This is a genomic window from Streptomyces sp. SS1-1 (genome assembly GCF_008973465.1).
Classification (GTDB): domain Bacteria; phylum Actinomycetota; class Actinomycetes; order Streptomycetales; family Streptomycetaceae; genus Streptomyces.
In genome coordinates this window covers 457,004-512,997 of sequence record NZ_WBXN01000004.1, presented here as the reverse complement: position 1 = coordinate 512,997, position 55,994 = coordinate 457,004, and the positions used below count along the sequence as shown (strand labels likewise).

At 73.2% G+C, this 55,994-nt stretch carries 52 protein-coding genes and 2 pseudogenes (2 of these 54 running past the window's edge); 35 read left to right on the top strand and 19 right to left on the bottom strand.

Annotation, left to right across the window (positions count from 1 at the left end; translation table 11 throughout):
• Positions 1-781, bottom strand: the 5' portion of a protein-coding gene (locus F8R89_RS03335) for a SpoIIE family protein phosphatase (RefSeq protein WP_151782526.1). 1,748 nt of this gene lie to the left of the window's left edge; the window shows 781 of its 2,529 coding nt (coding positions 1-781); it begins with the start codon at positions 779-781; the stop codon falls past the left edge of the window.
• A gap of 413 nt (positions 782-1,194) precedes the next feature.
• Between F8R89_RS03335 and F8R89_RS03330 the strand changes: the two genes are divergently transcribed.
• Both F8R89_RS03330 and F8R89_RS03325 read left to right on the top strand, forming a co-directional pair.
• A complete protein-coding gene (locus tag F8R89_RS03330; protein ID WP_151782525.1) occupies positions 1,195-2,874 on the top strand; it encodes a tetratricopeptide repeat protein in 1,680 nt (559 codons plus the stop codon).
• Positions 2,875-2,981: 107 nt separating this feature from the next.
• A complete protein-coding gene (locus F8R89_RS03325; RefSeq protein WP_151782524.1) occupies positions 2,982-4,268 on the top strand; it encodes a hypothetical protein in 1,287 nt (428 codons plus the stop codon).
• A gap of 23 nt (positions 4,269-4,291) precedes the next feature.
• Here the strand turns inward: F8R89_RS03325 and F8R89_RS03320 are convergent, their stop codons facing one another.
• Positions 4,292-6,112 (bottom strand): ABC transporter ATP-binding protein, encoded by a 1,821-nt coding sequence (locus F8R89_RS03320; RefSeq protein ID WP_151782523.1) that lies wholly within the window; start codon positions 6,110-6,112, stop codon positions 4,292-4,294.
• Between the two features lie 272 nt (positions 6,113-6,384).
• Here F8R89_RS03320 and F8R89_RS36100 point away from each other — a divergent pair, with 272 nt between their 5' ends.
• Complete coding sequence (locus tag F8R89_RS36100; protein ID WP_192806035.1) at positions 6,385-6,543, top strand: hypothetical protein; 159 nt, start codon at positions 6,385-6,387, stop codon at positions 6,541-6,543.
• A 114-nt stretch (positions 6,544-6,657) separates the two neighbouring features.
• Here the strand turns inward: F8R89_RS36100 and F8R89_RS03315 are convergent, their stop codons facing one another.
• Positions 6,658-7,584, bottom strand: a complete 927-nt coding sequence (locus F8R89_RS03315; RefSeq protein ID WP_151782522.1) for a GNAT family N-acetyltransferase — start codon at positions 7,582-7,584, stop codon at positions 6,658-6,660.
• A gap of 112 nt (positions 7,585-7,696) precedes the next feature.
• On the opposite strand from F8R89_RS03315, the gene F8R89_RS03310 reads away from it, so the two are divergent.
• The gene (locus F8R89_RS03310; RefSeq protein ID WP_151782521.1) at positions 7,697-8,479 is read left to right on the top strand and encodes a DUF817 domain-containing protein; all 783 of its coding nucleotides are present in this window, start codon (positions 7,697-7,699) and stop codon (positions 8,477-8,479) included.
• Between the two features lie 37 nt (positions 8,480-8,516).
• Here the strand turns inward: F8R89_RS03310 and F8R89_RS03305 are convergent, their stop codons facing one another.
• Positions 8,517-8,846: an antibiotic biosynthesis monooxygenase family protein gene (locus F8R89_RS03305; RefSeq protein WP_151782520.1), complete on the bottom strand. Its 330-nt coding sequence runs from the start codon at positions 8,844-8,846 to the stop codon at positions 8,517-8,519.
• Positions 8,847-8,904: 58 nt separating this feature from the next.
• Positions 8,905-9,270, bottom strand: a complete 366-nt coding sequence (locus F8R89_RS03300) for a YybH family protein (protein WP_151782519.1) — start codon at positions 9,268-9,270, stop codon at positions 8,905-8,907.
• A 105-nt stretch (positions 9,271-9,375) separates the two neighbouring features.
• Between F8R89_RS03300 and F8R89_RS03295 the strand changes: the two genes are divergently transcribed.
• On the top strand, positions 9,376-10,257 hold the full coding sequence (locus tag F8R89_RS03295) for a LysR family transcriptional regulator (protein WP_151782518.1): 882 nt from the start codon (positions 9,376-9,378) through the stop codon (positions 10,255-10,257).
• 6 nt (positions 10,258-10,263) lie between these two features.
• Here the strand turns inward: F8R89_RS03295 and F8R89_RS03290 are convergent, their stop codons facing one another.
• From F8R89_RS03290 to F8R89_RS03270, 5 genes are all read right to left on the bottom strand, one after another.
• The gene (locus F8R89_RS03290) at positions 10,264-10,677 is read right to left on the bottom strand and encodes a DUF6069 family protein (RefSeq protein WP_151782517.1); all 414 of its coding nucleotides are present in this window, start codon (positions 10,675-10,677) and stop codon (positions 10,264-10,266) included.
• Positions 10,674-11,213 (bottom strand): TetR/AcrR family transcriptional regulator, encoded by a 540-nt coding sequence (locus F8R89_RS03285; RefSeq protein ID WP_192806337.1) that lies wholly within the window; start codon positions 11,211-11,213, stop codon positions 10,674-10,676. The genes F8R89_RS03290 and F8R89_RS03285 overlap by 4 nt, the downstream gene beginning before the upstream one ends.
• 217 nt (positions 11,214-11,430) lie before the next feature.
• Positions 11,431-12,603, bottom strand: a complete 1,173-nt coding sequence (locus tag F8R89_RS03280; RefSeq protein ID WP_151782515.1) for a S1 family peptidase — start codon at positions 12,601-12,603, stop codon at positions 11,431-11,433.
• Between the two features lie 213 nt (positions 12,604-12,816).
• Positions 12,817-13,860: an L-glyceraldehyde 3-phosphate reductase gene (mgrA, locus tag F8R89_RS03275; protein ID WP_151782514.1), complete on the bottom strand. Its 1,044-nt coding sequence runs from the start codon at positions 13,858-13,860 to the stop codon at positions 12,817-12,819.
• A gap of 145 nt (positions 13,861-14,005) precedes the next feature.
• Positions 14,006-18,085, bottom strand: coding sequence for a discoidin domain-containing protein (locus F8R89_RS03270; protein WP_151782513.1), 4,080 nt, complete (start codon positions 18,083-18,085; stop codon positions 14,006-14,008).
• Between the two features lie 292 nt (positions 18,086-18,377).
• Between F8R89_RS03270 and F8R89_RS03265 the strand changes: the two genes are divergently transcribed.
• The 14 genes and pseudogenes from F8R89_RS03265 to F8R89_RS03205 all read left to right on the top strand — a co-directional run bounded on the left by F8R89_RS03265 (position 18,378) and on the right by F8R89_RS03205 (position 32,580).
• A complete protein-coding gene (locus F8R89_RS03265) occupies positions 18,378-20,486 on the top strand; it encodes a glycoside hydrolase family 27 protein (protein WP_225994320.1) in 2,109 nt (702 codons plus the stop codon).
• Between the two features lie 203 nt (positions 20,487-20,689).
• Positions 20,690-21,976, top strand: coding sequence for an ABC transporter substrate-binding protein (locus tag F8R89_RS03260; RefSeq protein WP_151782512.1), 1,287 nt, complete (start codon positions 20,690-20,692; stop codon positions 21,974-21,976).
• A gap of 3 nt (positions 21,977-21,979) precedes the next feature.
• On the top strand, positions 21,980-22,915 hold the full coding sequence (locus F8R89_RS03255) for a carbohydrate ABC transporter permease (RefSeq protein WP_151782511.1): 936 nt from the start codon (positions 21,980-21,982) through the stop codon (positions 22,913-22,915).
• Positions 22,915-23,763, top strand: a complete 849-nt coding sequence (locus F8R89_RS03250; RefSeq protein WP_151782510.1) for a carbohydrate ABC transporter permease — start codon at positions 22,915-22,917, stop codon at positions 23,761-23,763. The genes F8R89_RS03255 and F8R89_RS03250 overlap by 1 nt, the downstream gene beginning before the upstream one ends.
• Positions 23,760-25,825, top strand: a pseudogene (locus F8R89_RS03245) (alpha-galactosidase). Before F8R89_RS03250 ends, F8R89_RS03245 begins: the two are co-directional and overlap by 4 nt.
• 73 nt (positions 25,826-25,898) lie before the next feature.
• On the top strand, positions 25,899-26,648 hold the full coding sequence (locus tag F8R89_RS03240) for an SDR family NAD(P)-dependent oxidoreductase (RefSeq protein ID WP_151782509.1): 750 nt from the start codon (positions 25,899-25,901) through the stop codon (positions 26,646-26,648).
• A 37-nt stretch (positions 26,649-26,685) separates the two neighbouring features.
• Positions 26,686-27,444 carry a FadR/GntR family transcriptional regulator gene (locus tag F8R89_RS03235; RefSeq protein WP_151782508.1) on the top strand — a complete coding sequence of 253 codons (759 nt, stop codon included), beginning with the start codon at positions 26,686-26,688 and terminating at the stop codon, positions 27,442-27,444.
• Positions 27,441-28,586: a galactonate dehydratase gene (gene dgoD, locus F8R89_RS03230; protein ID WP_151782507.1), complete on the top strand. Its 1,146-nt coding sequence runs from the start codon at positions 27,441-27,443 to the stop codon at positions 28,584-28,586. The genes F8R89_RS03235 and dgoD overlap by 4 nt, the downstream gene beginning before the upstream one ends.
• A 339-nt stretch (positions 28,587-28,925) precedes the next feature.
• Positions 28,926-29,417 carry a hypothetical protein gene (locus F8R89_RS37205; RefSeq protein WP_318841269.1) on the top strand — a complete coding sequence of 164 codons (492 nt, stop codon included), beginning with the start codon at positions 28,926-28,928 and terminating at the stop codon, positions 29,415-29,417.
• Between the two features lie 12 nt (positions 29,418-29,429).
• Positions 29,430-30,061 (top strand): annotated as a pseudogene (locus F8R89_RS03220) (bifunctional 4-hydroxy-2-oxoglutarate aldolase/2-dehydro-3-deoxy-phosphogluconate aldolase).
• Complete coding sequence (locus F8R89_RS36095; RefSeq protein ID WP_192806033.1) at positions 30,058-30,219, top strand: hypothetical protein; 162 nt, start codon at positions 30,058-30,060, stop codon at positions 30,217-30,219. The pseudogene F8R89_RS03220 and the gene F8R89_RS36095 overlap by 4 nt, the downstream one beginning before the upstream one ends.
• Before the next feature lie 154 nt (positions 30,220-30,373).
• Entirely contained in the window at positions 30,374-31,258 is an 885-nt protein-coding gene (locus tag F8R89_RS03215) for an SMP-30/gluconolactonase/LRE family protein (protein ID WP_151782506.1), read from the top strand.
• Positions 31,255-32,232, top strand: coding sequence for a sugar kinase (locus tag F8R89_RS03210; RefSeq protein WP_151782505.1), 978 nt, complete (start codon positions 31,255-31,257; stop codon positions 32,230-32,232). The genes F8R89_RS03215 and F8R89_RS03210 overlap by 4 nt, the downstream gene beginning before the upstream one ends.
• A gap of 57 nt (positions 32,233-32,289) precedes the next feature.
• On the top strand, positions 32,290-32,580 hold the full coding sequence (locus F8R89_RS03205) for a hypothetical protein (protein WP_151782504.1): 291 nt from the start codon (positions 32,290-32,292) through the stop codon (positions 32,578-32,580).
• Positions 32,581-32,604: 24 nt separating this feature from the next.
• Here F8R89_RS03205 and F8R89_RS03200 read toward each other — a convergent pair whose 3' ends face one another.
• Positions 32,605-33,204 (bottom strand): TetR/AcrR family transcriptional regulator, encoded by a 600-nt coding sequence (locus F8R89_RS03200; RefSeq protein ID WP_225994319.1) that lies wholly within the window; start codon positions 33,202-33,204, stop codon positions 32,605-32,607.
• A 133-nt stretch (positions 33,205-33,337) separates the two neighbouring features.
• Between F8R89_RS03200 and F8R89_RS03195 the strand changes: the two genes are divergently transcribed.
• From F8R89_RS03195 to F8R89_RS03180, 4 genes are all read left to right on the top strand, one after another.
• Entirely contained in the window at positions 33,338-34,240 is a 903-nt protein-coding gene (locus F8R89_RS03195; RefSeq protein WP_151782503.1) for an NAD(P)-dependent oxidoreductase, read from the top strand.
• A 35-nt stretch (positions 34,241-34,275) separates the two neighbouring features.
• Positions 34,276-35,943, top strand: a complete 1,668-nt coding sequence (locus F8R89_RS03190) for a serine/threonine-protein kinase (RefSeq protein WP_151782502.1) — start codon at positions 34,276-34,278, stop codon at positions 35,941-35,943.
• Between the two features lie 75 nt (positions 35,944-36,018).
• Positions 36,019-36,321 carry an ArsR/SmtB family transcription factor gene (locus tag F8R89_RS03185; RefSeq protein WP_151782501.1) on the top strand — a complete coding sequence of 101 codons (303 nt, stop codon included), beginning with the start codon at positions 36,019-36,021 and terminating at the stop codon, positions 36,319-36,321.
• Complete coding sequence (locus tag F8R89_RS03180; RefSeq protein WP_151782500.1) at positions 36,318-36,710, top strand: VOC family protein; 393 nt, start codon at positions 36,318-36,320, stop codon at positions 36,708-36,710. Before F8R89_RS03185 ends, F8R89_RS03180 begins: the two co-directional genes overlap by 4 nt.
• Here F8R89_RS03180 and F8R89_RS03175 read toward each other — a convergent pair.
• Positions 36,682-37,686 (bottom strand): alpha/beta fold hydrolase, encoded by a 1,005-nt coding sequence (locus F8R89_RS03175; protein ID WP_151782499.1) that lies wholly within the window; start codon positions 37,684-37,686, stop codon positions 36,682-36,684. The two genes, F8R89_RS03180 and F8R89_RS03175, sit on opposite strands and share 29 nt — an antisense overlap.
• Before the next feature lie 200 nt (positions 37,687-37,886).
• Between F8R89_RS03175 and F8R89_RS03170 the strand changes: the two genes are divergently transcribed.
• On the top strand, positions 37,887-38,795 hold the full coding sequence (locus F8R89_RS03170) for a hypothetical protein (protein ID WP_225994318.1): 909 nt from the start codon (positions 37,887-37,889) through the stop codon (positions 38,793-38,795).
• 26 nt (positions 38,796-38,821) lie between these two features.
• Here the strand turns inward: F8R89_RS03170 and F8R89_RS03165 are convergent, their stop codons facing one another.
• The gene (locus F8R89_RS03165; RefSeq protein ID WP_151787978.1) at positions 38,822-40,384 is read right to left on the bottom strand and encodes an MFS transporter; all 1,563 of its coding nucleotides are present in this window, start codon (positions 40,382-40,384) and stop codon (positions 38,822-38,824) included.
• A 156-nt stretch (positions 40,385-40,540) separates the two neighbouring features.
• The gene (locus F8R89_RS03160; RefSeq protein WP_151782498.1) at positions 40,541-41,158 is read right to left on the bottom strand and encodes a TOPRIM nucleotidyl transferase/hydrolase domain-containing protein; all 618 of its coding nucleotides are present in this window, start codon (positions 41,156-41,158) and stop codon (positions 40,541-40,543) included.
• 184 nt (positions 41,159-41,342) lie between these two features.
• Here F8R89_RS03160 and F8R89_RS03155 point away from each other — a divergent pair, with 184 nt between their 5' ends.
• Positions 41,343-42,143 (top strand): endonuclease/exonuclease/phosphatase family protein, encoded by an 801-nt coding sequence (locus tag F8R89_RS03155; RefSeq protein ID WP_225994612.1) that lies wholly within the window; start codon positions 41,343-41,345, stop codon positions 42,141-42,143.
• Positions 42,144-42,258: 115 nt separating this feature from the next.
• Positions 42,259-42,984, top strand: coding sequence for a DinB family protein (locus tag F8R89_RS03150; RefSeq protein WP_151782496.1), 726 nt, complete (start codon positions 42,259-42,261; stop codon positions 42,982-42,984).
• Positions 42,985-43,010: 26 nt separating this feature from the next.
• On the opposite strand, the gene F8R89_RS03145 is transcribed toward F8R89_RS03150, so the two are convergent.
• Together F8R89_RS03145 and F8R89_RS03135 are read right to left on the bottom strand one after the other, a co-directional pair.
• Positions 43,011-43,940 carry a DMT family transporter gene (locus F8R89_RS03145; RefSeq protein WP_151782495.1) on the bottom strand — a complete coding sequence of 310 codons (930 nt, stop codon included), beginning with the start codon at positions 43,938-43,940 and terminating at the stop codon, positions 43,011-43,013.
• Between the two features lie 227 nt (positions 43,941-44,167).
• Positions 44,168-45,658, bottom strand: a complete 1,491-nt coding sequence (locus F8R89_RS03135) for a SulP family inorganic anion transporter (RefSeq protein ID WP_151787977.1) — start codon at positions 45,656-45,658, stop codon at positions 44,168-44,170.
• Between the two features lie 276 nt (positions 45,659-45,934).
• Between F8R89_RS03135 and F8R89_RS03130 the strand changes: the two genes are divergently transcribed.
• From F8R89_RS03130 to F8R89_RS03120, 3 genes are all read left to right on the top strand, one after another.
• Positions 45,935-46,339 carry a MerR family transcriptional regulator gene (locus tag F8R89_RS03130; protein ID WP_151782494.1) on the top strand — a complete coding sequence of 135 codons (405 nt, stop codon included), beginning with the start codon at positions 45,935-45,937 and terminating at the stop codon, positions 46,337-46,339.
• Positions 46,340-46,602: 263 nt separating this feature from the next.
• Positions 46,603-46,827 (top strand): hypothetical protein, encoded by a 225-nt coding sequence (locus F8R89_RS03125; RefSeq protein WP_151782493.1) that lies wholly within the window; start codon positions 46,603-46,605, stop codon positions 46,825-46,827.
• 90 nt (positions 46,828-46,917) lie between these two features.
• Entirely contained in the window at positions 46,918-47,493 is a 576-nt protein-coding gene (locus tag F8R89_RS03120; RefSeq protein ID WP_151782492.1) for a transcriptional regulator, read from the top strand.
• A gap of 4 nt (positions 47,494-47,497) precedes the next feature.
• On the opposite strand, the gene F8R89_RS03115 is transcribed toward F8R89_RS03120, so the two are convergent.
• A complete protein-coding gene (locus F8R89_RS03115) occupies positions 47,498-48,928 on the bottom strand; it encodes a cellulose binding domain-containing protein (protein ID WP_151782491.1) in 1,431 nt (476 codons plus the stop codon).
• A gap of 72 nt (positions 48,929-49,000) precedes the next feature.
• Positions 49,001-50,533: a beta-N-acetylhexosaminidase gene (locus F8R89_RS03110; RefSeq protein WP_151782490.1), complete on the bottom strand. Its 1,533-nt coding sequence runs from the start codon at positions 50,531-50,533 to the stop codon at positions 49,001-49,003.
• Positions 50,534-50,782: 249 nt separating this feature from the next.
• On the opposite strand from F8R89_RS03110, the gene F8R89_RS03105 reads away from it, so the two are divergent.
• The gene (locus F8R89_RS03105) at positions 50,783-51,625 is read left to right on the top strand and encodes a GntR family transcriptional regulator (protein ID WP_151782489.1); all 843 of its coding nucleotides are present in this window, start codon (positions 50,783-50,785) and stop codon (positions 51,623-51,625) included.
• A gap of 191 nt (positions 51,626-51,816) precedes the next feature.
• Positions 51,817-52,524: an FAD binding domain-containing protein gene (locus F8R89_RS03100; protein ID WP_151782488.1), complete on the top strand. Its 708-nt coding sequence runs from the start codon at positions 51,817-51,819 to the stop codon at positions 52,522-52,524.
• Positions 52,525-52,536: 12 nt separating this feature from the next.
• Here F8R89_RS03100 and F8R89_RS37200 read toward each other — a convergent pair whose 3' ends face one another.
• The gene (locus F8R89_RS37200; protein ID WP_151782487.1) at positions 52,537-53,559 is read right to left on the bottom strand and encodes a bifunctional class I SAM-dependent methyltransferase/NUDIX hydrolase; all 1,023 of its coding nucleotides are present in this window, start codon (positions 53,557-53,559) and stop codon (positions 52,537-52,539) included.
• A 90-nt stretch (positions 53,560-53,649) separates the two neighbouring features.
• Between F8R89_RS37200 and F8R89_RS36090 the strand changes: the two genes are divergently transcribed.
• The 4 genes in view from F8R89_RS36090 to kdpB are tightly spaced (at most 8 nt apart) and all read left to right on the top strand, a layout consistent with a single transcriptional unit that may run on beyond the window.
• The gene (locus F8R89_RS36090; RefSeq protein WP_192806417.1) at positions 53,650-53,808 is read left to right on the top strand and encodes a hypothetical protein; all 159 of its coding nucleotides are present in this window, start codon (positions 53,650-53,652) and stop codon (positions 53,806-53,808) included.
• Positions 53,805-53,894 carry a K(+)-transporting ATPase subunit F gene (gene kdpF / locus F8R89_RS03090; protein ID WP_151782486.1) on the top strand — a complete coding sequence of 30 codons (90 nt, stop codon included), beginning with the start codon at positions 53,805-53,807 and terminating at the stop codon, positions 53,892-53,894. The genes F8R89_RS36090 and kdpF overlap by 4 nt, the downstream gene beginning before the upstream one ends.
• Positions 53,895-53,902: 8 nt before the next feature.
• Positions 53,903-55,567 carry a potassium-transporting ATPase subunit KdpA gene (gene kdpA / locus F8R89_RS03085; RefSeq protein WP_151782485.1) on the top strand — a complete coding sequence of 555 codons (1,665 nt, stop codon included), beginning with the start codon at positions 53,903-53,905 and terminating at the stop codon, positions 55,565-55,567.
• A protein-coding gene (gene kdpB / locus F8R89_RS03080; protein ID WP_151782484.1) for a potassium-transporting ATPase subunit KdpB crosses the window boundary here: on the top strand, positions 55,564-55,994 show its beginning. Its footprint extends 1,708 nt past the window's final position; only the first 431 of its 2,139 coding nucleotides appear in the window; the start codon lies at positions 55,564-55,566; its stop codon lies beyond the right edge, outside the window. Before kdpA ends, kdpB begins: the two co-directional genes overlap by 4 nt.

Below are 55,994 nucleotides of genomic sequence, written 5' to 3'. Positions count from 1 at the left end.
GCGCCCCGTGCGGAGCGCGGACGTACAGCGGAAGTGCCGGCGAGCGCCCCCGGGCGGCCTCACGCAGCACCGCCAGGACCCGTTCGGCGTCGGCGGGGGCGACGGCCGCCGCGAACGAGTCGACCGTGACGGACTCGCCCTCGGCCGGCACGCCCAGCACGCCGTTCAGCCATGCGTCCGCCGTGACCTCACCGGTCTCCGGCCGCCAGCTGAAGCGCCCGACGTGCCCGGAGGGCGGGCGGGTGGCCGGCGGGCGCACGCACAGCGGGCCCCCGTCCCAGGCGACCGTGTCCGGGACCTGGCCGTCCAGCTTCTCCAGCGCCGCGCCCAGCTCCTCGGCGAGCTGGCCCAGGCGCTCGCGCACCGGCATCAGTTCCGTGGCGTCCGTCGTCGAGGGCCGCAGCACCGTCAGGACGCCGAAGATCTGCGACGACCCGGCCACCGGCACGGACAGGGAACCGAACTGGAACGGCAGGGCCGCCGCGAACTGGGGGTAGCGCCGCATCGTCTCCGTCGCGTTCGGCAGGGCCACCTCGACGCCGAGCCGGAAGGAATCGGCCACCGGGAAGGGCCGGTCGGCGTGCACCCGCCACCACGGCCGGAACAGCGGACCCGGCAGCCCCTCCAGCACCGCGAGACGCAGCAGCCCGGGCGTGCGGGACCGCAGATAGACCCCGGCAGCGTGGCCGCCGGACGCGCTGATCGCCTGTGCCGAGACATCGATCAGGAGTGCCGCCAGCCTGCCGGACCTCCGCTCCGCGCTCTCCGCGCTCCCAGTCATCGGTCCTACCTCGTCCGTACGCATCGCGCGTGCGACACAGCAAGAATGCGCCAGGACGCACCTCGTCCGCACCTGGGCGGCAGGGCCCGGCCACGGCGGCCGTATGGATCGCGAGACGTCGTCCGCGACGTCACATGCGCGAGGCGAGTACCCGGACCGCGCCCGGCCACGCCCCCGGGACGCCGTCCGGCAGGTGGTCCGCGGGTCCCGTGCCCGGCGCGTGACGCCCCGGCCGGCCGGGCATGTCAGCAGACAGGGGGACCGACGGCGGGGGAGCGGCCCTGTCCGTACGCCCCGCGCCCGGCCCGTCACCGGGACGGCCCCCATCCCGTTGTCGGTGCGACATCCCGTCCCACCGCCGGGCCCCTGCGGCACCACGGAGGCGGCGGCCCCGCACAGCCAGGAGAGCGACGATGGAGTACTACGACCTCGGCACCCACACCCGTCCCGTGACCACGTCCTCCACTTCGGCCCAGCTCTGGTTCGACCGCGGCCTGAACTGGACGTACGCCTTCCACCACGAGGAGGCCGTCGCCTGTTTCGAGGCCGCCGCCGAGGCCGACCCCGACTGCGCCATGGCGTACTGGGGGATCGCGTACGCCCTCGGCCCGAACTACAACAAGCCCTGGGATGCCTTCGACGACAAGGACCTCGCCGGCACCGTCGAGCGCACCCACGCCGCCGTCGAACGCGCCCACGAGAAGGCCGCGACGGCCACACCGGTCGAGCAGGCCCTGATCTCCGCGCTGCGCGCCCGCTACCCGCAGGGCCGGGCCCTGCCGGACTGCTCCGTCTGGAACGCCCCGTACGCCGACCGGATGCGCGCCGTCCACGACCTCGCCCCCGACGACCTGGACGTCGCCGCGCTCTACGCCGACGCCCTGATGAACCTCACCCCCTGGCAGCTGTGGGACCTCAGGACCGGGCGGCCGGCCGAGGGCGCCCGCACCCCGGAGGCCAAGGAGGTCCTGGAGCGGGCGCTCGCCGACCCGCGCGGCCGCGACCACCCCGGCCTGGTCCACCTGTACATCCACCTCATGGAGATGTCCCCGACGCCCGAGCTGGCCCTGACCGTCGCCGACCGGCTCCGCCACCTGGTGCCCGACGCCGGGCACCTGCTGCACATGCCCTCCCACCTGGAGGTGCTGTGCGGCGACTACCGGCGCGTGGTCTCGGACAACACGGCGGCCGTCGCGGCCGACGAGAAGTACCGCGCGCGGGCCGGATCGATGAACTTCTACACGCTGTACCGCTCGCACAACTACCACTTCAAGATCTACGGGGCGATGTTCCTCGGGCAGAGCGAGGTGGCGCTCGACACCGTCGCCCAGCTCGAGGCGTCCGTCCCCGAGGACCTGCTGAGGGTGCAGAGCCCGCCGATGGCCGACTGGCTGGAGGGCTTCCTGGCCATGCGCGTGCACGCCCTGATCCGCTTCGGCCGCTGGGACGACATCCTCGCCCTGCCGCTGCCCGCCGACCCCGAGCTGTACTGCGTCACCACCGCGATGACCCACTACGCGCGCGGCGTCGCCCTCTCCGCCACACACCGGGTGCCGGAGGCCGAGGAGGAACGCAGGCTCTTCCACGAGGCGGTCGCCCGGGTCCCCGCCACCCGCATGCTCTTCAACAACACCTGCGCCGACATCCTCGAGATCGCCGGCGCGATGCTCGACGGCGAGCTGGAGTACCGCAAGGGCGACCACGACGCCGCGTTCGCCGCACTGGAACGCTCCATCGAACTGGACGACAACCTCCCCTACGACGAGCCCTGGGGCTGGATGCAGCCCACCCGGCACGCCTACGGCGCCCTCCTCCTCGAACAGGGCCGGGTCGCCGAGGCCGAGGCGGTCTACCGGGCCGACCTCGGCCTCGACGACACCCTGCCGCGCCCCTGCCGGCACCCGAACAACGTCTGGTCCCTGCACGGCCTGCACGAGTGCCTGACACGCCTCGGCCGGACCGCGGAGGCACACATGGTGGCCCAGCAGCTCCGGCTCGCCACCGCCCTGGCCGACGTACCGGTGGAGGCGTCCTGCTACTGCCGGCTCGAGAAGGGAGGCGCGGACACCGGGGACGCCTGCTGCTCCGGATGAGAGGCACCCGGGTACAACCCTTCGGTCCCGTCGGACGTCTTGGCTGTGAACCGGCGTTCCGCGCCTCGGTTCCTTCCCCTCACCGACGTTCGATTCAGAGGACCTCCATGCTCCCCACCACCCCCGGGCTTCGTGTACACCGCAGGACCGCAGGCGCGGTGGGCGCCCTCGCGCTGCTGGCCGTGTGCGCGGCACCCGCCGCCGCGGACGACCCCGCCCCCGCCCCCGGACTGGTGCTGGAGAAGATCGCCCCGGTCGACGGCGTCCGGCCCGGCAGCACGTTCACGGTGCCCGGCCGCTTCTGGTACACCGGCACCGAGGCGCTCGACAAGGTGTGGATCGAGTACACCGTCAGCCACGGCCTGTCCCTGAGCGAGGTGCCCTCCAACTGCCGTGCCTTCAAGACCTGGGGCTACGACGAGATCCCGACCGGCGCCATGGCGCTGTGCGAGTTCGACCAGCAGGTGAAGCCCGGCGTCACCTACGCGCCCGAGGGCGGCCTGAAGATCGGCGCCATGGACCGGGCGCTGTACGAGCGCCTCGACGTCTCGGTCACCGACTACGAGGCCTATCCCGGTGACGAGGCCACCTCGGGCCCGATGCCCGGGACGGGCCCCGCCCTCAAGCTGGTCGAGCAGCCGGACGTCCCGGCACAGGAGCCCGGCACACCCGTCGCGGAGGACGCGCACTTCAAGCGGACGTCCGTGACGGCGGCGAACACCGCGGACTTCCAGGCGCTGGAGCGGAAGATGAAGGGCCGGGTCGGAGACACCGTCGACCTCGAGGTCGGGTTCCGCAACGCCGGCCCCGCCTGGGTGCAGGTGTACCGGGAGGGTGTCCCGCTCGCCGAGGTCGAGGTGAAGCTGCCCGCCGGCACCACGGCGACGAAGCACCCCAACTGCGAGAAGGTGGCCACCCGGACCTACCGGTGCCCCTTCGACCTGGTGTGGGCCGACGAGGACCAGCAGTACGCCCGCACCTTCAAGGTGCGCATCGACAAGGCCGTCGACGGGGCCAAGGGCTCGGTGGCCCTGGTCGGCAGGCTCGGGGAGTGGGACACCGAGCACGGCAACGACAAGGCCCCCCTCACCCTCCAGGTGACCGGCGGCGGCTCCACCGGTGGCGGTTCGTCGTCCGGCGGCTCCTCCACGGGCGGCGGCAACGGCTCCACCGGCGGCTCCGCGTCCACCGGCGGATCGGGCACGGGCGGCACCGGCGGCGGCTCCGCCATCGGTGGCTCGACGACCGGCGGAGCGAACAGCGGCGTCTCCGGGGACCTGGCGAGCACCGGCTCCGGGTCGGCGCTGCCGATCGCCGGAGCCGCTGCCGCCGCCGTGGGCGCCGGCGCGGCCGCCGTCCTCGTGGTGCGCCGCCGCCGTACCGCCCGCGGCTGACGGCCCCGCGCGCGGGGCCGGGTTCAGGGGAGCTCGGCCCGCGCGGGCAGGCCCGTGTCGTCGAGGAAGCCGCCCGACTGGTGCTGCCAGAGCCGCGCGTAGGCGCCGCCCATCGTGATCAGCTCCTCGTGGGAGCCCTGTTCGACGATCCGCCCGCGATCGAGGACGACCAGCCGGTCCATCCCGGCGACCGTACTCAGCCGGTGCGCCACCACCAGCGCGGTGCGCCCCTCCATGAGCCGCCACAGCGCCTCCTGGACGAGGATCTCGCTCTCCGAGTCCAGGGCGCTGGTCGCCTCGTCGAGCAGCAGGATCGGCGCGTCCCGCAGGATCGCGCGGGCCAGGGCGACCCGCTGGCGCTGCCCCCCGGACAGCTTGATCCCGCGTTCGCCGACCATCGTGTCGAAGCCGTGCGGCAGCGCGTCGACGAACTCGGTGACATGCGCCGCCTCGGCCGCGCGGCGGATCTCCGCGTCACCGGCGCCGGGCCGGGCGAAGGCGATGTTGTCGCGCAGGCTGCGGTGGAACATCGCCGGGTCCTGCGGCACGTACGCCATCAGGCTCCGCAGGTCTGCCTGGCGCATCCGGCCGATGTCCTGGCCGCCGACGAGGATGCGGCCGCCGTCGACGTCCGTCATCCGCAGCAGCAGCCGGGTCAGGGTGGTCTTGCCGCCGCCCGAACGCCCCACCAGGCCGACCCGGGCCCCGGCGGGCACCTCCAGGTCGAGGCCGTCGAACAGGGGGCGGCCGCCGCGGTGGGCGAAGGTGACCTTCTCGAAGCGGACGTCCAGGGGGCCGTTCGGCGCGGGCTCCGGGACGGGCGGGTCCAGCACGGTCGCCGGCGTCAGCAGCAGCTCGGTGAACTGGGCCGCCTCCGTCATGGAGTTCTCCAGCCGGCGGTAGATCTGGTTGAACTCGAACATGATCCGGGTGGCGTTGCTGTAGTAGGTGAACGCGACGACCACGGCCTCCACGCCGTGCTCGCCGCCGCCCAGCGTCACCGCCAGCAGCAGGCCCAGCGCGTTGGTCAGCACCGACATCGGCGCGACCAGGGTGTCGATGCGCAGATTGCCGTAGTCCCAGGAGCGCAGCGTCAGCCGGCGGGAGGTCGCCACGCGGGAGCGGTGCTCGGCGGCCTCCCGCTCCTCGGCGGCGAACGCGCGCACGGTGTCCATGTTCATGAGGCTGTCGGCGACATGGCCGGCCACCCGCGCGATCGCCTCCTCGCGCTGGTCGACGAGGGCCTGCCGGCGCCGGACGAGCGGCACCACGCAGACGGCCGTGACCGAGAGCATCACCAACAGGCCGACGACGAGCAGAGGTTCGTACCGCCAGAGCACCACGGCCCCGAAGACGAGCGGCACGAGACTGCCCATGATCTGGAACGTGAGCGTGTCGACGAACTGCTCGAAGCGGACCGCGAAGCTCAGCACCCGCTTGGTGAGCGAGCCGGCGAAGTTGTCGTGGAAGAACGAGGCGTCCCGGGCGAGCAGTTCGTCCATCCCGAGCACGTACAGCTGCTCGATGCCGAGGGCGTCCAGCCGGTTCAGGCAGTGCAGGGCGATCCGCCACAGCGTCTCGGCGACCAGCAGGACGGCGACGAAGCCGAGGACGTACGGCAGCGTCGAGGAGACGGTGACCTGCCCGCCGCCGGCGATGTCGCCGACGAGCCTGGCCACGATGAGCGGAGCGACGTAGTTGATGCCGATGTTGCCGACGGAGGTCAGCAGCATCGCCGGGACCGTCAGCCACTTGAGGCGGACGAGCACCCGGCCGTAGTGGCGCAGTGCGAGCAGAACCGAGCGCTTGCCCGGCAGGGTCCTACGGGTCTCAGGCGTTCCCATCCCACCCCTGTACGGTTCGGGCGACTACGTTGAGTCACGGCGTGAGTACGGCAGTGTCCCGCGCCGACACCCGCTCCGTCCAAGGCTTTTCCGGTCGCCGAACGCGACCTGTGAGTTTCCGATCAATGAGGGAACACGACTTCCCACTACCGTCAGTAACATGATCCACTTGCTCCCCGGGTGTTTCACGCGGCCCTCCCGGCGTCCCGCAGCGTCCGCCCGTGCGCCCCCCGACCCACCGACCGCTTCGTCAACCACTTCCGAGGACATCGATGTCATCTCCCGAAGAGGCGCTGCAGCAGGCCCGCGCCGACTACGAGCAGCACATGCGGACCTGCCGGCAGTGCAACGTCGGCACGGCCCCGTGTGCCGTCGCCAAGCACCTGCTGCGCCTGTACAACAACGCACGCCGGGGCACCCTTCGGCGCTGAGCCCCGCCCGAGTGCCGTGGGAACGGCGAGGGGCGCGCCGGCGCGAGCCGAAGCACGCGGGCGCGCCCGGCGGACGACCGGGCCCCGGAGCGCTTCGACACGCCTGACGGGGCCTCACTTCAGGACGGTCTCCCAGGTGTCCACCGCGTAGTGGACGCCCAGGCCGTGCCGGGCGTACAGCGCGGGAGCGCCGGTGGCGTTGGCGGTGTCCACGCCGAGTCCGACCGTGTCCCGCCCCCGTGCGGCGAACACGGCGAACGCGTGCCGCAGCAGCAGGCCGCCCAGGCCCCGCCCCCGCGCCTCGCGCCGCACCCCGATGCTGCGGATCCAGCCCATCGCCTCCCGGTCGTCGCGCGCGAGCAGGAACCCGGCGTCGCCCAGGTCGTCGGTCTCGGCGATCCAGACGAGGGACCAGTCGAGCAGGTCGGCGTCGATGTCGTGGAGCCACTGCTCGTAGGCGCGCGGCTGAAAGTCGAAGTGCTCGGCGAACGTGGACTGGTGCAGGGCGTGCACCCGCGCCCGGTCCGCCTCGTCCGCGCAGGCACGCAGCCGCACACCGGGCGGCACCGGCGGAGCCGTGTCGCGGACCGCGTCGACCGGGCGCCGCAGCACGTGGTAGCGGCGCACGACGCTCCAGCCGCGCCGCTCCAAGAGCCCCTTGTCGGTGGTGGGTTCGGCGTTGAGGTGCAGATGCACCACCGCCCGGCCCGCCCCGTTCTCCCTCGCCTTCGACAGCGCCCGCGCGTCCATCGCGTCCAGCAGCAGCTCACCGGCCCGCTGATGGTCCGGGAGCACATAGTGGTCGACGTCGACGCGCTCGCCGCCCGACTCGTCCCACAACAGGCCGTAGGCCACGAGACGTTCACCGTCGAACGCCAGCCACGAGTCGGTGCCGAGCGTGATGTCGGGCCGCTTCAGGTCGGATTCGACGGTGTGCAGGTCGGTCTCGGGCCGGCCTATCTCGATCCGGTCGATCTCATTGAGCAGGTCGGTCACGGCGGCCGCGTCGTCGAGGCCGGCCGGGCGAAGTACGTAGGGCATGGGCCAAGGGTCCGGGGGCGCGGGGCCCGCCGCAACGGAATTTCGTCCGGCCCCGCCGCCCTGACCCGAGGCCGGGCGCAACCGAACGTACGGCGTGATCGTCTTTTTGAACATGTTCACCGCAACCGGCCCCGGGGGCGCGCCCCTGCGCCACCTGCTCGACTTCGCGTGGATACAGACGCGGTCGTGCGCCTTCGCCCTCGCCCTGATGTCCGGCGTCGCCGCGTCCGGCCTCCTGCACGGACTCCCCGTGGCCCGCTACGACCTGCTCGTGGTCTACGGGGTGCTGCTCACCCTGCTGTTCTGGCTGCGGGGCTGGGAGAACGGCCGGGACGTCGCCGTCATCGCGGTCTGCCATGTGGTCGGCCTGGCCTTCGAGATCGTCAAGGTCTCCCTCGGCTCCTGGAGCTACCCGGAGCCCGCCGTGCTGAAGTTCGCCGGCGTCCCGCTGTACGGCGGCTTCCTGTACGCCGCGGTCGGCAGCTACGTCTGCCGCGCCTGGCGCCTGTTCGACATGGATCTCGTCCGGTACCGGCCCCGGATGACGGCCCTCGTGGCCGCCGCCGTGTACGTCAACTTCTTCACCCACCACTGGCTGCCCGACGTCCGCTGGCCGCTCGCCGTCCTCCTGCTGGCCGTCACCGCGGGCACGTCCGTGCGCTACACGGTGCGCGGCCGGCGCCTGCGGATGCCGCTGGCCCTGGCGTTCGTCCTGATCGGGTTCTTCCTGTGGGTCGCGGAGAACCTCGCCACCTATCTCGGCGCCTGGCGCTATCCCTACCAGCTCGACGGCTGGCAGCCGGTCGGCGTCGAGAAGTTCGGCGCCTGGTCACTGCTGATCAGCGTCACGTTCGTCCTCGCGGCGGTCGCCCGCTCACGCCGGCCCGGCTCGTAGGGGGAAGAGGGGCGGGGAGAACCCCCGCCCCGCCGCCTCACGCGCCCTTGGGCGCGGCCTGCTGCACGACCTCGAACGACCACAGCGTCGAACCGGCCGCCGCCGGCTTCGGACGCTCGCCGCCCTCCTGGCCGCCGCCCTGGTGGGCGGCCTTCATCGGGCCCTCCATCCACGTCTGGAAGGACTCCTCGTCCCGCCAGCGCGTGTACACGAGGTAGCTGTCGGTGCCCTCGACCGGTCGCAGCAGCTCGAACCACTCGAACCCGTCGGAGTTCTCCACGGTGTGCGCCCGCGAGGCGAACCGCTTCTCCAGCACCTCCCGCTGCTCCGCCGGGACGGTCAACACGTTGATCTTGACGACGCTCATGCCCCCATCCTGCCGCACGGCGATGCCGGGCGCGGTCCGGCGTGCTGCGCGGCGGCGCTCAGCGGGCCGGTGCGACGAATTCCGGCTGGTCGAGAACCCGCAGCCAGCTGCCGTCGGGCTGACGCCGCACCACCTGCGCCCGCGCGCCGGAGCCGTCCTTCGGCGGGGTCGAGGTGAGCGCGATGTCCCCGCTGACCAGGGTCGGCAGCGGTGTCTCCGGCTCGAAGCGGGGACGGTTCGCCAGCACCTTCTCCCACAGCGCGCGGATCGCCTCCCGCCCCACCGTCCGCTCGCCCGGCGGATAGGCCAGCACCGCGTCCTCCTCGTAGAGCGCGGCGACCCCGGCCGCGTCCCCGGCGTTGGACCGCTCGACGAACAGGCGTGTGATGTCCTCGGGCCGCATGGCCTTCTCGTACTCCGGCACGGTGTCCTCCCTGGGGCCGACGTGACGTCTCTCCGGCTTCCAGCCTGACCACCTCACCTCCAGAAATCCAACAGATGGATCTTCTGGCTCCTAGAATCCGCAGTCATGGAGCTGAGGCAGCTGGAGTACTTCGTTGCGGTGGCCGACGAGCGGAGCTTCACCCGCGCCGCCGAGCGGGTGCACATCAGCCAGTCCGGGGTCAGCGCCCAGATCCGCCAGCTCGAACGGGAGCTGGGCGCCGAGCTGTTCGACCGGTCGGCGCGGACCGTGACCCTCACCGTCGCCGGGAAGGCCGCCCTGGAGCACGCCCGCGCGGCGCTCGCCGCGGCCGGCGCGGTCGGCCAGGCCACCGGCGAGGTCACCGGCCTGATCCGGGGCCGGCTCACCGTCGGCATGGTCATCGGCTGCACGCTGCCGCCGCTCTTCGACGCCCTGGCCGCCTTCCACCAGGCACATCCCGGTGTGGAACTCGCCCTGTTGGAGGACAGCTCCGACCGGCTCACCGAAGGGGTGCGGCACGGCACCCTGGACGCCGCGCTGATCGGCGCCGCCGCCGACACCCCCGAGGGACTGGACGCCCTCACGGTCATCAGCGAACGGCTGGTCGCGGCGGTGCCGCCGGGGCACCCGCTGGCGCGGCGGCGCCGGGTCGTCCTGCGTGATCTGATGGACCACCCGATCGTGTGCATGCCGCCCGGCACCGGCCTGCGCGCGGTGTTCGACCAGGCGTGCGCGGCGCGCGGACTGCGGCCCACGATCGCACTCCAGGCCAGTGCCGCCGACGCCCTCGCCGACCTCGCCGCACGGGGGCTCGGCGTCGCCGTCCTCAGCGCCTCGATGGCGGAGAGCCACGACGGCGTCCTCACCGCCCGCACCCTGGCCGACGTCGAGACACCGGCGCTGCTCGCCCTGATCTGGCGGCCGGCCCGGAGCCCGGCGGCGCGGGCCTTCCTCACCCACGCCGAGCGGGCGTTCAGCGCGTCCTGACCCTCGTCACCGGGCTTCGAGGGCCCGCACTTCGACGTCCGCGCCCCGCCCGGTCAGCCCCGGGATCAGCACCGCCGCGACCGCCGCGTGCATCAGGGCGAGGGCCGCGCGGGTGCCGCCGTCCATGCCGTCGCCGGTCAACGGCAGGAAGCTGACGGCCAGTACGGCGGCGGCCACCCCCGTCCAGACGGCACGGGCCCGCCGTACGCCGAACCGTTCCAGGGCGGCCAGCAGAGCCCAGCCGGCGAGCGAGGCGAGCAGCGCCACGGCGGCCACGGGGCCCGCGCCCAGGTCGAGGACCTGGTCTCCGTCCGTGATCCTCAGCCGGTGGCCCAGGAGGGGGTCGGTGACCAGCAGGACAAGGAGGGGAGCGGCGACCGCCGCCGCGCACGCCGTGGCACGCCTTCCGCGCCGCGTCACCGGCCCTCACCCGCGACGGCTCCGTGCAGGAAGACGTCCACCAGTTCACTCGGCGTCAGGTCGGGCTCGTCGTCCGTGCGGGGCTGGGTGAACAGCAGGCCGAAGAACAGGGCCGCGATCTGCTCCGGCGGCCGGCGCAGCGTGGCGCGGTCGGGCTCCAGCAGGTCGGCGAGGGCCGCGCGGAGGCGGGCCGTCGACTCCTGGCGGCCGGCGCCGCGCACGGTCCCGGGGTGCTTGCCGCCGCGATGCCCCAGCGAGCCCATCACGGCGCCCATCCTGGCGAGGTGCGCCTGCAGCGCCTCGGCCGCCTCGGCGAGCCGGCCGGCGAGCGGCTGGGTCATGTCGATCGCGTCGAGTTCGCGGATCGCGTGGTCGGGGGAGAGCGCCTCGGCGACACAGGCCTGGATCAGTTCCTCCTTGTCGGCGAAGACCCGGAAGATCGTGCCCTCTCCGATGCCCGCGGCGCGGGCGATCTTCGCGGTCGTCACCGCGGAGCCGTACTCGGCGATCAGGGGGATGGCGGTCCGGACGATCATCTCGCGGCGCTGCTCCGGCGACATGGCGGGCGCGCGGCGACGGGCGGTCTGCTTCTCGGTGGGAGTCATGGGGACAGCCTACGGAGTGAGTGCTCACTCCGTCAATGAGTGAGCACTCACTCCGCTGTGCACTCCGATGGTTCCAGGACAGGAGAAGGTCCCGTGCCCGGCCGGAGCCGGGGCCGGGCACGGGACCTGGATCAGGTGGTGTGCGGGGTCAGGCGGTGTGCAGGGTCAGGCCGTAGCGGCCCAGGATCTCGTTGACCGGCTGGAACCAGGTCTCACCGCCGCTGGAGCAGTTGCCCCAGCCGCCCGAGGTGACGCCCTGGGCCTGGTCGCCGCTGATGAAGGAGCCGCCGGAGTCGCCGGGTTCGGCGCAGACGCTGGTCTTCGTCATCTGGTGCACCGCGCCCTGGCTGTAGTTGACCGTCTCGTTCTTGGCCAGCACCGTGCCGCAGTGCCAGTGCGTCGTGGAGCCGGAGCGGCAGACGGAGGCGCCGACGGGTGCCTCGCCCGACCCCCGCACCAACTGGTCCGACACCGTGCCCCAGCCGAGCACGACCGGCACGGTCCACCAGCCGCTGCCGACGCTGACCCAGGCGTAGTCGTTGTCCGGGAACGAGGAGCCCTGGAAGGTGCCGATGTAGCTGCCGTCCCAGCCCCGGACGCCTGCGCCCGGCTGACCGCAGTGCCCCGCGGTGACGAAGCCGCCGTGCACCGAGAAGCCTATGGAGCAGCGGACGTTGCCCGTGTAGTACGGGTCGCCCCCGACGGTGCCCGCCGCGAAGGTGGTGGGCGCGGACGCGACCGTGCGGACGGTGACCGGACCGGCGGCGCGGGCACGGGACACGAAGCGCCGGACATCGTTGTCGGCGCGCTCGCCCTTGACGACGTTCACGACGACGGTGCCGGCCGCCGGGTCGACGTGCCAGCTGCTCACCCCGGCCGGGGCGTCGATGCGGTCGATGCGGGCCTTGGCGGTGTCCAGTTCCCGTGCGGTGTGCTCCACGGTCCGGACGGCGGCGCCGGTCGCCTCGACGCGGCGCACGGTGGCGGGGGAGGCGTCCGCCGTGAGGCCGACCGTGAGCCGTTCGCCGCGCGCGTCGAACCACGAGCCGCCGTACGCGGATCCGGCCGCCTCACGTGCCGTCGGCTCGACGGCCGTCGCCGTGCGCTCGGCGGCGAGCCGTGCCTCCGCCCGTTCCTTCGTCAGGCCGAGGTCGCGCTGCATGGCTTGGAGCAGTCCGGCGGAGGCCGAGGCGGCGGCGGGTGCGCGGTCCGCCGTGGTGGGGGAGTCGTCCGCGGTGGCCTGTCCGGTGCCGGCCGCGCTCCAGCCGCCGAGCACCAGGAGCGCGGAGAGACAGGCATAGGTGAGTCTGCTGCGTCTCAAGGGAGTTGCCCTTCGTCGTTCCAGCAAGGTGGGGGTGGAACAACCGCAAGCTGAGAGCGCTCTCATCGGGTCGGGCCGAGCATAGCCAGGGCAGCCTGTCAGGTCCATACCATGCGCGGAAGGTGGTGCGGGCGCGCGAACGGCACCGCGCGCACCCGGACTTCCGGAGTGCGCGCGGTGCCGCCGTACGGCGTGGGGCGTGTGGCGTGTGCGTCAGCCCATCTGGCCGGTCCTGGCCTCCCGCCACAGGTCGACGCCGCCGTCGGTGGCGTACTTGTCGATCTCGGCCAGCTCCTCGGCCGTGAAGTCGGGGTTCTCCAGCGCGGCCACGTTCTGCTCCAGCTGCTCGGTGCGCGAGGCGCCGATCACCAGCGAGGTCACCCTCGGGTCGCGCAGCGCCCAGGCGAGCGCCATCTGGGCGAGGCTCTGCCCGCGCCGGGCCGCGATGTCGTTCAATGCGCGCAGCCGGCCCCGCATCTCCTCGGACAGCCAGCCCTGGTCGAACGACTTGCCCTGCGTGGCCCGCGACCCGGCGGGCACGCCCTCCAGGTACCGGCCCGTCAGCAGCCCCTGGGCCAGCGCCGTGAAGCCGATGACGCCGAAGCCCTCCTGCTCGGCGGTGTCCAGCAGCCCCTCGTTCTCGATCCAGCGGTTCAGCATGTTGTACGACGGCTGGTGGATGAGCAACGGCGTGCCAAGGTCCCGCAGGATCGCGGCGGCCTGCCGGGAGCGCTCGGCGTCGTAGGAGGAGATGCCGACGTACAGGGCCTTGCCCTGGCGGACGGCGGTGTCGAGCGCCCCCATCGTCTCCTCCAGCGGGGTGCTGGGGTCGAGCCGGTGGGAGTAGAAGATGTCGACGTAGTCCAGCCCCATCCGCTGCAGCGACTGGTCGAGCGAGGCCAGTACGTACTTCCGGGAGCCGCCGCCCTGGCCGTAGGGGCCGGGCCACATGTCCCAGCCGGCCTTGGTGGAGATCACCAGCTCGTCCCGGTACGGCGCCAGGTCCTGCTTCATCAGCCGGCCGAAGTTGATCTCGGCGGAGCCGTAGGGCGGGCCGTAGTTGTTGGCGAGGTCGTGGTGCGTGATGCCCAGGTCGAAGGCGCGCAGCGCGATCTCGCGCTGCGTCTCGAAGGGCTTGTCGTCACCGAAGTTGTGCCAGTAGCCCAGTGACAGCACGGGCAGGTCGAGTCCTGAGCGCCCGGTGCGCCGGTACCGCATGGTGCCGTCGTAGCGCTCGGGGTCGGCGACGTGGTTCATCGAATGGTCTCCGCAAGGTGCAGTCGGGATCGTCCGGTCCTGGTGAGGGACCTGTTCACTGTGCTCCTGCCCGATTCTCGCGTCCAACGCATCCTTTTCATCGCATTCAGCGACACCGTTTCTGAATGCCGTCCGCCGTCCGCGTTCATCGTCCGCTCGCGGTCGCCGCCGGGACGTTGTACCCCTCGACCCGGACCACCGGCCGGCCGGAGCCGAGGGCGGCCGCGGGCCAGTCGAGCGTGACCGTCCGGGACTCGCCGGGCAGCAGCCACAGATAGTTGTCGCCGTACAGCGTGGGCAGCACCCGGTCCCCCTTCCCGTCCCGCAGGGACACCCGCACCATGGCGGCCACGGTCGTGCCACGGTTGCGCAGCCGGGCCGTCAGCCCGTGCCGCCCGCCCGTGCGGTCCGTCCCGGTGACCTCCACCGACACCCGGGTCTCGGCGACCTCGTTCAGGGCGCGCAGGTGGGCGGGCTCGCGGTAGCGCCAGTACGTGTTCTCGGCCAGCAGGTCACCGCGCGCGTCCAGGAGCCGCAGCCGCAGCAGATGCAGGTCGGGAAGGTCGTCCGTCCAGCCGGCGGTGAGGGCGGGCGCCGTCGAGGAGGGGGCGACGTCCACCTTCGCGCGCCGCTCGGTGCCGAGGCGGCGGCCTGAGAGGTCGTGGCGGGAGACGACGACCATGGCGCCGGTGATCCGGCGCGGCGTGTGGTTGACCGCGAGGACCCGCCCGCTCACCGGGTCGGCCTGCACGTGTACGGCCTCGCTCGCCTTGCGGACGCCGTAGTAGGCGCCGTTGACGTCGAAGTCGTAGTCGTACGTCTGCCACACCGTGCTGTACCAGGCCGGGTGCGACATCCACAGCAGCAGGGCGCTCGCGTCGTCCCACAGCCGGGCGTTCCACGCCTCGAACATGGCGCGGAAGTTCTCGTAGTTGACGAACTGCGCCTTGCGGCAGAAGTCGTCGAGGTCCTTCGCCTCACCGAGCCGGGACTCGATCGCCGCCCGGTAGTTCTGCGGCGCCTGGTTCCCGCGCGTGCTCCAGTCGTGGTAGTACCAGGCGCCCTTGACGGGCCACTCCGGTTCGTCGCCCACGAGCCGGCGCATCGTCTCCGCCGTCGGCAGCACCGGCATACCGATCTCCGTGTGGAAGCCGAAGTCACCGCTGCCGTAGGTGCTCGCCGAGAAGTAGCGCTCGGGCTCCACCCAGCCGTAGGGGCCGCCACCCGTGACGATCCCGGCCGCCGAGTTGTTCTGGTACAGCAGCTCGGGCGCCTCCGCGCGGACCGCCGCCCGCATCCCGTCGTCGAGCGGGCCGGGCGGATTCCCCTCGTTGGCGCCGCACCACACGACGATGCTCGGGTGCGAGCGGTAGCGGCGCACGGTGTCCTGGGCGAGGCTCAGGAACGCCTCGTGGTCCGGCGGGTCCATGGCCCACGCGTTGGGGAAGTCGTTCCAGACCAGCAGGCCGTGCTCGTCGCAACTGGCGTAGAACTCCTCACGGTTGCTCGACCCCAGCCAGTTGCGGATCATCGTGAAGTTCATGTCGCGGTGCATGCGCACGGCCGCGTCGATCCGCTCGGCGGGCATCCGGCGCAGCAGCTCGTCCCAGCCCCAGTTGCCGCCCCGGCAGAACACCCGGACGCCGTTGACGCTGATCTTCAACGGCACCGTGGAGTTGTCGACCGACTGCACGTCCGTCCAGTGCTCGCCGTCGTCGGAGACCTGGACCGTGTACGTCTTCGCGTACGCCTGCTCCCACAGGATGACCACCCGGTCGAACCGCACGGGCGCGCCCAGGTCGACCTGGATCGACTGCTCGTCCTCGTACGCCGACGACCAGCGGGTGTTGGGATCGCCGTCCACGGCGTTGGCGGCCCGGCTGCCCCCACCCTCCTCGGAGGAGGCGGTGGCCTCCTTGCGCAGGGCCAGGTCGGTGCCGGGGGAGGCGCTGTCGATCACCGACAGGCTCCACATGGAGGCGCCCCAGCTGGTGGCGCGGCTGTGGCACAGCACCCGGACGTGGCGGGCGGTGCGCGGCTCGAACTCCACGCTCTGCAGCGCGGCCGAGCCCGAGGCGCGGAACGGCAGCGGTGTCGCGGTGTTGTCGACGGAGGCGGCGTCGCGCCAGGTGTCGCCGTCGTCGGAGACCTGCACGTCGTACGTCTTCGCGTACGCCTGCTCCCAGGTGACGACGACCCGGTCGAAGGACGACTCGGCGCCCAGGTCGACCGCGATCCACTGGTCGTCATCGAACGCCGACGACCAGCGCGTCTTCGGGTCGCCGTCCGTGACATCGCCCGGCTTGTGGGCGTCCTCGTCCACGGTCGAGGCGGTGGCGTCCCGGTGCAGGGCCAGGTCGGTTCCGGGGGAGGCGCTGTCGATCACCGACAGGTTCCAGATCGACGAGCCCCACTGGGTGGCCCGGGTCCGGCACCGGATCCGCACATGGCGGGCCTTCTGCCGGGCGAACTCCACGGTCTGGGCGTAGGCGTCGCTGCCCGACTGGAAGGTCAGCGGCACGTCGTACTCGTAGCCGAACTGCCGGATGCCGAACCGGGTCGTGCGCCGGTCGCTCTCGCGGCCCCCGACCGTCGCGGTGAGCGTCAGCTCGTGCAGGGCGGGCTCGCCGTAGCCGTTGGGCCACCACAACTTGGGGTTGCGCAGCCGCAGTTGCGCGTGGTCGGCGGGGCTGAACACGACGTCGGTCGTCTTGCCCGCAGGGACGGTGACCGTCCGGGTCAGCTTCACGCCCTCGAAGGCGGCCCGCACGGTGACGGAGCGGGCGGTGGAGTCGGCGTTGCGCACCGGGACGACCAGCGTCAGCTCGGCCGTGCCGGTGTCGGGCAGTTCGGGCAGCCGGGTGTCCACACGGACGTCGCCGAGGACGGCCGCGCCGGTCGAGCGCAGCCGCACATGGTTCCACAGACCGGCCGCCCGGTCGCGCACCGCCGGCATCCAGTCCCAGCCGGAAGCGGCCAGATACGTGGGCGAGTTGCGGTTCATCATGGTGGCGCCGGCGTCCACGAACGCCAGCCCGGCCGGACCCTTGTCGCCGGGGCTGCCCGGGTACGGCATCGGCGTGATCTTCACGGCGAGGGCCTGCTCGCCGCGCTCGGCCAGGAGCCGGGTGACGTCGAACGCGGCCCGCGCGAAGGGGAAGACGACCTCGCCCACCCGGCCCCCGTTGAGCCAGACCTCCGCCTTGTGGTTGACCCCGTCGAGCTCCAGCCAGACGTGACGGCCGGCCCCGGTGTCCAGGCCCTTCGGCAGCCGGAACTCACGTCTGTACCACCAGGAGTGCCGGGACAGGGCCTCGGGCACGTGCAGATTCGCGAACCCGGCCACCGGGTCGGGCAGATGCCCCTGGTCGACCAGGGTGGTCAGCACGGTGCCCGGCACGGTGGCGGGCAGCCAGCGGCTGGTGTCCACGGCCGGCTTCGACAGCTCGGCGCCCTCGGCGCCGGCCCGGTCGTCCATCGTCAGGTCCCAGCCGGACTCCAGCGGCACGGTGCCGTCGGCGGCGGGCTTCAGCGCCGGGGGAGTGCGGTGGTGCACGCCCCAGTCGGTCCAGCCGGTGACGGCCGGGCGCCGGTCGCGGCAGGTGCCGTACACCTGGAAGCCGTTGAGGCCCAGCGGGTTGGCGTTCGAGCGCTTGCGCACGGTCAGCCGCACCCAGCGGGCGGTGACCGGCTTCGGCAGCTCGATCTCGACGACTCCGCCCCGGCCGGAGTCCGTGCGGTACACCGCCGTCCACGCCTTCTCGTCGCGGGACGTCTCGACGACGAAGTCCACCGCGCAACTGGAGAGGATCTCCTGCCCCGTGGTGTTGTCACGGGGGTTGCCGTTCGGCGCGTCGACGTACGGCGGGTCGTCCGCGGTCGCCTCGAAGACGAGCCGCAGCGACTCCACCTCGCACAGCGCCTGCAGGTCGACGCTGATCCACTGCGGATCTCCGGCCGCGGCCCGCCAGCCGCTGCCGCGCACCCCGACCGTGTCCAGGCCGTCCACGGCGAACTCGGCCGGGGTGGGCGCGTAGTCGGTGGAGGAGACCTTCACCGGCCGGTACGCGGCGAGTTCACCGGGCGTGGAGCCGGGGCGGGGGTGGCCGGTTCCCGCCGCGGCGGCGACGCCCGGGAGGCCCAGGCCGGCGCCGAAGCCCGCGAGGAGCGTCGATCCGGCGGTGAGGACGGTGCGGCGGGACGGCACGGAAGGCTGATCCGGCATGGGACACGGCTCCGATCAGGGAAGTCCGGGGAGGGAGCGGGCGGGGACAACGCGGGCGCGACGAAGCGCCGTTGATCGCCCCAGCGGCTCTGACAACGTTGCCAAACCCTGCACCGCCCGGCCCGGTCCGTCAATACTCCGGACGCGGACGAGACGTGTTTCTGTAAATTAGTAATTAATATTGACAGGGTTCCGGCCGCACGCCACAGTCTTCGCCGTGACGCCGACGGCCCCGGCACCCGAAGCGGCCCGCGTCACACCCCTCCTGCTTCCCAACCCTCCGGAGAGGCACGTGACTTCATTCGCCCTGACGACCGCGATCGCCGTCGTCCTGACCGCGTCCGCGGCACCGCCCGCCACCGCGGACGCCGCGCGGGACACCACCGTCGACCAAGGCGCCCCCAGCTACTACGACAGCGGTCTCGCGCCGACGCCGTACATGGGCTGGAACACCTACTACGGGCTCGGCGCGCCCACCGAGAAGGAGGTCCGCGCCGTCGCCGACAAGCTGGTCTCCAGCGGTCTGCGGGACAGCGGCTACGACATCGTGTGGCTGGACGGCGGCTGGCAGGCCGACAACCCCCGTGACGCCAAGGGGCGGTTGACGGCCCACCCGGACCGCTTCCCCTCCGGCATCCCGGCCCTCGTCTCCTACCTGCACCAGCGCGGCCTCAAGGCGGGCATCTACACCGACGCCGGCGAGTACGACGGAGGGAAGACCTGCGGGCTCGGCAGCCGCGGCCACTACACCGAGGACGCGCGGCAGTTCGCCGCCTGGAAGGTCGACGCCATCAAGGTCGACTTCCTGTGCGGCATCGGCGCCCAGCTCGATCCGGGGCCCGCCTTCAAGGAGTTCAGCGACGCCGTCGCCAAGTCGGGCCGCCGGATGCTGCTCAACCTGTGCAACCCGCTCACCGACGACTGGGGACTGCCGCACACCCCCGAGCAGGACGCGCACAACACCTACGCCTACGCCCCGCTGATCGCCGACTCCTGGCGCACCGGCACCGACATCGCCTGGGGCACCCCCAGCCCCGGCCAGTGGCCCAACGTCCTGCGCAACATGGACGCCAACGCCTGGCATCCCGAGGCGCAGGGCCCCGGCCACTACAACGACCCCGACTACCTCATCCCGACGCGCCGCATGCCCGACGGCTCCCTGGAACTGTCCGAGGAGGAGTCGACCACCCAGTTCGTGATGTGGGCCGAGATGGGCTCGCCGCTCGTCCTCGGCTCCGACCCGCGCACCCTGTCCGCGTCGATGATCCGGACGCTGCGCAACCCCGAGATCATCGCCGTGGACCAGGACTCGCTGGCCGTCCAGGGCGTCCGGGTGGCCACCGACTCCACCGGGGACGTCTACAGCAAGGACCTGGCCGGGAACGGGCAGCGGGCCGTCGTCCTGCTCAACCGCTCCGACCGGCCGGCCCTGCGCACGGTCGACTTCGCCGACGTCGCGCTCGGCGGGACGGTGAAGGTCCGCGATCTGCGGGCCCGCGCCGACCGCGGCACGCACACCGGGTCGTACACCGTGGAGGTCCCGGCGCACGGCACGGCGTTCCTGAAGCTGACCGGTGAGGAGGCGCTGCCCGGCACGGGTCTCGGCGAACGGGCGACGGCGAGCCCGGCGGTCGTCCGTGGCGGCGACACGCTCACCACGTTCTTCCGGGGACCGCGCGGCAGCCTGAAGCAGGTGGCCGGAGACGGCACGGGGCGCACCAAGGACCTCGGCGGGCCCACGGGCGGTCGGATCCTCGGGCAGCCCGCCGCCTACGCCTCGGCCGGCGGCCGCATCGACCTGTTCGTGCGCGGCGCCGACTCCCGCGTGTACCGGCGGGTGTTCGACGGCGGGCGCTGGGGCGGCTGGCAGAGCCTCGGCGGCCGGGTCACCGACGCGCCGTCCGTGGCCTTCACCGACCCCGCGCACTGGACGCTCGTCGCGCGCGGCGCGGACGGGCGGATCGTGCGGCGCGGTCCCGCCTCGGACTGGTCGTCGCTGGGCGCCCCCGGCGACCGGCAGACGTACGGCAGGCCGTCCGCCGCCGTGGACGCGCAGGGGCGCGTGCACATCGCCGTGCGCACCCCGTCGGACGACATCTGGACGCGGACGCGCGACGCTTCGGGCGCGTGGTCGGCGTGGTCGTCGCTCGGCGGCACCGTGAGCGGCAGCCCGACCCTGGTCGCCACCGGGGACGCCGTGGTGCTGTACGCGCGGGCCGGCGACTACACGCTCTGGCAGCAGCGGTACGAGAACGGCGCCTGGCAGGGCTGGACGAAGCGGCAGGAGTTCCCGAGCGCCGCCTTCGAGGGCGCGCTCGGCGCGGTCGCGGGGCCGGACGGTGCCGTGGACGTCGCGTACCGGGGCGTGGACGGGACCGTCCACCGGGCCCAGTTCGAGTAGCCGCCGGACCCGGTCAAGTAGTCGCCGGACCCGGTGCACGGAGCCGCCGGACCCGAATCCCGTAGCCACTGGACTCAGTTCAAATAAATTAGTAATTAATCTTGACGTGGCGGAAGCGCCACGCGAACCTGGATCCGCCGCGAGCGGGCCCCCGGCCGTCAGGAGGGCCGGCCCCGCCCGCGCGGATCCACAGGGAGCCCTCCATGACCCACCCCCAGCCCAGCCGACGGCAACTCCTCGCCGGACTCGGCGCCGCCGGGACGGCCGCGCTGCTCAGCGGCTGCGTCACCTCCACCTCGTCCGCGAAGTCCTCCTCCTCGGGCGCGGTCACCCTCCAGTCCAACCTCTCCGCCCCCCAGGCCAAGGCCGCGATGAAGGACATCGTCGCCGCCTACGGCAAGAAGAAGACCGGGGACGTCAGCCTCAACACGGTGGCCGCGGAGACCTTCCGCACCCAGCTGCCGACCTACCTCACCTCCGCCAACCCGCCGGACGTCTACACCTGGTACCCCGGCTCCGTCGCCGACGCCTACGCCAAGAAGGACCTCCTGCTCGACCTCGGCGAGCTCTGGGACGGACCCCAGCTCAAGGGCTACTCCAAGGCCCTGCACTCCCTGTGCACCGCGAGCTCCGGCAAGAAGGTCTTCGTCCCCACCACCTACTACTGGTGGGGCATGTTCTACCGGAAGTCCAACTTCGCCAAGTGGGGCGTGAGCGAGCCGAAGACCTGGGACGAGTTCCTCGACCTGTGCGACAAGCTCAAGGGCAAGGGTGTCGCCCCCATCGGCCTGGGCGCCGGCGGCAACACCGCCTGGGTGGCCTCCGCCTGGTTCGACTACCTCGACATCCGTATCAACGGCGCGAAGTACCACCGCGAACTCCTCGCGGGCAAGCACCGGTTCGACGACCCGCAGGTCCGCCGCGTCTTCGACCGCTGGCGCGAGGTCCTGCCGTACTTCGACCCGAACGGCACCGCGGGCGCCTTCCAGGACGCCACCACCGCGCTCCTCAACGGCCGCAGCGGCATGATGCTCATCGGCACCTTCTTCGCCGACGCGGCCCCCAAGGACGCGCTCGACGACATCGACTTCTTCCGCTTCCCCGTCATCGACCCGAAGGTGCCGCTCGCCGAAGAGGCCCCCACCGACGGCTACTTCGCCAGCGCCCGCACCGGCCGCCGCGAGGGAGTGCTCGATCTGCTCGGCTACCTCGCCACCGCCGAGGCGCAGGAGATCTACATCAAGGGCTCCTCCGGCACCGTCCTGCCCTGCCACCCCGACGCGAAGGACGCCGGCACCCCGCTGGTGACGAAGGGCCGCCGGCACATCGAGGAGGCCGTCGAGATCACCCAGTTCTTCAACCGCGACTCCAGCGACGCCCTCCAGCCCACCGCCGACACCGCGCTGACCAGGTTCCTCGCCAAGCCCAAGGAGATCGACTCCATCCTCACCGACTGGCAGCGCGAGGCCGAGAAGATCTGGAAGGCCTGACCGATGGCCGTCCTCACCGCCCCCCACCGCAAGCCCCCGGTCCCGGCGCCGTCCCGTGGCGGCCGGGCCCGGGGCCCCCGGCGCACCCCGCCGCTGGTGCTCGCCTTCGTCCTCGTCCCGCTGCTCGCCGAGGCCGTCTGGGTGTTCTGGCCCGCGCTCCAGGGCTTCTACCTCGCCCTCACCAGCTGGGACGGCGTGTCCCCGCCGCGGTTCGTCGGCCTCGGCAACTTCCGCGAGATGGCCTCCGACGACGTCTTCCGCGGCGCCCTCGGCCACACCGTGCTCTGGCTGGTGCTGTTCGGCGGCCTCTCCGCCCTCCTCGGGCTCGCCGCCGCCCTGCTCCTCCAGCAGGAGCGCCGCGGCGTCGGCTTCTACCGCGCCGCCCTCTTCCTGCCCGTCGTCTTCTCGCTCGTCGCCACCGCCCTGGTCTGGCAGGCCGTCTACCAGCCCGACGGCGTCCTCAACCAGCTCCTTGAATCGGTCGGCCTCGGCAGCCTGCGGCACGCCTGGCTCGCCGACCAGGACACCGCCCTGTACGCGGTCATCGTGCCCGCGCTGTGGCGGCAGATCGGCTACGTGATGGTCCTCTACCTCGCCGGCCTCAAGGGCATCGACCCAGCCCTCTACGAGGCCGCCAAGGTCGACGGCGCGAGCGCCTGGCAGCGCTTCCGCCACGTCACCCTGCCGCAACTGCGCAGCGTCAACGCGGTCGTCGTGTCCGTCATCATCATCGACTCGCTGCGCTCCTTCGACGTCGTGTGGTCGCTGACCCGCGGCGGCCCCTACCACTCGTCCGAACTGCTGAGCACCTACATGTACTCGACAGCCTTCCAGTCCCTGCGGCTCGGCTACGGCTCCGCGCTCGCCGTCGTCATCTTCCTGCTCGCGTTCGGCGTCATCGCCTCCTACCTCGTCCGCGCCTTCCGGGAGGCCGACTGATGTCCGCCACCTCCATGGCCGTACGCCGCAGGCGGGCCGCCACCGCCGGATTCCATCTGGGCGCCGGCGCGCTGGCCCTGCTGTGGCTGCTGCCCATCGCCCTGGTCCTGGTGAGCAGCCTGCGCTCCTTCGACGACATCGCCGCCCACGGACTCGGCGGCCTGCCGCACTCGTTCACCCTGGACAACTTCCGCCAGGCCTGGGTCGACGGCGGCCAGCAGCGCGCCCTGATCAACAGCCTGCTCGTCACCGTCCCGTGCGTCCTCGCCACCCTCGCGCTCGCCGCCATGGCCGCGTTCGCCCTGAGCCGCTACGAACTCCCCTTCCGGCGCTCCCTGTTGCTGCTGATGCTCGGCGGCAACCTGCTCCCGCCGCAGATCCTGCTCATCCCCGTCTCCAAGCTGAGCGAGATGATCGGCGTCTACGACACCCTGCCCGCCCTCGTCGGCGTACAGATCGGCTTCGGCGTCGGCTTCTACGTCTTCGTGCTGCACGGGTTCATGCGGGCCATCCCCGCCGAGATCCAGCAGGCCGCCGTCGTCGACGGCGCCGGACCCTGGCAGGTGTTCTGGCGGATCATCCTCCCGCTGACCCGGCCCGCGCTCGCCGCGCTCAGCGCCCTGTCCTTCACCTGGATCTTCAACGACCTGCTGTGGGCCATCACCGTGCTGCGCAGCGACACCAAGATGCCCATCACCGCCGCCCTCATCGGACTCCAGGGCCAGTACGTCTCCATGTGGAACGTCATCGCCGCCGGATCCGTCATCGCCGCCGCGCCCACCGTCGCCGTCTTCCTGCGCTTCCAGCGGCACTTCGTGGCCGGCCTCAACCTGGGAGCGGTCAAGTGACGCACCCCCGCTGGACCCTGCGCACCGACAACACCACCTACACCGTCCGCCTGTCCCAGGACGGCCCCTGGGCCGAGCTGGACGCCTGGGGCCCGGCCGGCGTCGAGGACGGCCCGTCCGCGCTCGACTGGTCCCACCGCACGCACTTCGTCACCCCGGCCGACGCGGCACCCGCCGAGTATCTGCCGTACGGTCAGCGGCCCTTCACCGGGGCCGAGCTGGTGGCGGCGACCCCCGACGGGGAGCGCGGCGCATGGTGGGAGTTCACCGGCGCCGAGGAGAGCGAGGGCGCGCTGAGGCTGTCGTTCACCGACGACGTCCTCGGCCTGCGCACGGTCCTGTGCTACGAGACGGTCCCCGGCACCGACGTGATCCTGCGCTGGACGGAGCACACCGCCTCCCGTGAACTGCGCCTGGAACGCCTCGACTCGGCCGCCGTCAACGTGCCCGTGACCGCCGGCGCCCGGCTCACCTACCTCACCGGCCAGTGGTCGCAGGAGTTCCAGCGCACCCAACTGCACCTCAGACGGGGCACGTTCACCATGGGCAGCACCCAGGGCGTCCCCGGCCACGCCTACGCGCCCTGGCTCGCCGTGCAGGACGGCACCCCCGGCGACGGCCCCGCGTACGGGCTCGCCCTGGAGTGGGCCGGCAACTGGCACATCACCGCCGAGGCCGAACCGGGCGGCGCGATCCGGGTCCGCGCCGGACGCGTCCCGCACGAGGGCGCCGTCGTCCTCGCGCCCGGCACCATCCTGACCACCCCCCGCCTCGCCTGCGCCTTCAGCGCGGACGGACTCGACGGGCTGTCCCGGGTCTGGCACCGCTACGAGCGCCGGCTCGCCGGCGACCGGCTGCACCGCCCCCGCAAGGTCCTCTACAACTCCTGGGAGGCCACCGGCTTCGACGTCGACGCCGCCGGACAGCTCGAACTCGCCAAGGTGGCCGCCGACATCGGCGCCGAGCTGTTCGTCGTCGACGACGGCTGGTTCACCGGGCGCGCCGACGACACCGCCGGCCTCGGCGACTGGCACCCGGACCCGGCGGCCTTCCCGCAAGGCTTCGGCCGGTTCGTCGAGGACGTGCGCGGCCTCGGCCTCGACTTCGGCCTCTGGGTCGAACCCGAGGCCGTCAGCCCCGGCAGCCGCCTGCACACCGAACACCCCGACTGGGTGTACCGCGTCGACGGCCGGCCCGCCCGCCTCGTCCGCAACCAGCTGCTGCTCGACCTCGGCCGCACCGACGTGCAGGACTTCGTGATCGGCACCCTGGACCGCCTCCTCGGCACCTATGCCGTCGACTACCTCAAGTGGGACATGAACCGGCCGCCCACCGAACGCGGCCGGCCCGGCGCCGGAGCCGTCGACCTGGACGCCGAGCACGTCACCGGATACCTGCGCGTCCTGGACCACCTGCGCACCGCCCACCCGCATGTCACCGTCGAGGGCTGCGCGGGCGGCGGCGGCCGCGTCGACCACCTCACGCTGGCCCGCACCGACGTCGTCTGGCCCAGCGACAACACCGCCCCGCTGGACCGGCTCTCCATCCAGTACGGCTTCCTGCACGCGCACGCCCCGCACGTCATGAGCTCCTGGGTCACCGACGCGCCCGGCGTCTTCGACCCCCGCCCGCGCAGCCTCGCCTTCCGGTTCGTCAACGCCATGTGCGGCGTGCTCGGCATCGGCGCCGACCTTCGCGCCTGGACCCCCGAGGAGCGCGCCGAGGCCACTCGCTGGATCGCCCGCTACAAGGAGGTCCGGGACGTCGTCCACCACGGCGAGGCCCGCCTGCTCGGCAGCCCCGACGAGCCGGCCTGCGGCGTCCAGTACGACTTCGGGAGCGCACGGTCGTCGCCGCGCTGAGCACCGGACGCCTCGACGGCGCCCCGCTCGTGCCCGGCCGGCCCGCCCGGCTGCGGCTGCGCGGCCTGGACCCGGCGGCCCGCTACCGCGACACGGCCACCGGCACGACGTACGGCGGAGCGCATCTGCTGCACTACGGGCTGCCGTTCACCTGGACCGCCGGTCACGACGCCGATCTGGTGGTACTGACACGTGAGTGAGCCGCACACCTCTCCCGGACGGCCCGCCCGCCCACGGCCCACGACCGCCACCCCCGAAGGAGACGACCCCACGATGGACCGCTTCACCGGCCGCACCGCCGTGGTCACCGGCGCGGCCTCCGGCATCGGCGCCGCCACCGCCGGACGCCTCGCCGAGGAGGGAGCCGCCGTCGTCCTCGCCGACCTCGCCGAGGACGCCGGTACGGCCGTCGCCGAACGCATCACCAAGGACGGCGGCCGGGCCCTGTTCGTCCGCGCCGACGTGGCCGAGGACGACGACTGGCGCCGGATCGTCGCCGCCGCGCACACCTTCGGGCCCGTCGACCTCCTCGTCAGCAACGCCTACACCGTCGAGGTCGCCCCGGCCGACGCCATGACGCTCACCTCCTGGCAGCGGCAGCTCGACGTCAACCTCACCGCGAGCTTCCTCGGCTTCCGGGCGGTCCTGCCCGACCTGCGCGCCCGGCGCGGAGCGGCCGTCCTCACCTCCTCCGTGCACGCCCGCGTCGGCCTCCCCGGACACCCCGCGTACGCCGCGTCCAAGGGCGCCCTGCTCTCCCTGTGCGGGCAGCTCGCCGTCGAGTACGGGCCCGAGGTCCGCGTCAACGCCGTCGTCCCCGGCCCGATCCTCACCGCCGCCTGGGACCGGGTGCCCCCCGAGGACCGTGAGCGCAGCGTCGCCGAGACCGCCGCCCGCCGCTTCGGCACCCCGGGCGAGGTCGCCGCCGCCATCGCCTTCCTGGGCTCCGACGACGCCTCCTTCGTCACCGGCACCAGTCTCGTCGTGGACGGCGGCTGGAGCGTCGTGAAGTCCTCGGCATGACCCGCACCCCCCACCCCCTGCAGAAAGGCTGGACCACATGACGCCCTACGCCCGCCGCGGCGTGCACGGCCAGACCGTGGAGTCCCTCGCCCGCCGTATCCTCGGCGGCCGGATCCCCGAGGGTGCCACGCTCGACCTGGTGGCGCTGCAGAGCGAGTTGGACGTCAGTCTCACCGCCCTGCGCGAGTCCCTGAAGGTGCTCGCCGCCAAGGGCATGGTCGACGCCCGGCAGAAACGCGGCACCTTCGTGCGGGCCCGCTCCGACTGGAACCTCCTCGACGCCGACGTGCTGCGCTGGCAGTTCGAGGGCGCCGGCGAGGCGACCGACGCCGACCGGACCCTGCTGCGCAACCTCGCCGAGGTCCGCGCCATCGTGGAACCGGCCGCCGTGCGCCTCGCCGCCGAGCGCCGCACCGACGCCGACCTGCACGCCCTGGAGGCGGCCCTCGACGCGATGGGCGAGGACGGCGCCGGACCCGGCCACGCCGTCGAGGCCGACCTCGCCTTCCACCGGGCGCTGCTCGCCGCCACCCACAACGAACTGCTCGAACGCATGGAGATGGTCATCGAGCCGGGCCTCGCCCACCGTGACCGCATCGTGCACAGCCACCCGCACAGCGAGGACCCCGTCCCCGCCCACCGCGCCGTCCTCGACGCCGTCCGCGAACGGGACCCGGGAGCTGCCGAGGCCGCGATGCGCGCCCTGCTCGTCCAGGCCGGCCGCGACCTGGACCGGCTCGACGGGCCAGGCGAGGCCACGGACGACGACGACACGAAAGGCACCGGGGGCAAGTGAAGATCACGCGGATAGAAACCTTCCAGGTCCCGCCGCGCTGGCTGTTCTGCCGGGTGGAGACCGACGACGGAGTGGTCGGCTGGGGCGAACCCGTCGTCGAGGGACGCGCCGAGGTCGTCCGCGCCGCCGTGGACGTGCTCGCCGAATACCTCGTCGGCCAGGACCCGCTGCGCATCCAGGACCACTGGCAGGTACTCACCAAGGGCGGCTTCTACCGGGGCGGCCCCGTCCTCTCCAGCGCCGTCGCCGGACTCGACCAGGCCCTGTGGGACATCGCGGGCAAGACGTACGGCGCGCCCGTGCACGCCCTGCTCGGCGGGCCCGTACGCGAACGGGTCCGGGTCTACGCCTGGGTCGGCGGCGACGAACCCGCCGAACTCCGCGAGCAGATAGCCGCCCAGGTCGAGGCCGGCTTCACCGCCGTCAAGATGAACGGCGCCGGCGTCACCTCGCCGATCGCCACCGCCGCCGAGACCGCCGCCGTCGTCGACCGGGTCGCCGCCGCCCGCGAGGCCCTCGGGCCCGGCCGGGACGTCGCCGTCGACTTCCACGGCCGCTTCACCGCAGCCAGCGCCCGCCGCGTCCTCGCCGAACTCGCGCCGCTGCACCCGCTGTTCGTGGAGGAACCCGTCCTCCCCGAGCACGGCCATCTGCTGCCCGGCCTGGTCGAGGCGAGCCCCGTGCCCCTCGCCACCGGCGAACGGCTGTACTCCCGCGCCGAATTCCTGCCCGCCCTCACCGCCGGCGTCGCCGTCGCGCAGCCCGACCTGTCCCACGCGGGCGGCATCACCGAGGTGCACCGCATCGCCTCCCTCGCCGACACCTACGGCGCCCAGCTCGCCCCGCACTGCCCGCTCGGCCCCATCGCCCTCGCCGCCAGCCTCCAAGTCGCCTTCGCCACACCCAACTTCCTGATCCAGGAGCAGAGCCGGGGCATCCACTACAACAAGGACGCCGACCTGCTGTCCTACCTCGCCGACCCGACGCCGTTCCGCTTCGTCGACGGGCACGCGGCCCGCAACGACGCCCCCGGCCTCGGCGTCACCCTCGACGAGACGGCCGTACGGGCGGCCGACCGGGCCGGACACGTCTGGCGCAACCCCGTCTGGCGGCACGCGGACGACTCCTTCGCCGAGTGGTGAGCGCGTGCTGACCCTCACCACCGACCCCGCCCCACGGCGGCCGTTGGACGTCCCTGCGCTCACCCACCCGCGAATGGCTCTGGCACCGCCCGGCACCCGCACGGGACACGGCCGCCCCCGGGGACGCGTTCGTCGACGCGGGCGGCCTGGAGGAGTGCGTCCCCACCGTCCGGGGCCTGCCCGACCACGGGGACGTCTGGGCCCGGCCCTGGACCCGCGACGACGACGGCACCGAGCACGTCCGGGCCACCTCCTTCACGCTCGCCCGCACCGCCCGGACCGACGGCGACCGCCTCCACGTCGACTACCGGCTCACCGCCCCCGCCGGATTCCGTTCGTGTGGGCGGCGCACGCCCTGCTGGACCTCTCCGAGCAGGCAGCGCCGCGCATCCCCCGGCGGCGGACACGCGTCTCTTCCCGGAGGCCGCCCCGCTCCTCGACGCCGGCTGGCCGTCCGGCGCGCCCTGGATCGCCGGGCCGTGGCCCGCCCCGCACGGGGTGCCGCTGGACCGGCTCGGGCCCGACGACGGGACGGCGGTCGGCGCGGTCGTCGCCACCGACGTGTGCTGCGTGCACGACGGCGCCGACCGGCTCCACTTCGCCCTGGAGGCGGAGGGACAGCCCGTGTCGATCGCCCTGTGGCGCAACCTCAAGGGCTTCCCCGACACCGGCCCCTACCGCAGCACCGGCGTCGAACCCATGCTCGGCCGCGTCTTCGACCTCGCCGACGCGGGACCCGGCGACGCCGCCCGCGTCCCGGCCTCCGGTGAGGTCCGCTGGCGGTTCACCCTCACCGGGGCCTGCCGCTGCCCCGACACCCCCGCACCGTAAGGAGCACCGTCCGTGGACCTGACCGCCGCGCTGGCCACCCACCGCCTGGTCGCAATCGTGCGGGGCGACGATCCCGACGCCGCGCTGCGCACCGTCCTGACCCTCGCCGAGGAGGGCGTCGAGCTGATCGAGGTGTCGCTGTCCGGCAGGGGCGCGCTGACCGTCATCGAACGCGCCCGCGTCGCCCTCGGCCCCGGCCGTCCGCTGGGCGCCGGCACGGTCCTCACCGCCGAGGACGCCCGGGCCGCGCACGCCGCCGGGCGCCGACTTCGCCGTGACACCCGGCCTGGGGCCCGGCGTCACGGCCGCGCAGGACCTGGGCCTGCCGGTCCTCGCCGGGGTGCTGACCCCGACCGAGATCATCGCCGCCGCGCCCTCGGCGTGGCCGCGCTGAAACTCTTCCCGCTCGCCCAGGCCGGGGGACCGGGGTACCTGAGGCCCTGCGGGGCCCGTTCCCCGACGCCCCCTTCGTCCCCGTCGGCGGCATCGACGAGTCCGCCGCCCGGTCCTGCCTCGCAACGGGCGCCCTCGCGGTGGGCATCGGCTCCCCGCTGGTCGGCGACGCGGCTGAGGGCGGGAGCGTCGATGCCCTGAGGGCCCGTGCCCGCCGTTTCCGGGCTGTCGTGGAGGAGGCCGGCGGATGACTACGGCGGCATCGCGCGGCGCGGGCTCGGACCGGCTCGATCTGGCGGTCGGCGTCGATACGCCGTTGGTTGGCGACGCCGTCGGCGGCGGAAGCCTGAACGCCTTCGGGGACCGTGCCCGCTGTTCTCGTGGCGTCGTTGCGGAGGCCGGCCGATGACCATGCCGGCACCGCGCGCCGGCCACACCGACCGGCCCGATCTCCCGGTGGACGTCGGCTCATTGCTGGTTGGCGACTCCGCCGATGGCGGGAGCCTGCGCGCCCTCACGGACCGAGCCCCCCGTTCCCGTACCGCTGTCCAGGAGGCCGCCCGATGACCACGGCACCACCGCGCCCCACCCACCCCGACCGGCTCGAACTCGGTGAGGGCGTTCGATGGACCGGCACGGGGGTCGTCCTCGTCGACATCCTCGCCGGGCGCCTCCTGGCCGCCCCGACGGATGGGACGGCCGCCCTGCGTACCCTCGCCGAACTCCCCGTCCCCCTGGGCGCCGTCGCCCCCCTCGCCGGGCATCACGGCGCCTGGGTGGCGGCCGCCGGGACCGGGATCTGTCTGGTCCGCGCCGACGGCACTCTCCGCTGGCTGGCCCGGCCCGAGGACGGCGCCCCTGTCCCCATGCGCATGAACGACGCCGTCGCCGATCCGTTCGGCCGGTTCTGGGCCGGGAGCATGGCGTACGACGCCGATGAGGGTGCCGGCTCGCTGTACCGGCTCGACCGGGACGGCACCGTCGTCCGGGTGCTGGACGGCATCACCGTGCCCAACGGGCCCGCGTTCACCCCCGACGGCAGCCTCATGTACCTCGCGGACAGCGCCCGAGGGGTGGTCCGGCGCTACCCCGTCGACCCCGCCACCGGCGACCTCGGCACCCCGCGTCCCTTCGTCACCGTCCAGGACGGCAGCCCCGACGGGATGGCCGTCGACGCCGAGGGAGCCGTGTGGATCGCGGTCTGGGGCACCGGCACGGTCCGCCGCCACCTGCCCGACGGCACGCTCGACCGGACGCTGCGGCTGCCCGCGCGCCAGCCCGCCGGCGTCTGCCTCGCCGGGGACGTCCTGCACGTCACGACGGCCCGCGTCGGCCTGGACGCGCCCGGCCCCGACGACGGGGCGCTGTTCACCGTCCGCGTGGACGTGCCGGGCACCCCGACGCCGGCCTGCCGGCTCGACCCGGCGGTCGTGGAGGACCGGGCATGACGGGCCCGCGCGCCCCGTGGCGCCCCGCTCCCGGACCGGTCGTCTGTGTCGGCGAGACGATGGCGGCCCTCGCCCCCGACCCGGCGGGCCCGCTGGCGGACGCCGGACGGCTGCGGCTGTCCGTGGCGGGCGCCGAGTCGAACGTAGCCATGTACCTCGCCGACCACGGCGTCCCGGTCACCTGGCTGTCGGCGCTCGGCGACGATCCGCTGGGCCGCCGCGTCCGCGCCGCCGTCGCCGCCCCCGGCGTCGACGTGTCGTACGTGCGCACCGACCCGGCCCGCCCCACCGGCCTGCTGGTGAAGGACCCGGCCCCCGGCGGGACCCGTGTGCACTACTACCGGCGTGGCTCGGCGGCGTCCGCGCTCGGCCCGGACCTGCTCGACTCCGCACCGGTCCGCGCGGCCGGGCTGCTGCACCTCACCGGGGTCACCCCCGCCCTGTCGCCCTCCTGCCGCATGCTGGTGGAGCGGGCGCTGGAGCCCGGGCGCCCCCACACGGTGAGCTTCGACGTCAACCACCGCGCCGCCCTGTGGCCGGACGGCACGGCCCCGGCCGTCCTGCGCGACCTGGCGGACCGCGCCGACCTCGTCCTCGTCGGCCTGGACGAGGCCCAGGCGCTGTGGGGCGCGGATCTCACGGCGCGGGACGTGCGGGACCTGCTCCCGCGCCCGCACGTCCTCGTCGTCAAGGACGGCCCGCGCGCCACGACCGCCTTCACGGCCGAGGACGCCGTCACGGTGCCCGCGCCGCGCGTCCGGGTCGTGGAGCCGGTCGGCGCCGGGGACGCCTTCGCGGCCGGCTTCCTGGCGGGGCTCGTGCGGGGCCGTACGACGGCGGCCGCCCTGCGGCTGGGGCACCTGACCGCCGGCTCCGCGCTGCGGGTGACCGGCGACCACGGCCCGCTGCCCGACCGGGCGCGGATCGAGGAGCTGCTGGCTCTCCCGGAGGAGGAGTGGGCCGCGGGGGTGTGAGCAACCGCGCGGGGCTCGCCGCGCATCATGGCATTCACCCGCCTATGCTCCATTTGTGTGACGACCATCTTCGAAGAGCTCGTGGCGAAGCAGCGCGCGGCCGAGCAGGCTCACAGCCGCGTGGAGGAACTGCGCAGCAAGTACGGTCCACCGACGCAGGTGGGCGGCTGGAGCGCCCGCCAGACCGAGACGTACAACACCGCCCTGCGGGCCTGGCGGGACCTCGCCCGGGATCTGCAGACGGCGGTGGCCGAGTACGCCAGGAGCAAGGGAGCGTCACGCAGCAGCGTCGAGGAGGAGATCCGCGAGGCGGCCGCCCACGCGGAGGCCCCCGGACCCGGAGCCTGACGCCGCGGCGCCTCGCGGCCCCGGTCAGGCGCCCCGTTCGACCGCAGCGTCCAGCAGCGGCCCGAGTTCCGCGCCCACCGTCGTGAGCGGCCGGAGGTCGTGCTGGGCCCGTGCCATGAGGATGGCGCCCTCCAGTGAGCTGATCATCAGGGTGGCGAGCGATCCGGCGCGCCCGCGCGGCACCCCCATGTCCGTCAGCGCGTCCGCGACGGCACCCGTCCACGCCTCGAACGCGGCGGTGGCCGCCTCCCGTGTGGACTCGGTGCCCTCGGCGCAGTCCACGGTGGCGGCGGCGACCGGGCAGCCGCCCGCGAAGCCGGCGGCCTCGTACTCCTCGGTCCACTGCCGCACCATCGCCGTGAACAGCCCGCTGGGCGTCGGTTCGGGGAGCGCGGCCAGGAAGCGGGCGACCCGGCGTGCGGCGTAGCGCCCGGCCCAGCCCACGGCCTCGTTGACCAACTGCTCCTTGCCGCCCGGGAAGTAGTGCTGGAGCGAGCCGCGCGGCGCCTCGGCGTGGGCGGCGACCTCCCGCATGCCGGCGGCGGCGACCCCGCCCCGCCGCAGGAGCTGGGCGGCGCTGAACACCATGCGTTCGCGCGGCCCTCGTACGGGCGGCACCGTCATCGCCGACCTCCGTCCGTCCCGGTCCGGTTCACCACACCCATCCTATGACGGGCGTCATACGATCCCGTACTATGACCACTGTCATAGTGGTGGGCGCGGGCTGGTCCCGGACGCGGCAGAACGGCGGTGCGGCATGGACGTCGGAATCACGGAACCCCCCGGAGGGGACGTCGGATTCATCGGACTCGGGGTCATGGGCCGGCCCATGGCGCTCAACCTGGCCCGCGCCGGGACGCCCCTCGTCGTCTGGAACCGCACCCCCGGCCGCTGCGCCCCCCTGCGGGACGCGGGCGCGCACGTCGCCGAAAGCCCCGCCGAGGTCTTCGCACGGGCCGGCACGGTGATCCTCATGCTGGCGGACGAGGCCGCCGTGGACGCCGTCCTCGGGCGCGGCACCCCCGACTTCGCGACCCGCGTGGCGGGCCACACCGTCGTCCACATGGGCACGACCTCCGCCGAGTTCTCGGCCGGGCTGCGGGACGCCGTCCTGGCGGCGGGCGGACGCTATGTCGAGGCGCCCGTCTCCGGTTCCCGGGTCCCGGCCGAGCAGGGACAGCTGGTGGCGATGCTGGCCGGCGAGCGCGACGCCGTGGCGGCCGTACGGCCCCTGCTGGCACCGATGTGCGGCGAGACCTTCGACTGCGGTGACGTTCCCGGCGCCCTGCTGATGAAGTTCTCGGTCAACCTCTTCCTGATCACCCTGGTCACCGGTCTGACCGAGGCGTTCCACTTCGCCGGCCGCCATGGACTCGACCAGGGCCTGCTGCGCGCCGTCCTGGACGCGGGCCCCATGGCCAGCGCCGTCTCGCGCGGCAAGGGCGCCAAGCTGGTCGCCCGCGACTTCGACGTCCAGGCGGCCGTCGCCGACGTCCTGAAGAACAACCGGCTCATCGCCGAAGCCGCCCGCAGGACCGAGGTGGCCACCCCCCTTCTCGACGTCTGCCACGCCCTGTTCGGCGAGACCGTCGCCCAGGGGCACGGCACCGAGGACATGGTGGCCGTCCTGCGCGCCCTCGAAGCCCGCACGGGCGCCTGACAGTTCGACCCCGCCGGGCAATTAAGCTCCCGCCCATGAGTGAGGACGGCAGAGACCCCGCGAGACGCGTGGTCGACGGGCGCTTCGAGTTGGAGGCCCGCCTCGGCGGGGGCGGAATGGGCACGGTGTGGCGCGCCAAGGACCTGGTGCTGCACCGGCTGGTGGCCGTCAAGGAGGTGCGCCCGCCCGACCGGGACCTCGCCGAGTACGACCCCGAGGGCGCACGGATGCTGCGCGAGCGCGTGCTGCGCGAGGCCAGGGCCCTGGCCCGGCTCGACCATCCGAACGTCGTCACCATCCACCACGTCGTCGACGGCGGCGAGGGCACCTATCCGTGGCTCGTCATGGAACTGGTCACCGGCGGCTCGCTCGCCGATCGGCTGGAACGCGGCCCGATGACACCGCCCGAGGCCGCGCGGATCGGCCGGGGGGTGCTGGCCGCGCTGCGCGCCGCGCACGGCGCCGGCATCGAGCACCGGGACGTCAAGCCCGCCAACGTCCTCATACGGCCCGACGGGCGCCCCGTCCTCACCGACTTCGGCATCGCCGCGATCCGCGGCACGACCACGCTCACCGCCACCGGCTCCCTCATCGGCACGGCCGACTTCATGGCGCCCGAGCGTGTCTCCGGCCACGAGGGAGGAGCCGCCTCCGACCTCTGGTCGCTGGCGATGATGCTGTACACCGCCGTCGAGGGCCGCCACCCGCTGCGCCGGGGCACGACCCTGGCCACCCTCGCCGCCGTCCTCCACGAGGACGTGCCGCCGCCGGCCCGGGCGGGCGCCCTCGGCGACGTCCTGATGGGCGTGCTCGTGCGGGACCCGTCCGCACGCCCCGCGGCCGACGCGCTCGACCGGGCGCTGGCCGCCGTCGAGTCGGGCCGTCCCGGTGCCGCGCCCACCACGTCGTACCCGCTCGCACCGCCCAGCGGTCCACCGACGGCCCCCGTCTCCCAGGGCACCTTCGGGCCGCCGCCCGTCCTGCCGCCCCCGGGGCAGGCGATGACGGTGCCGCAGCGTCCGGTCACCGGGAGCACGCGCGGCCGGGCCGTCCTGTACGGCGTCACGGGCACCGCGCTCACCGGCGCGCTGGCCCTGCTGTGGTGGCTGCTGCCCCTCGGGACCGACGCCCACAAGGCCGACTCCGACGGCCGCCCCACCACGTCCGCCCCCGGCCCGGCCACTTCCTCGCCGTCCGGCGCGCGCACCCCGGCCGCCGACCGGTCGAAGGCCGCGGACACCGTCCCCGCGGGCGGCCTGCTCACCCCCGACGGCATCCGGACGGCCATCAAGGCGTTCGAGGAGGCGACCGGCCGCGACCGCTACGCCGACTTCACCGTCTATCCCGACCACGCCTCCGCCGAGCTCATGGTCGAGGGCAGCGACAAGAAGTACGACTCGTACACCTACCGGCCGGGACGCGGGGTCGAGAAGGGCATCATCAGCGGCACGATCATCGGCGGCGACCGGCCCGTCGGTCTCGACGACTTCGACTGGACGAAGATCCCCGCCCTGTTCGACCAGGCGGAGAAGAAGCTCAACGTCGACAAGCCGACACTGCGGTACGTGACCCTCAAGTCGCCCAGCACCACCTTCGGCACCCCGGCCGGCATGGCCGTGTACCTCACGGACGACTACGGCACCGGCTATCTCGTGGCCGACCCCCACGGCAAGGTGACCAGCGTCCACCCGGCCGAGGACTGACCCGGGACACACCGGCGGCACGGAACACGGCGCCGCGGCTTGATAGGCAAGTCCATACTTGCCTATGGTGACGGAGTGGCCGACGACCTCTTCAAAGCCCTGGCCGACCCGACCCGCCGGATCATCCTCGACGAGCTGACGGAGCGGTCCGGACAGACACTGTTCGAGATCTGCGGTCGTCTCGCCATGAAGCACGGACTCGGCATCTCCCGCCAGGGCGTCTCCCAGCACCTCGCCGTGCTGGAGGCCGCCGGACTCGTCAGGACCAGACGGGAGGGCCGCTACAAGTTCCACGACCTCGACACGGCCCCGCTGCGGCGGATCACCGAGCGCTGGCCCCTTCCCGACCCCTCCGCACCCGAGGAGAACACCCCATGAAGATCCGTCTGACCAGCGTCTTCGTCGACGACCAGGCCGCGGCCCAGCACTTCTACACCGAGATCCTCGGCTTCCGTACGAAGCACGACGTCCCGATCGGCGAGAAGGACCGCTGGCTGACCGTCGTCTCGCCCGAGGAGCCCGATGGCACCGAACTGCTCCTCGAGCCCCTCGGTCACCCGGCCGCCCGCACCTACCGCGACGCCCTCGCGCAGGACGGCATCCCGCTCGCCCAGTTCGCCGTGGACGACGTCCGGGCCGAGTACGAGCGGCTGCGCGGCCTCGGCGTCCGCTTCACCCAGGAACCCACGGAGATGGGGCCCGTCACCACCGCCGTCCTCGACGACACCTGCGGCAACCTCATCCAGATCGCGACCCAGCCCGAGTGACCCGCGCGAGCCAGTCGACGAGCAGGCGGTTCGTCTCCCCGGGCCGCTCCTGCTGCACCCAGTGACCGCAGCCGTCCAGCAGATGGGAGGAGACGAGCCCCGGCAGCGTGACCGGGAACGCCTCGATGGCGTCCGCCAGCCAGGTCGTGGAGGCGTCCAGGGACCCGCCCACGAACAGTGACGGCTGGGTCAGCGGCGCCCCGTCGTACGCGGCCAGGTCCTCCCAGTCGCGGTCCATGTTCCGGTACCGGTTGAGCGCGCCGGTGAAGCCGGTCCGCTCGAAGTCCCCGGCGTACACGTCGAGGTCCGCCTCGCCCAGCCAGCCCGGCAGCCGGCCCGCCGGGAACCGGTCCCGCAGCATGCCGCCCGCGCCGACGAAGTGCGGATCGGGGGCGCCGGGCCCGGCCATGGTGTCGGCGGACAGCGCCGCGTAGAACCCGGCGAGCCACCCCCGTACGTCCGGCTCGATCTCGGCCTCGGCGCGACCCGGCTCCTGGAAGTACGAGACGTAGAACTCCTCGTCCCCGCCGACGCGGGAGAAGACGTCACTCGGGCGCGGTCCGCCGCGCGGCGTGTACGGCACGGAGAGCAGCCCCACCGCCCGGAAGACGGCCGGCCGCAGCAGCCCGGAGTTCGCCGCGATGGTCGCGCCCCAGTCGTGGCCGACGATCACGGCCGACTCCTCGCCGAGGGCGTGCACCACCGCCACGTTGTCCTCGACCAGCTCGCGCATCCGGTACGCCTCCACGGCCGCCGGCCCGGCGGAGCGGCCGTAGCCGCGGACGTCGAGTGCCACGGCCCGGTGGCCCGCCGCCGCGAGGGCGGGCAGTTGATGACGCCAGGAGTACCAGGACTCCGGGAAGCCGTGCACGAGCAGCACGAGCGGGCCGGTGCCCTGCTCCACCAGATGGATCGGCCCGGCCGGGCCGGTGACCGTGCGATGGGTGAACCGTTCCGAGCCGTCCTGCCGTGCCATGTGCCCTCCTGCGGACGTCGCTGCCTCGCCCGAACGGCCCCCGTGCGGGCCGCCGGAACCGCCGCTGCGGTCACGCCGATGCTGCGGAGCGCGACGGCGGCACGGCCAGCGCGTTTGCCGATCCGGCAAACTCCCCGGCCAGGGCGTACGGCGCCCCGGTCCACGCTGTCCCACCCCGGGTGACGTGGGAAGATCTGCGCGTGAGCAGCCGGTTCGCCGAGAGGGAGCCCGTGGACCTGGACACCGTGGCCGACGAACTGTACGGACTGCGGCCCGAGCAGTTCACCGCCGCCCGCAACGAACGGGCCGCGGCCGCGCGCTCGGCCGGGAACCGGGCGCTCGCCGACGAGATCGGCCGGCTGCGCCGCCCCAGCCTGTCCGCCTGGGCGAGCAACACCCTGGTGCGCGCCCGGCGCGACCAGGTCGAACCCCTCGTCGAGCTCGGCGAGGCCCTGCGCCAGGCCCACCGCGACCTGGACCCCGCGCAGTTGCGCGACCTCGTCCACCAGCAGCGCCTGCTGATCGGCGCGCTGACCCGGCAGGCCGCCCAGCTCGCCGCCGACGCCGGGCACCCGCTCGGCCAGGACGCCCAGCGCGAGGTCCAGGACACCCTCCAGGCGGTGCTCGCCGACCCCGAGGCCGCCCGGCAGTGGGCCTCCGGCCGTCTCACCAAGCCCCTCACACCCTCGGCCGCGTTCCCCGCCACCAGCGGCGAGGCGCCGCCCCGCCGCGCGGCGGAACCGGACCGGGCGAAGCGGCCCGCGCGAGCCGGGGCGGAGAAGTCCGCCGAGGACCAGCGGCGCCGCCGGCTCGCCGAGGCCCGCGAGGCGGCCGAGGAGGCCGACCGGGAACGGGCGGCGCGCGCCGAGGAGGCCGAAGACGCGGCCCGGCGGGCCGAGGACGTCGAGGAGAGGATCGCCGAGCTGAAGGACCGGGTGGAGACCCTGTCCAAGGAGCTGAAGGACGCCGAGGCCGAGCTCGCCCAGGCCCGCTCCGACGACCGTACGGCCCGCGAGGAGGCCCGGGCGGCCGAGCGCCGCGTCCGGGACGCCGACCGCGCGGCGCAGAAGGCGGCCCGGCGCGTGGAGGAGCTGTCGGACGCCGGCTGACGCCTGCATCCGTCAGCCGCGCCCGCTCACGAACCCGCCCACTGGCCCGGCTGCCTCGCCCCCGGCGACGCGGGCGCCGACTCCTCCTGCTCCTCGGGAGTCACGGCCCGGCCGCCCGGATGACGCAGGGCACACAGGAACGCGACACCGAGGGCGATCGCCATGCCGTAGAAGACCCACTGGTTGGCCTCGGCGAAGTCCGTCCGGATCGCGCCCATCGCGTCCCGGATCGCGTTCGCCGCCGGTCCCGTGCCGGTGGGCGCGGCGTCGTCGCCGTTGCCGGTGATGGACTCGGTGACCCCGCGGGCGACGTCGTCCGACACGCCCGGCGAAAAGCCGCGTCCCTCCAGGGTGTTCCGCACGTTCGTGTTGGTGACGTGGGTCAGGATCGTGCCGAACACCGCCAGGCCCACGCTCGCCGCGAAGTTGCGGATCGTCTGCGTGATGCCCGTGACCTCGCCGTACGACGGACCGATGGCCCGGTTCACGGCGTCCGTCGACGCGGGGGCGAGGATGAAGCCGATCCCGGCGCCCGCGAGCGCCGCGTACGGCCACTGGTCGTGCATCGACAGGTCGGTCAACTCGCCCGCCCACAGGGCGAACCCGACGGCGCCCAGCACACACCCCAGTTTCAGGGCCGGGCGCGCGCCCTGCTTGTCGAGGATGCGGCCGCCCCACTGCGAGGCGATCGCGAAACCGGCGAAGAAGTACAGCAGGAACAGCGCCGCCTGGTTCGGCGAGGCGCTCAGGGACACCTGCGCGTACACCGACGCGAAGAAGAACAGCGGCACGAACGCCAGCATCGCGAAGAACAGCACCGCGGCGTCGACACCGAACGCCTTGTCCCGGAACACCCGCAGGTCGATCAGGGGGTGCCGCACCCCGAGTTCGTAGCGGACGAACACGCCGAGGATCGCCAGGCCGCCCACGATGCAGAGCCAGGTGGCCGCGCTGTCCCAGCCCCACGACCACGCCTGTTGGAAGCCCAGCACGCACAGCCCCATGCCGGCCGCGATCAGCACGGCGCCGGGCACGTCCAGGGTGCCCTCCCGCCGGCGGTCCGCGATCCGCGCGGCCGCGACGAGCGCCAGGGCGACGACGGCGACCGGGACGTTGACCCAGAACACCGCCCGCCAGGTCCAGCTCGTGAGCCAGCCGCCCAGCAGCGGCCCGATGGCGGTCAGCGCGCCGGAGATCCCGAAGAACAGGGCCAGGGCCCGGCCCCGCCGTTCACGCGGGAACACAGCCACCACGACCGCCAGCGCGGCCGGGAACAGCAGCGCCGCCCCGAACCCCTGGGTGGCCCGGAACGCGATCAGCCAGCCCTGGGCCACGTCCCCCTTCGGGACACAGCCGCACAGCACCGACGAGACGACGAAGACCAGCGTGCCGACGACGACCACCCGCCGCGGCCCGTACAGGTCCGCGAGACGGCCGCCCAGCGCGAAGAACGCCGCCAGGGCCAGCAGATAGGCGTTGACGACCCACTGCATACCGGAGGAGGACAGACCGAGTTCCCGGACGATGTCGGGGGCCGCGATCGACACGATGGTCTGGTCGATGAACGTCATCGCGACCGCGAACATCATCGCCGCGAGCGCCACGGTCTGTCGTGGTGCCGTCTGGGAGGAGGCCGTGGACGCGCCACGCCCCGGGTACGAGCCACTCACGCGTCCAGTCTGCGCCCGACCCGGCGACCGCGCATCAGCAGCGCGCGGGCACCGAACTGCCCCCCGCCGCACGGCTCAGACGACGGCCAGCAGCTCCTCCAGCGGGGCCGGGACACGGTCGGTGTCGAGGGCCTCCACGAGCACCCGGCCGTAGTGGATCTTGCGTCCGCTCGTCGTCCCGAAGAACCGCCGCAGCCGCTGCTGCGCGGTGCGGTTCCGCTGCGCCGGCTGCCGCAGGAACGTCGTCAGGGGACGCAGGTCCCCTTCCGCGCGCACGAGTTCCTCCACCCGCCCGGTCCCCAGCGCGCGGATCAGCTCGTCCTCCAGGTCCGCCGCGCAGACGAAGAAGCCGGGCCGTACGACCCCCGCACGCTGCCAACCGCGGGCGTAGAAGGGGCTCTCACGCTCGTCGCACAGCCCGGCCAGACGGAGGCCCAGACCGGACGGCCCGAGCAGTTCGGCGAACCGGCCGACGCTCATGGCGCCGCCCATCGGCAGGACGCAGACGCCCTCCGCCGCCAGATCCCGCCCGCGGAGCCCGGCCAGCGCGTTGACCGCCGCCGCGTCACTGGGCCCCTCCAGCAGCACCGCCACCCGCACGGGCAGCCGCGCGGCCAGCTCCCGCGCCCGTCCGCCGTCCCCGCCGGCCGCCCACGCGGTCACCGCTGCCTGGAAGGCCCCCATGTCACCCATGGCAGGAGTCTGCGCCGGTGCCCCGTGCCACGCCAGTGCTTTTCGCCGCCCCGGGCACCCCGCCTCTCACAGGGAGCCGACAGGTCCGTCGCCTACCCTCGTCCCTGAGGACGCCGACGTCGCGTCCGTGCGCTGCGAGGAGGCGAGGGTGCGGGGACGGGGCACGCGGTGGTTCGTGGCCGTCATGATCGCGGCCTGCGCGGTGCTCGTCGGCCCCAGCGCGCCCAGCGGCGCCGTCTTCGCCAGGGCGCTGCCCGTGGACGCGGCCGACGCCGTCGTACCGAACCGGGTGATGACCTGGAACCTCTGCAACCCCTGCGGGGTGAGCGACGTCGACCGGGCGGCGGAGATCGCGACGTACGCGCCGCAGGTCGTCGGGGTGCAGGAGGCGTGCGACCGGGACGTCGCCCGGATACGGGACTTCCTACAGGCCTACTACGGCCTCGAGTACCACGTCGCGTACGGGACGGTGCTCGACAGCCTGAGCCGCTGCGGCGGGCCGCCGTGGAACCCCGGCGGCTTCGGGCAGGCGATCCTCTCCGCCGCGCCGATGACGGACGTGGTGCGCCGGGAGTACCCCGACGGCGGTTCGGAGGACCGCGGTTATCTGGCGGTCACCACCCTCCTGGACGGCCGGCCGGTCCGCGTCTTCAACACCCATCTCGCGCAACGGCGTCAGGAGTCCGTCCGGGCGGCACAGGTCCCCGTGCTCGCCCGCGAGGTCGCCCGCTTCGACCGCGCCGTCGTGCTGGGCGACTTCAACGCCGTGCCGGAGGCACCCGAACTCGGGCCGATGTGGAAGGTGGCCACCGACGTCGACCCCGAGTGCCGCCCCGTGCCCACCGGGCCGTGCGAGCCGACCACGGACTGGCAGAGCAAGTTCGACTACGTCTTCCTGCGCGGCGTCGACCCGGTCGCGCACGGGGTGCGGCCCACCGTGTACTCCGACCACCACCCGCTGCTCGCCGAAGTGGACGTGCCCTGACGCGGAAATCGTTCGCGTCCCCGCCGGACGGGCCACTACCCTCCGCCTGTCCGTGAAGTGGCGTGCCCGCAAGGGGACATGACCGCGCGGCGGCGCACCGGCGAAGGGGCCAGGCATGGAGATCGGCGGCACGGAGATCGGCGGCACGAGGACGGACCGGCTCGGGCTGCTGCTCGACCAGTTCGACCGCGCCCGGGAGATGGCGGAGGTCCGGCTGACCGGGCTCACCGACGAGGAGTACCTGTGGGAGCCGGTCCCCGGCTGCTGGTCCATCCGCCCGCGCGGCGAGGCGACGACCCCCAGGGCGTTCGGGCCGGGGGAGTGGGTGCTCGACCTGGGCGCCGCGGACATCCCGGCGAGCGAGTACGCCGAGGTCGCCCGGCAGGTCGCCGACGGCATGAGCGTCGAGAAGGTGGCCGAGGACTGGAGCGTCTCCGTCGAGCGGGTCGAGGAGGTCCTGGCGCACACGGGGCCCGTGGAGCCCGACCGGACGCCCGTCACCACCATCGCCTGGCGGCTGGGCCATCTGCATTACGACTTCGCCGGGCGCTGGGAGTGGACCTTCGGCGAACGCCGTCAGGACCCCAAGCGGATGGTCGACTTCAGCCCCTCCGCCGCGACCGCGCTCGAACGCTTCTGGGAGTCCGTCGACCGCTGGCGCCGGGCCGTCGGCGCGGTGACCCAGGAGCAGCTCGACACGATCGGCTTCTCCCAGTACCCGTACGGCTCCGACCCGGACGAGCCGTACGCGGCCGTGCTCTGGGGCGCCAACCTGGAGTTCATCCACCACATGGCGGAGATCGCCCTCCTGCGCGACCTGTGGCAGGCGCGCTCCGCCTGACCGGACGGTCTCAGCGGGGGCCTTCCCTAGGCGACCTGTTCCTGTTCCTCCGGCGCCACCAGCGACTGGTTGAGCGCCGTCCGGGACAGGGCGACGATCCCCACCGCGATCAACGCGACCCCGAGCAGCTGCGGTACGAGCCACCAGCCGGAGCGGACGGTCTCCTCGTACAGGGTGATGCCGAGCGCGAGGCTCACCGCCGCGTCGCCCAGGGTGAGGGCGGGCTGCGAGGCGACCAGGGGGCCGGCCTGCATGGAGTTCTCCAGCAGGAACAGCGCGCACACCCCGGTCACGGCGAAGCCGTACGTCTGCCAGGCGGTGAGGAAGGCGACGATCCCCTCCTCGTCGAGGAGGTGCGTGGACGCCTTGAGCAGGGCCGCCGTCATCGCGTAGCTGATCGCGGTGGCGGCCCCCAGACAGGCCGCCCGGGCGGGCCCCCGCGGGCGTCTGAGCGCCATCACGGTGAGGGCGGCGACCAGGCCCGCGCAGACGGCGAGCGCCGGGATCCACCGTTCCAGGGACACCCGGGTGCGGTCGCCTGAGGGCGCGGCGGCGGCGAGCGCGACCCCCAGCCCCACGACCACCACGGTCACCGCCACCCAGCCCGACCCCGGCAGCCGCCGTTGCATCAGCAGGGCCGCCACGATCAGCGTCAGCGGAAGCTCCAGCACGAACAGCGGCTGCACGATCGTCAGCGGCCCGGTCGCCAGCGCGACCGCCTGGCATACGGCGGCCCCGATGACCGCGAGGATGCCGAACAGCCAGACCGGCCGGCGCAGCAGATCGAGGATCAGCCCGGCCCGCAGCCCCTGCGAGCTGGGCACGGTGAGCGCCGCCTTGCGCTGGAGCACCGTGGCCACGGCGTTGCTCAGGGCGGCACAGACCGCGAAGACGACAGGGAGCACCGTGCCCAGCGTGGCCACCTCCCGAACGCTCCGGTTTCCTCGTCCCGCCATCCTCACCTGGGGCGGGGCGGGGGCGCGATCGGAGAGAGGGGCGTACCGCGTAGGTCGTGTCCGCAAAGTCCCGTTGTTCGCCCGTAGGGCGGGCCGAGCGGTGTCCGGTGCGTGCTCTCGGCGTGCCGGACGGGCTCCCGCGTACTGGTTGTACGCGGGTGACCGGCCGGTGCGGCGAGAGTGCGTGCCGGGCGCCGGGCGGCAGGCGGGACTTTGCGGACACGACCTTAGTGCCCGGCGACCAGCTCGCCGCTGAGGCGGTCGTGCAGATGCGCGCTGGGGCCGTTCAGGCCGGTGATCTCCACCGTCTTGCCGCGGCTCGCGTACTTCGTCGTGACGGCGTCCAGGGCGGCGACCGAGGAGGCGTCCCAGACATGGGCGGCGGACAGGTCGATGATCACCTTCTCCGGGTCGCCCGCGTAGTCGAAGCGGCCGACGAGATCGTTGGAGGAGGCGAAGAACAGCTCCCCGGTCACCCGGTAGACGACCGTGGCGCCGTCCGGGTCCACGACCGCGGTGACGTCGGCCAGACGGGCGACGCGCCGGGCGAAGACGACCATGGCGGAGACGGAGCCGACGACGACACCGATGGCGAGGTTGTGCGTGGCGACGACGACCGCCACGGTGATGACCATGACGGCGATCTCTCCCGCGGGCATCCGCCGCAGCGTCTTCGGCGCGATGGAGTGCCAGTCGAACGTCGCGAACGACACCATCACCATCACGGCGACCAGCGCGGCCATCGGGATGTCGGAGACCACCGGCCCGAAGACGACGCACAGCACCATCAGGAAGGCACCCGCCAGGAAGGTGGACAGCCGGGTGCGGGCCCCGGACACCTTCACGTTGATCATCGTCTGGCCGATCATGGCGCAGCCGCCCATACCGCCGAAGAACCCGGTGACGATATTGGCGACGCCCTGCCCCACGGACTCCCGGGTCTTGGAGGAGCGGGTGTCGGTGATCTCGTCGACCAGCTTGGCCGTCATCAGCGACTCCATCAGACCGACCAGCGCCATCGCGAACGCGTAGGGGGCGACCGTGGTCAGGGTGTCCATCGTGAACGGCACGTCCGGCAGCCCCGGCACCGGCAGCGACGACGGCAGCTCGCCCTTGTCGCCGACCGTGGGCACCGCGATGCCCGCCGCCAGCGTGACGACGGTGAGGACGACGATCGACACGAGCGGCGCCGGGACGAGGGAGGTGACCTTCGGGAAGAACACCATGAGCAGCAGACCGGCGCCGATCAGCGGATACACCGGCCAGGGCACGTCGGTCATCTCGGGGACCTGCGCCATGAAGATCAGGATGGCCAGCGAGTTGACGAACCCGACCATCACCGAGCGCGGCACGAACCGCATCAGCCGGGCCACACCGAGCGCGCCGAGCAGCACCTGGAAGGCACCCGCGAGGATCACGGCCGCGACCAGGTAGCCGAAGCCGTGCTCCCGGTTCAGGGGCGCGATCACGAGGGCGACCGCGCCGGTGGCCGCGGAGATCATGGCCCGGCGCCCGCCGACGATCGCGATGGTGACGGCCATGGTGAACGACGCGAACAGGCCGATCGCCGGATCGACCCCGGCGATGACCGAGAAGGAGATCGCCTCGGGGATCAGGGCGAGCGCGACCACCAGACCGGCGAGCACCTCGGTGCGCCACACCTTGGGGTCGCGCAGCCAGTCGGGCTTCAGGCCGCGCAGCCGTGCGGCCGGGGACAGAACGGAGGAGGACAACGAAACGGCTACCTGTCGTTTTCGGGCACGTCCCGGGCCGGGGCGGTGCGCGCTGAGGACGGTGGAGGAGACCTGGTGGCCTCGGGGGCGGCGTCGGCCCCGACACGGCAGCGGCCGGACATCCACCGTCCGGACCGCGAGGGCGAGGGAAACGGCCGTCGAGCCGACCCTCACCGCGCAAACCCTACCCTAACGTTAGGGTAGAGATCGGCGGGCCGGGCGTGAGGTGGCCCCACAGGGCGAGAAGGGCCGGGCAGGGACATGGGCAGCGAACACATGCAGATCGGCGAGGTCGCCACGCGCACCGAGCTGTCGCTGCGCACCATCCGCCACTACGAGGAGACCGGCCTCGTCGTCCCCTCCGCGCGCTCCCAGGGCGGCTTCCGCCTCTACACCGAGGCCGACGTCGCCCGCCTCATGGTGATCCGGCGCATGAAACCGCTCGGATTCACCCTCGACGAGATGCGCGAACTGCTCGACGTCACCGACCGCCTCGACGCCGGCGACGACCTCCCCGCACCCGAACGCGAGCGGCTGCTGGGACGGTTGCGCGGCTTCGAGGAGGCGGCCCAGCGGCGCGTCGCCGACCTGCGCACCCAGCTGGCGCGCGCCGAGGACTTCGCGTCCACCCTGCGCTCCCGCCTCTCCACGGCCGCCGCGCCCTAAGGTCGTGTCCGCAAAGTCCCGCCTGCCGCCCGGCGTCCGGCACGCACTCTCGCCGCACCGGCCGGGCTCCCGCGTACAACCAGTACGCGGGAGCCCGTCTGGCACTCCCCCTAGCTCTTCGAGCAGGGGGGACCCCCAGAGCACGCACCGGACACCGCTCGGCCGCCCTACGGGCGAACGACGGGACTTCACGGACACGACCTAGGTATGCCCACGGCGGCGCCCCACGTGCGCGCTCCCGGCACAGGCCCCACCCTGGTCCCATGGTCAGCGCACAGCCCATCGCCATCTACCCGGCCGCCGAGGACGGCGGCCGGCGAGTCCGTGTGAACGAGCAGTTCGTGGGGATGGCCTACGGCCTGCTGGACATCGTCGAGTTCCTGCGCCTCGCGGGCCTGGACGACGTGGACGACGACTGGGTACGGCAGTCCGCGCTGATCGAGTGGCGGGGCGGCGGCCCCGAAGGGTGGCATCCCGACCGCGACTGACCCGGGTGGCCCCGGCGGCGCGCACCGCCGCGGTGGGTAAGCTCACGGCCGACAGCAGATCCGTGTCGGAGCGCGAGTGAGAGTGGTCGGATGCCGGAGCGCAACCTCGAGTTCGGCAAGTACGGGGCTCAGGGCCTCAGGGGGCACGAAGCGGTGGCCCGCCGCCTCGACGCGCTCGCCGGATTCGTCGCGACGCCGATCACCCAGCGCCGTGGTCTGCTCGCCCGCCTGCACTACCTCACCCGCACCGAGCACGCCCGCCTGGCGGCCCGCGCGGCAGGACTGACCGTCACCGACCGGACGCTGAAGGCGTGGCTGGCGGGCCGGCGCAGTCCGTCGCGCAGGAACCTGGAGAACATCGAGGCGGCGTACCGGTCCGTACGCCGCCACAATGTCGCCCGCTACCTGCTGGCCCGCCTGAACCGCGAGGGCCGCGGCACCCGTGTCGAGTTCCACCCGGTGAACCAGTCCCAGGTGGACCGGCCCCGGCAGCGGGTGGTGGAGTACCGCACGCTGAACGTCCGCCACTGGGACCGGATCGTCGACGCGTGGGCCCGGGACGACGCCGCCGCCCTGGACGAGGCCTGGGTCAACGACGCGACCGTGGACCTCGGTTCCGAATGGGGCCAGTACGAGTACGTGACCAACATCGGCTTCGCGGCCTGAACTTCTAACCGGGCACCTTGTCCTCGAAGGTCGTGCCCGCCGCCCGGTAGGCGCCGACCTTGGCCGTGACCTGTGCCGGGGTCAGGACCTGGTCCTTGACGTGCAGGACGTAGTCGACCTGCTCGTCGTAGGAGCGGGGCGTGGTGCTGGTCTGGCCGGCGAGGTCGATCAGCCACTGGTTGAAGTTGATCGACATGGGCCGCTCGGGCAGGTAGGCGGCATCGTGGGTGCCGAACAGCCGCCCGTCGACGTAGTACTTGATGGAGCTGTCGTCGATCGTCAGCACCAGGTCGTGCCAGCCGGCGTAGCTCTGCCGGGACTCGCTGTGCTGGTTGACGGCCTGCCAGGGGTCGGGGTTGTACGTCTCCCAGGACGTCGTGTACAGGATGTTGGCGGGCTCGCCCCAGCCGCCGTTGGGCAGGTACTCGAAGTCGTACTCGGCGTAGTCGTCGGCCATGGGGGCCTTGAGGTCGTTGATGGTGAAGAACGTCTGCACCAGGCGGTCCCCGTCCGGCCCGGACACCGGCGCGTCGGAGAACCGGACGCGCGCCGCGTAGGTGCCGTCGCGGAACTTCATGGCCTTGGTGAGGACTTCGGTCTGCCTGGTGCTCTCAGGGGTGCCCGCGGTCGACGTCCGCAGGTTCATCACGGAGTTGCCGCCGGAGGCGGTGAAGGTGACGTTCTCCGGGGCCCAGGTCGCGCCGGGCACGCCGGGGCCGCCCGCGTTTGAGCGCACGCTCCAGCCGTTCGCCGAGATCCTCGGGTCGCTCGACGAGCTGTAGCTGAAGTCGTCGAACAGGCTCTGTCCGCCCGCCGGGGGGTCGGTGGGCGGGTCGGTCGGGGGATCGGTGGGGTCGTCGCCGACGGGAGAGGTGCCCCACACGGTGCTGCCCGACACCGAGGCGGTGACCTTCGTCCAGTCCGCGTACGAGGTCTGGGAGGCGCCGAAGGAGTAGTCGTCGCTCTGCCGCAGCGTCTGCCAGTCCGCCCGGTGGAAGCGCAGCTGCATGTCCCCCGTGTCGGTGCCCGGGGCGAGCGTGCCCGCCCCCGCGGTGAAGCCGATCTCCAGGTAACGGTCGGCGGTGGCCGTCGGGTGGGCCGGTGTCCCGAACGTCCCGGTGATGTTGGCGCAGCCCTTCACCGCCCAGGAACAGGCGAAGCGGTAGGCGGTCCCGGCCGCGTCGGCCTTGAAGTAGTAGCGCAGCTTGACGGAGCTGAGCGGCAGGCCGGCGCTGCCGGTGTTCCTGACCTTCAGCCAGGGCTCCGCCTGGTCCGCGGTGGCGCCGGTGGCGCTGGTCCGGTACTGCACGCTCACACCCGTGGCGGCGGCGCTCGCGGTGCCCGGGAGGGCGGCGAGACAGGCGGTGCCGAGGGCGGTGGCCACGGCTGCCGCCAGGGCGACCCGCAGTCTGCTCGGTGTGGTTCGGGACGTCATGCTGATTCCTTCCGACGGGATGTGGGGTTCGTCGTGCTCGGGAGATCAGGGCCGTGCCGTGGGGGTGCGGTCTCAGGGGTGGCGGGGCACGCCGAGCGCGTCGAGGCGCGGGAGGTGCCGGTCGAGACGTGAGCGGAACTCCGGCCACGGGGTGGGTCCGCTCCAGGCGCGGTCCGCCAGGGCGCACAACCGGGGGTAGGTGAGGTACTCCAGGCGCGCGGGGGTCGTCGCGTACTCCGTCCACACCTGCGCCTGCGCGCCGAGGACATGGGCGGCTGCCTTTGGAGCGGCCCCCTCCGGGACCGGGTCGTGGGCGTGGACGTCCCGGAGCGTGACGACGGCTCCGGGCTGGGCCGGAAGCTCCCGCGCCCCGCCGCGCTGGGGGTGGTCGAGGTAGGTGCGGCGGTGGTCGGCGTTGATCACGTCGAGACCCCGTCGCGCGGCGGCGAGGGCGTGCGCCGGGTCGCGCCACGCCATCACCGTGAACGTGTCCGGGAGTTCGCCGCCGGTCTCGGCCCAGGCGACCGGGCGGCGTCCGTTGCGGACCAGGAACGCGCCGACGCGGGCGAGGAACCAGCCGTGCAGCGCGCCGGGTCCTGCCAGGCCCTCCTCGCGCACGCGGGCGGCGGCCCCGGCGCTCCCCGCCCACTCGGTGACGGGCACCTCGTCGCCGCCGATGTGGACGTAGGGGGAGGGGAAGACGTCCATGACCTCGTCCAGCACGGTGTGGCAGAAGTCGAACACCTCGTCGTGCACGCCGAGGACGGTGTCGCAGACCCCCCACCTCGTCCACACGTCCAGGGTCCGGCCGGGCCGGTTGCCCAGGTGCGGGTAGGCGGCCAGGGCGGCCCGGACGTGCCCCGGCATCTCGATCTCCGGCACCACGGTCACGCCGCGGGCCGCCGCGTACGCCACGAGGCCCGTGAGTTCGGCCCGGGTGTACGCGCCGCCGTGCGGCACGTCGTCGTAGGTGTCCCCGTCGACGCCGACCGGGGAGCGGGACCGGTGGCCGCCGATCTCGGTGAGCTTGGGGTACGCAGGCACCGGCATCCGCCAGCCCTGGTCGTCGGTGAGATGCAGATGGAAGACGTTGATCTTGTGCAGGGCGAGCAGGTCGATGTAGCGGCGGAGGTACTCCACTGGCTGGAAGTGCCGGGCCACGTCGAGCATCGCGCCGCGCCAGCGGTGGCGCGGGACATCGGTGATCTCGGCGCACGGCAGCGACCAGCGCACGCCGGGCGCCGGCGACCCCGACAGGACGTCCACCGGCAGGAGTTGACGGATCGTCTGTACGCCCCGCAGCAGTCCGGTGGGCCGGGCCGCGCGCAGCAGGACCGAGCGGGGTCCCACCGTCAGCCCGTACCCCTCCTCGCCGAGCCCGGTGAGCGCGGGGTCGAGCGTCAGGACGACGGCCCCGTCCTCGGCGTGGGGCAGCCGAAGTCCGGTGGCGGGGGCCAGGAGTTCGCGCAGCAGGCGGGCGGCGGGTTCGGCGCCGTCGCCGACGCGTACGCCGGTGCCGGTGTCCAGGGTGAAACGGCCGCCCCGGGCGTGGGCGCGGGTGGGGCGGGGGAGCAGCGGAAGCGCCGGAGGCGTGGGTGCGGGCACGGATGTCTCCCGTCTCGGTGGACCTGTGCCGAGCGGCTTGACCAGTCGGGCCACTGGTGAGGTGACCTCTCCCTGGTCGATGAAGGTGGCATAGACCAATTGAGGCGTCAACCCTCCCTGCACGCACCGGTATTGACGGACGTAATCCCGTACAGCCGTTCTGCGACGCCGACTTGACGACTAGACTGCGTCTGACCAGTGCGTGAACTGGTCAGGTGTGCTGGGCGAGTGCGGGCTGGGGGCGGCGGCATGACGGCGGGCGATCCGGGGGCGGTGCTCAAACGGGAGCGCGTCCGCGACCACATCCTCGGACTCATGGAATCCCTGCGCCCCGGCGACGCCATCCCGTCGGAGCGGACGCTGTGCGCGGAGCTCCAGGTGTCCCGGCCCACCCTGCGCGCCGCCGTGGACGAACTCGTCGCCGCCGGGCTGCTGGTGCGCGAGCACGGGCGCGGCATGTTCGTGGCACCGGAGAAGATCACCCAGGAACTGGTGCCCGACCACCGCACCATGGCCGTGCCCCCCGCGTCCGGCGTCTGGACCAGCCGGCTGCTGGAGTTCACCACCATCGCCGCCGGTGCCCGGGTCGGCCGCAAGCTGCGCCTGTCACCCGCCGCCGAGGTCGTCTACGTGGCCCGTCTGCGCCTGGTCGACGGCGCCCCCATGGCCATCGAGCACCTGCACATCCCGGCCGGCCTGGTGCCCGCGCTCACCGCACGCGAACTGGAGGCCGGCGACCTGTACGAGCATCTGCACGACCGTCACGGGGTCCGGGTGAGCGAGGCGGCGCAGACCATGGAACCGACCGTGGTCAGCCAGGCGGAGGCGAAGATCCTCGGCGTCCCCCATCTGTCGCCCGCGCTCCTCTTCGAGCGCCTCACCTACGACACGGACGGCCGCGCCGTCGAGTACGTCCACTCCCTCTACCGGGGCGACCGCTACCGCATCGTCACCCGGCTCACCCTGGGCGTGCCCGCCCCCGACGAGCACGCGGCGCCGACGGGCCCCATCCCCGGCATGCCGCCCGGCGCCTTCCCGCCGCGCGAGGCCGTCGTCGTCACCGCGCGGGGGGACGTCCACGACGAACGGTGAGGCCGGCACCCCGTCCGGCGGACGCCTTCCGGGGCGGTGATGCCGACGCTCGAGGAGCGGAGCGAACCGCGTGCGCGTGTGAGCCCTGTACGCGCCCCCCGTTCCGGAGATTGTCTTACCGGCGGGGCGGGGGGCCGGAACCAGCCGTCCACGGTCCCGAACCGGATCTCGAGAGAGGCAGGGTGGTCACGGTGCTGTTGCGTCTGCCCACGTCGGTGGCCGAAGCGCGGGAGTGTCTGGCGGAGGGGGCGGTGCCGATCGGCGGGGCCACGTTGCTGTGGGCCACCTGGCAACGGGACGGATTCCCCGCTACCGCGATGTCGCTGCGGGAGGTGCCCGAGGCCAACGTCCTCGCGCGCGACGCCGTCGGCGCCGCCGTGGTCCTCGCGCGGATGGACGACCGCGTCCCGGACGTCCTGCGGCTGGCCGCCGGCGGCGTGGGCACCGGCGCGGTCCGCCGCAGCGCGACCGTCGGCGGCAACGTCGTCGGCAGCACCCTGCGCTGTCTGCTCCCCGCCGCCCTCGTCCTGGGCGCCCGGGCGACGGTGCTGGAGAGCGACGGCGTCCGCGAGACGGACCTGGCCGAGCTGGTCGCCAAGCGCCCGCTGCTGCTCAGCCTCAGCTGGCGCCCCCCGCTCGCCAGCACCTTCCGGAAACTGGACGGCGCGCCGGGCGGGGAGCCGCCGCTGGTGGTCGCCTCGGCCGCGCACGCCGGGGACGACGGCCGGGTCGCGCTGCGCGTGGCCGTCCGCGACGGCTACGAGGTGGTCGACGCGGAGGCCACCGCGTCGGACGACCCGGCGGAAACCCTGGACGAACTGCGCGCCACGGCCCTGGCCGACCTGCCGGCCCCGGCGTGGGACGTGATCCGCGCGCAGGTCACCGCCCTGACCGGGTGACGTCGGCTTCCCTCAGGGCGCGTCCGCGAACGGCGTGAAGTGGGCGGGCGCGTGATCGATGGGCAGGCCGGGCCGCCAGGCGGTGAGGATCTGGGCGCTGCACTCGAACAGGCCGGGCGGGAGCGCGTCCAGCGGCCACCAGCGCCAGTCACCGACGGACTCGTCGGGCTGGTCGGCCGGCGTTCCCCGCCACGCGGTGACGACGGCGCCGACGGTCATCCGCACGACCCCGCCGACCTGGTCGACCAGCGTGCCGAGGAGCCGTACGTCGGCCGGGTCGGCGACCAGCCCGGTCTCCTCGGCGAGCTCTCGCACCACGGTCTCCCGCAGCGACTCGCCGGGCTCCACGGTGCCGCCGGGCAGCTCCAGGGTGCCCCGCCGGTGCCGGCCCAGGAGCAGTCCCCGCGGACCCAGCACCACGGCTCCGACCCCGATGGCGGCGTGCGGCACGGGCGGGCGCGTGGTCCGGGGCCGGGAGGTGACGCGAGCCGGCCGGCGGGCCTGGAACAGCCGCGAGGAGGCGTGGTCCGCCTCCTCCGGCGCGTCCAGCTCGGTGACGGACTCCACCTCGAACCCGTACCTCCGCAGCAGCTCCGTCCACACGTCGGTGGTCGGCACCCCCGCCTCGGTCCCGGGGGCGTCCCCGGCCGCATCGGTGTGCGGGACGGTGAAGCAGAGCCGGCCGCCGGGCTTGAGGGACCTGGCCAGTTCGGGCAGCAGCCGGTGCGGATCGATGGAGGACAAGGCGAGGGCGGCGTGGACGACGTCGTACGGGTCCGCCGTCCGCAGGTGCTCCACCGCGTCCGCGCACACCAGGGTGAGCCCGGGCAGATCGCCGTAGCGGGCCCGGGCGCGTTCGATCCCTGAGGGCGAGGAGTCCACGGCGTCCACGCGCGCGCCCCGGTCGCGCACGAGGTGGGCGGCGTGCCGGGCCGTTCCGCAGCCGAGGTCGAGGACCCGCAGCCCGCGCAGGTCGCCGAGGGGCGCGTCGACGGGCCACGGTCGGGAGTCGTCCGGGCTGGTGGTCTGCGGCATCGAGAAACCTCCGGTACGGCGAACAGAGTGAGGCGGCGGCGTAAGGGACGCGTCAAAGATCTCCCGGCCGCCGTAAGGGACCCGTCAACGGTGGCCGAATCCGGCGGGCGCGGAGTTTTCCTTTCCTCGTCCGATGTACCGCCGAATCTCATCCAGGAGTTCGCGATGGCCGATGTGGCCTTCGTCGTCACCACGATCGCGGTGTTCGCGCTGGTGGCTCTCATCGCCAAGGGGGTGACGAAGCTATGACCGCCGAGAACGTCGTCGGCCTGATCGTGGCCGTCGCCCTGCTGGGCTGTCTCGTCCTCGCCCTGATCTTCCCGGAGAGGTTCTGAGAGCCGACATGGGTCCCGTACTCGCCGGCGTGCTCCAACTGCTCGCGCTCACAGCGGCACTGGCGCTCGCCCACCGTCCCCTCGGCGACCACATGGCCAGGGTCTACTCCTCCGACCGGCACTGGCGCGTGGAGAAGTGGATCTACAAGGCCATCGGCGCCGACCCCGGCGCGCAGATGCGCTGGCCCGCCTACCTGCGCGGGGTGCTCGCCTTCTCCGCCGCAGGCGTCCTGTTCCTCTATCTGCTGCAACGGCTGCAGGGCGTGCTGCCGGGCTCGCTCGGCTTCTCCGCCATCGACCCGGACCAGGCGTTCAACACCGCGGCGTCCTTCGTGTCGAACACCAACTGGCAGTCGTACTACGGCGAGCAGGCCATGGGCCACGTCGTGCAGACCGCCGGACTCGCGGTGCAGAACTTCGTCTCCGCCGCCGTCGGCATGGCCGTCGCCGTGGCGCTCGTACGGGGCTTCGCGCGCTCGCGCAGCGGTGAGCTGGGCAACTTCTGGGCCGACATGGTGCGCGGGGTGACCCGCATCCTGCTGCCCATCGCGGCGGTCGCCGCGATCGTGCTGGTCGGGTGCGGCGTGATCCAGAACTTCTCCGGCATCCACGAGGTCGGCCAGTTCATGGGCGGAGCGCAGCAGTGGAACGGCGGCGCGGTCGCCTCCCAGGAGGCCATCAAGGAGCTCGGCACGAACGGCGGCGGCTACTTCAACGCGAACTCCGCCCACCCCTTCGAGAACCCGAGCCCGTTCTCCAACCTCTTCGAGATCTTCCTGATCCTGGTCATCCCGTTCTCGCTGACCCGGACCTTCGGCCGGATGGTCGGTTCCCCGCGGCAGGGGTACGCGATCCTCGGCACGATGGCCACGATCTGGCTGGGCTTCACCGCGCTGATGATGTGGACCGAGTTCGCCCACCCGGGACCCGCCTTCGACCTGGCGGGCGGCGCCATGGAGGGCAAGGAGGTGCGGCTCGGCGTCAGTGCCTCGTCGATCTGGGCTGTCGCCACGACCCTCACCTCGACCGGTGCGGTCAACTCCTCCCACTCCTCCTTCACGGGCTTCGGCGGCGGCATCCAACTGCTGGGCATGCAGCTCGGGGAGATAGCGCCCGGTGGTGTGGGCTCCGGCCTGTACGGCATGCTGATCATGGCCGTCATCGCGGTGTTCGTCGCGGGTCTGATGGTGGGCCGTACGCCGGAGTACCTGGGCAAGAGGATCGGCACCCGCGAGATCAAGCTGGCCGCCTGCTACATCCTGGTCACCCCGGCCCTGGTGCTCGTCCTCACCGCAGCCGCGATGGCTCTCCCGATGCCGGTCCACTCGATGACCAACTCCGGCGCTCACGGTTTCAGCGAGATCCTCTACGCCTACAGCTCGGGCGCCAACAACAACGGCTCGGCCTTCGCCGGCCTGAGCGCGGACACCCAGTGGTTCAACACCACGATCGGCCTCGCGATGCTGCTCGGCCGGTTCCTGCCGATGGTGTTCGTCCTGGCGCTGGCGGGCTCGCTCGCCGGGCAGCGGCCGATCCCGGCGACGGCGGGCACCCTGCGCACGGAAAAGCCGCTGTTCACGGGCCTGCTGGTGGGCACGATCCTGATCATCACCGGTCTGACGTACTTCCCGGCGCTCGCGCTGGGCCCGCTCGCCGAAGGGCTGGCGGCATGACCACGCGTACACAGAAGCAAGAGGACACGATGTCCACAGCCACCACTCCGACCCAGGCGCCGCACAGCGACGTGCCCCCGGAGCACCCGATCCCCCGAGGCCGCGTGGGTGCGGGCCTCTTCGACCCCCGCCGGCTCGTCACCTCCCTGCCGGACGCGTTCCGCAAGCTCGACCCGCGGGTGATGATCAAGTCGCCCGTCATGTTCGTGGTCCTGGTCGGCTCCGTCCTGACCACCGTCTTCTCCTTCACGGACCCCGGTGACTGGTTCGGCTGGACCATCAGTGCCTGGCTGTGGCTGACGGTCGTCTTCGCCAACCTGGCGGAGGCCGTCGCCGAGGGCCGCGGCAAGGCGCAGGCCGACACCCTGCGCAAGGCCAAGACCGGAACGGTGGCCCGGCGGCTCCTCCCGGACGGCTCTCAGGAGCA

Excerpts from the sequence above, each read along its gene's own strand:
- F8R89_RS03330 (WP_151782525.1), top strand. The coding sequence starts at position 1,195 with ATGGAGTACTACGACCTCGGCACCCACACCCGTCCCGTGACCACGTCC.
- F8R89_RS03325 (WP_151782524.1), top strand. The coding sequence starts at position 2,982 with ATGCTCCCCACCACCCCCGGGCTTCGTGTACACCGCAGGACCGCAGGC.
- F8R89_RS03320 (WP_151782523.1), bottom strand. The coding sequence starts at position 6,112 with ATGGGAACGCCTGAGACCCGTAGGACCCTGCCGGGCAAGCGCTCGGTT.
- F8R89_RS36100 (WP_192806035.1), top strand. The coding sequence starts at position 6,385 with ATGTCATCTCCCGAAGAGGCGCTGCAGCAGGCCCGCGCCGACTACGAG.
- F8R89_RS03315 (WP_151782522.1), bottom strand. The coding sequence starts at position 7,584 with ATGCCCTACGTACTTCGCCCGGCCGGCCTCGACGACGCGGCCGCCGTG.
- F8R89_RS03310 (WP_151782521.1), top strand. The coding sequence starts at position 7,697 with ATGTTCACCGCAACCGGCCCCGGGGGCGCGCCCCTGCGCCACCTGCTC.
- F8R89_RS03305 (WP_151782520.1), bottom strand. The coding sequence starts at position 8,846 with ATGAGCGTCGTCAAGATCAACGTGTTGACCGTCCCGGCGGAGCAGCGG.
- F8R89_RS03295 (WP_151782518.1), top strand. The coding sequence starts at position 9,376 with ATGGAGCTGAGGCAGCTGGAGTACTTCGTTGCGGTGGCCGACGAGCGG.
- F8R89_RS03285 (WP_192806337.1), bottom strand. The coding sequence starts at position 11,213 with ATGATCGTCCGGACCGCCATCCCCCTGATCGCCGAGTACGGCTCCGCG.
- mgrA (WP_151782514.1), bottom strand. The coding sequence starts at position 13,860 with ATGAACCACGTCGCCGACCCCGAGCGCTACGACGGCACCATGCGGTAC.
- F8R89_RS03270 (WP_151782513.1), bottom strand. The coding sequence starts at position 18,085 with ATGCCGGATCAGCCTTCCGTGCCGTCCCGCCGCACCGTCCTCACCGCC.
- F8R89_RS03260 (WP_151782512.1), top strand. The coding sequence starts at position 20,690 with ATGACCCACCCCCAGCCCAGCCGACGGCAACTCCTCGCCGGACTCGGC.
- F8R89_RS03255 (WP_151782511.1), top strand. The coding sequence starts at position 21,980 with ATGGCCGTCCTCACCGCCCCCCACCGCAAGCCCCCGGTCCCGGCGCCG.
- F8R89_RS03250 (WP_151782510.1), top strand. The coding sequence starts at position 22,915 with ATGTCCGCCACCTCCATGGCCGTACGCCGCAGGCGGGCCGCCACCGCC.
- F8R89_RS03240 (WP_151782509.1), top strand. The coding sequence starts at position 25,899 with ATGGACCGCTTCACCGGCCGCACCGCCGTGGTCACCGGCGCGGCCTCC.
- F8R89_RS03235 (WP_151782508.1), top strand. The coding sequence starts at position 26,686 with ATGACGCCCTACGCCCGCCGCGGCGTGCACGGCCAGACCGTGGAGTCC.
- F8R89_RS36095 (WP_192806033.1), top strand. The coding sequence starts at position 30,058 with ATGACTACGGCGGCATCGCGCGGCGCGGGCTCGGACCGGCTCGATCTG.
- F8R89_RS03215 (WP_151782506.1), top strand. The coding sequence starts at position 30,374 with ATGACCACGGCACCACCGCGCCCCACCCACCCCGACCGGCTCGAACTC.
- F8R89_RS03210 (WP_151782505.1), top strand. The coding sequence starts at position 31,255 with ATGACGGGCCCGCGCGCCCCGTGGCGCCCCGCTCCCGGACCGGTCGTC.
- F8R89_RS03200 (WP_225994319.1), bottom strand. The coding sequence starts at position 33,204 with ATGACGGTGCCGCCCGTACGAGGGCCGCGCGAACGCATGGTGTTCAGC.
- F8R89_RS03195 (WP_151782503.1), top strand. The coding sequence starts at position 33,338 with ATGGACGTCGGAATCACGGAACCCCCCGGAGGGGACGTCGGATTCATC.
- F8R89_RS03190 (WP_151782502.1), top strand. The coding sequence starts at position 34,276 with ATGAGTGAGGACGGCAGAGACCCCGCGAGACGCGTGGTCGACGGGCGC.
- F8R89_RS03180 (WP_151782500.1), top strand. The coding sequence starts at position 36,318 with ATGAAGATCCGTCTGACCAGCGTCTTCGTCGACGACCAGGCCGCGGCC.
- F8R89_RS03175 (WP_151782499.1), bottom strand. The coding sequence starts at position 37,686 with ATGGCACGGCAGGACGGCTCGGAACGGTTCACCCATCGCACGGTCACC.
- F8R89_RS03165 (WP_151787978.1), bottom strand. The coding sequence starts at position 40,384 with ATGATGTTCGCGGTCGCGATGACGTTCATCGACCAGACCATCGTGTCG.
- F8R89_RS03160 (WP_151782498.1), bottom strand. The coding sequence starts at position 41,158 with ATGGGTGACATGGGGGCCTTCCAGGCAGCGGTGACCGCGTGGGCGGCC.
- F8R89_RS03155 (WP_225994612.1), top strand. The coding sequence starts at position 41,343 with ATGATCGCGGCCTGCGCGGTGCTCGTCGGCCCCAGCGCGCCCAGCGGC.
- F8R89_RS03150 (WP_151782496.1), top strand. The coding sequence starts at position 42,259 with ATGGAGATCGGCGGCACGGAGATCGGCGGCACGAGGACGGACCGGCTC.
- F8R89_RS03145 (WP_151782495.1), bottom strand. The coding sequence starts at position 43,940 with ATGGCGGGACGAGGAAACCGGAGCGTTCGGGAGGTGGCCACGCTGGGC.
- F8R89_RS03130 (WP_151782494.1), top strand. The coding sequence starts at position 45,935 with ATGGGCAGCGAACACATGCAGATCGGCGAGGTCGCCACGCGCACCGAG.
- F8R89_RS03125 (WP_151782493.1), top strand. The coding sequence starts at position 46,603 with ATGGTCAGCGCACAGCCCATCGCCATCTACCCGGCCGCCGAGGACGGC.
- F8R89_RS03120 (WP_151782492.1), top strand. The coding sequence starts at position 46,918 with ATGCCGGAGCGCAACCTCGAGTTCGGCAAGTACGGGGCTCAGGGCCTC.
- F8R89_RS03115 (WP_151782491.1), bottom strand. The coding sequence starts at position 48,928 with ATGACGTCCCGAACCACACCGAGCAGACTGCGGGTCGCCCTGGCGGCA.
- F8R89_RS03105 (WP_151782489.1), top strand. The coding sequence starts at position 50,783 with ATGACGGCGGGCGATCCGGGGGCGGTGCTCAAACGGGAGCGCGTCCGC.
- F8R89_RS37200 (WP_151782487.1), bottom strand. The coding sequence starts at position 53,559 with ATGCCGCAGACCACCAGCCCGGACGACTCCCGACCGTGGCCCGTCGAC.
- kdpF (WP_151782486.1), top strand. The coding sequence starts at position 53,805 with ATGACCGCCGAGAACGTCGTCGGCCTGATCGTGGCCGTCGCCCTGCTG.
- kdpA (WP_151782485.1), top strand. The coding sequence starts at position 53,903 with ATGGGTCCCGTACTCGCCGGCGTGCTCCAACTGCTCGCGCTCACAGCG.